Annotated in this window: 39 protein-coding genes (2 of these 39 only partly in view); 34 read left to right on the plus strand and 5 right to left on the minus strand. The window is 42.0% G+C overall.

What is annotated here, in order from left to right; genetic code table 11:
* The 3 genes from BN8899_RS00955 to BN8899_RS00965 form a co-directional block, all read left to right on the plus strand.
* On the plus strand, positions 1-85 hold the final stretch of the coding sequence (locus tag BN8899_RS00955) for a single stranded DNA-binding domain-containing protein (RefSeq protein ID WP_065217934.1). 827 nt of this gene lie to the left of the window's left edge; 85 of the gene's 912 nt are visible here — the last part of the coding sequence; the start codon falls outside the window, past its left edge; its stop codon occupies positions 83-85.
* Between the two features lie 117 nt (positions 86-202).
* Entirely contained in the window at positions 203-1,138 is a 936-nt protein-coding gene (locus BN8899_RS00960; RefSeq protein WP_026207726.1) for an ABC transporter ATP-binding protein, read from the plus strand.
* A gap of 11 nt (positions 1,139-1,149) precedes the next feature.
* Positions 1,150-3,444, plus strand: a complete 2,295-nt coding sequence (locus tag BN8899_RS00965) for a Gldg family protein (RefSeq protein WP_065217935.1) — start codon at positions 1,150-1,152, stop codon at positions 3,442-3,444.
* Between the two features lie 120 nt (positions 3,445-3,564).
* Here BN8899_RS00965 and BN8899_RS00970 read toward each other — a convergent pair whose 3' ends face one another.
* Complete coding sequence (locus BN8899_RS00970; RefSeq protein WP_065217936.1) at positions 3,565-5,835, minus strand: AsmA family protein; 2,271 nt, start codon at positions 5,833-5,835, stop codon at positions 3,565-3,567.
* Between the two features lie 293 nt (positions 5,836-6,128).
* Here BN8899_RS00970 and BN8899_RS00975 point away from each other — a divergent pair, with 293 nt between their 5' ends.
* Positions 6,129-6,959 (plus strand): hypothetical protein, encoded by an 831-nt coding sequence (locus BN8899_RS00975; RefSeq protein ID WP_018338775.1) that lies wholly within the window; start codon positions 6,129-6,131, stop codon positions 6,957-6,959.
* Between the two features lie 65 nt (positions 6,960-7,024).
* Here the strand turns inward: BN8899_RS00975 and BN8899_RS00980 are convergent, their stop codons facing one another.
* The 3 genes from BN8899_RS00980 to BN8899_RS00990 all read right to left on the minus strand — a co-directional run bounded on the left by BN8899_RS00980 (position 7,025) and on the right by BN8899_RS00990 (position 11,877).
* Positions 7,025-10,174, minus strand: a complete 3,150-nt coding sequence (locus tag BN8899_RS00980; protein WP_148375206.1) for a golvesin C-terminal-like domain-containing protein — start codon at positions 10,172-10,174, stop codon at positions 7,025-7,027.
* Positions 10,175-10,425: 251 nt separating this feature from the next.
* A complete protein-coding gene (locus BN8899_RS00985) occupies positions 10,426-10,866 on the minus strand; it encodes a hypothetical protein (protein ID WP_065217938.1) in 441 nt (146 codons plus the stop codon).
* Positions 10,867-10,956: 90 nt separating this feature from the next.
* Entirely contained in the window at positions 10,957-11,877 is a 921-nt protein-coding gene (locus BN8899_RS00990; RefSeq protein ID WP_065217939.1) for an energy transducer TonB, read from the minus strand.
* 264 nt (positions 11,878-12,141) lie between these two features.
* Between BN8899_RS00990 and BN8899_RS00995 the strand changes: the two genes are divergently transcribed.
* The 26 genes from BN8899_RS00995 to BN8899_RS01120 all read left to right on the plus strand — a co-directional run bounded on the left by BN8899_RS00995 (position 12,142) and on the right by BN8899_RS01120 (position 50,312).
* Positions 12,142-12,654 (plus strand): TlpA family protein disulfide reductase, encoded by a 513-nt coding sequence (locus BN8899_RS00995; RefSeq protein WP_231932228.1) that lies wholly within the window; start codon positions 12,142-12,144, stop codon positions 12,652-12,654.
* Positions 12,655-13,046: 392 nt separating this feature from the next.
* Positions 13,047-13,601 carry an RNA polymerase sigma factor gene (locus BN8899_RS01000; RefSeq protein ID WP_018338780.1) on the plus strand — a complete coding sequence of 185 codons (555 nt, stop codon included), beginning with the start codon at positions 13,047-13,049 and terminating at the stop codon, positions 13,599-13,601.
* A 134-nt stretch (positions 13,602-13,735) separates the two neighbouring features.
* On the plus strand, positions 13,736-14,905 hold the full coding sequence (locus tag BN8899_RS01005; protein WP_187376703.1) for a FecR family protein: 1,170 nt from the start codon (positions 13,736-13,738) through the stop codon (positions 14,903-14,905).
* A gap of 164 nt (positions 14,906-15,069) precedes the next feature.
* Entirely contained in the window at positions 15,070-18,600 is a 3,531-nt protein-coding gene (locus tag BN8899_RS01010; protein ID WP_065218003.1) for a SusC/RagA family TonB-linked outer membrane protein, read from the plus strand.
* An 11-nt stretch (positions 18,601-18,611) separates the two neighbouring features.
* Entirely contained in the window at positions 18,612-20,141 is a 1,530-nt protein-coding gene (locus BN8899_RS01015) for a RagB/SusD family nutrient uptake outer membrane protein (protein ID WP_065217941.1), read from the plus strand.
* A gap of 23 nt (positions 20,142-20,164) precedes the next feature.
* On the plus strand, positions 20,165-21,145 hold the full coding sequence (locus tag BN8899_RS01020; protein ID WP_065217942.1) for a hypothetical protein: 981 nt from the start codon (positions 20,165-20,167) through the stop codon (positions 21,143-21,145).
* A 58-nt stretch (positions 21,146-21,203) separates the two neighbouring features.
* Positions 21,204-22,208, plus strand: a complete 1,005-nt coding sequence (locus tag BN8899_RS01025) for a peroxiredoxin family protein (protein WP_065217943.1) — start codon at positions 21,204-21,206, stop codon at positions 22,206-22,208.
* 95 nt (positions 22,209-22,303) lie between these two features.
* The gene (locus BN8899_RS01030; RefSeq protein ID WP_065217944.1) at positions 22,304-24,004 is read left to right on the plus strand and encodes a S8 family serine peptidase; all 1,701 of its coding nucleotides are present in this window, start codon (positions 22,304-22,306) and stop codon (positions 24,002-24,004) included.
* A 58-nt stretch (positions 24,005-24,062) separates the two neighbouring features.
* Positions 24,063-25,211 (plus strand): aspartyl protease family protein, encoded by a 1,149-nt coding sequence (locus BN8899_RS01035; RefSeq protein WP_065217945.1) that lies wholly within the window; start codon positions 24,063-24,065, stop codon positions 25,209-25,211.
* A gap of 6 nt (positions 25,212-25,217) precedes the next feature.
* Complete coding sequence (locus tag BN8899_RS01040) at positions 25,218-26,387, plus strand: pepsin/retropepsin-like aspartic protease family protein (protein ID WP_065217946.1); 1,170 nt, start codon at positions 25,218-25,220, stop codon at positions 26,385-26,387.
* Positions 26,388-26,389: 2 nt separating this feature from the next.
* The gene (locus BN8899_RS01045) at positions 26,390-27,658 is read left to right on the plus strand and encodes a thioredoxin domain-containing protein (protein WP_065217947.1); all 1,269 of its coding nucleotides are present in this window, start codon (positions 26,390-26,392) and stop codon (positions 27,656-27,658) included.
* Between the two features lie 4 nt (positions 27,659-27,662).
* Positions 27,663-28,775 carry a TlpA family protein disulfide reductase gene (locus BN8899_RS01050; RefSeq protein WP_065217948.1) on the plus strand — a complete coding sequence of 371 codons (1,113 nt, stop codon included), beginning with the start codon at positions 27,663-27,665 and terminating at the stop codon, positions 28,773-28,775.
* A gap of 7 nt (positions 28,776-28,782) precedes the next feature.
* Positions 28,783-29,610, plus strand: a complete 828-nt coding sequence (locus BN8899_RS01055) for a hypothetical protein (protein WP_065217949.1) — start codon at positions 28,783-28,785, stop codon at positions 29,608-29,610.
* Between the two features lie 42 nt (positions 29,611-29,652).
* On the plus strand, positions 29,653-30,741 hold the full coding sequence (locus tag BN8899_RS01060; protein ID WP_065217950.1) for a TlpA disulfide reductase family protein: 1,089 nt from the start codon (positions 29,653-29,655) through the stop codon (positions 30,739-30,741).
* A gap of 5 nt (positions 30,742-30,746) precedes the next feature.
* Complete coding sequence (locus BN8899_RS01065) at positions 30,747-31,850, plus strand: TlpA family protein disulfide reductase (RefSeq protein ID WP_187376705.1); 1,104 nt, start codon at positions 30,747-30,749, stop codon at positions 31,848-31,850.
* A gap of 201 nt (positions 31,851-32,051) precedes the next feature.
* A complete protein-coding gene (locus tag BN8899_RS01070; RefSeq protein WP_065217952.1) occupies positions 32,052-32,630 on the plus strand; it encodes an RNA polymerase sigma factor in 579 nt (192 codons plus the stop codon).
* Positions 32,631-32,724: 94 nt separating this feature from the next.
* Entirely contained in the window at positions 32,725-33,912 is a 1,188-nt protein-coding gene (locus BN8899_RS01075; RefSeq protein ID WP_065217953.1) for a FecR family protein, read from the plus strand.
* A gap of 103 nt (positions 33,913-34,015) precedes the next feature.
* Positions 34,016-37,387 carry a SusC/RagA family TonB-linked outer membrane protein gene (locus BN8899_RS01080; protein ID WP_082986851.1) on the plus strand — a complete coding sequence of 1,124 codons (3,372 nt, stop codon included), beginning with the start codon at positions 34,016-34,018 and terminating at the stop codon, positions 37,385-37,387.
* A 12-nt stretch (positions 37,388-37,399) separates the two neighbouring features.
* Entirely contained in the window at positions 37,400-38,938 is a 1,539-nt protein-coding gene (locus tag BN8899_RS01085) for a RagB/SusD family nutrient uptake outer membrane protein (RefSeq protein ID WP_082986852.1), read from the plus strand.
* Between the two features lie 17 nt (positions 38,939-38,955).
* Positions 38,956-39,696 carry a DUF4843 domain-containing protein gene (locus BN8899_RS01090; protein WP_065217955.1) on the plus strand — a complete coding sequence of 247 codons (741 nt, stop codon included), beginning with the start codon at positions 38,956-38,958 and terminating at the stop codon, positions 39,694-39,696.
* An 18-nt stretch (positions 39,697-39,714) separates the two neighbouring features.
* Positions 39,715-41,322 carry a PKD-like family lipoprotein gene (locus BN8899_RS01095; RefSeq protein ID WP_187376707.1) on the plus strand — a complete coding sequence of 536 codons (1,608 nt, stop codon included), beginning with the start codon at positions 39,715-39,717 and terminating at the stop codon, positions 41,320-41,322.
* 160 nt (positions 41,323-41,482) lie between these two features.
* Complete coding sequence (locus BN8899_RS01100) at positions 41,483-42,415, plus strand: ABC transporter ATP-binding protein (protein WP_018338800.1); 933 nt, start codon at positions 41,483-41,485, stop codon at positions 42,413-42,415.
* 16 nt (positions 42,416-42,431) lie between these two features.
* The gene (locus BN8899_RS01105) at positions 42,432-44,732 is read left to right on the plus strand and encodes a Gldg family protein (RefSeq protein ID WP_065217957.1); all 2,301 of its coding nucleotides are present in this window, start codon (positions 42,432-42,434) and stop codon (positions 44,730-44,732) included.
* Between the two features lies 1 nt (position 44,733).
* Positions 44,734-47,037: a Gldg family protein gene (locus BN8899_RS01110; RefSeq protein ID WP_065217958.1), complete on the plus strand. Its 2,304-nt coding sequence runs from the start codon at positions 44,734-44,736 to the stop codon at positions 47,035-47,037.
* Positions 47,038-47,075: 38 nt separating this feature from the next.
* Complete coding sequence (locus BN8899_RS01115) at positions 47,076-47,996, plus strand: ABC transporter ATP-binding protein (protein WP_018338803.1); 921 nt, start codon at positions 47,076-47,078, stop codon at positions 47,994-47,996.
* 21 nt (positions 47,997-48,017) lie between these two features.
* Positions 48,018-50,312: a Gldg family protein gene (locus BN8899_RS01120; protein WP_065217959.1), complete on the plus strand. Its 2,295-nt coding sequence runs from the start codon at positions 48,018-48,020 to the stop codon at positions 50,310-50,312.
* Between the two features lie 117 nt (positions 50,313-50,429).
* On the opposite strand, the gene BN8899_RS01125 is transcribed toward BN8899_RS01120, so the two are convergent.
* A complete protein-coding gene (locus tag BN8899_RS01125; protein ID WP_148375208.1) occupies positions 50,430-50,633 on the minus strand; it encodes a hypothetical protein in 204 nt (67 codons plus the stop codon).
* A gap of 81 nt (positions 50,634-50,714) precedes the next feature.
* On the opposite strand from BN8899_RS01125, the gene BN8899_RS01130 reads away from it, so the two are divergent.
* The 4 genes from BN8899_RS01130 to BN8899_RS01145 form a co-directional block, all read left to right on the plus strand.
* Positions 50,715-51,272 (plus strand): RNA polymerase sigma factor, encoded by a 558-nt coding sequence (locus BN8899_RS01130; RefSeq protein WP_018338806.1) that lies wholly within the window; start codon positions 50,715-50,717, stop codon positions 51,270-51,272.
* 88 nt (positions 51,273-51,360) lie between these two features.
* On the plus strand, positions 51,361-52,536 hold the full coding sequence (locus BN8899_RS01135) for a FecR family protein (RefSeq protein WP_065217961.1): 1,176 nt from the start codon (positions 51,361-51,363) through the stop codon (positions 52,534-52,536).
* 224 nt (positions 52,537-52,760) lie between these two features.
* The gene (locus BN8899_RS01140; RefSeq protein ID WP_082986853.1) at positions 52,761-56,222 is read left to right on the plus strand and encodes a SusC/RagA family TonB-linked outer membrane protein; all 3,462 of its coding nucleotides are present in this window, start codon (positions 52,761-52,763) and stop codon (positions 56,220-56,222) included.
* Positions 56,223-56,234: 12 nt separating this feature from the next.
* A protein-coding gene (locus tag BN8899_RS01145; protein WP_065217962.1) for a RagB/SusD family nutrient uptake outer membrane protein crosses the window boundary here: on the plus strand, positions 56,235-57,671 show its 5' portion. Its footprint extends 93 nt past the window's final position; the window shows 1,437 of its 1,530 coding nt (coding positions 1-1,437); it begins with the start codon at positions 56,235-56,237; the stop codon falls past the right edge of the window.

Consider the following 57,671-nt stretch of genomic DNA (forward strand, 5'->3'; position numbering starts at 1 on the left):
GGAGCGGAATGCGGGTTTCAAGGGATGCCTCGAAAAATATGATATGATCAAGGCTATCGCCGTGGATATGGGGCTTAGGAGGTAAGTTTAGTCTATAAAGTTTGTAAGGTCCATAAGGTCGAAGGTCCATGGACTCCTGTGGCTTTATGGATCTTATAGGCTTTCTGTATAAGAAATAATATGTTGTATGTAAATGAATTGTATGAAAAATCCAATTGTAAGAGTGGAACATTTATCTCATCGTTACGCGGTGCAGTGGGCGATAGAAGATATTAATTTTGAGATTGAAGCAGGGGGTATCGTGGGATTGTTGGGATCGAACGGTGCGGGTAAGTCAACTACGATGAATATTATTTGCGGGGTATTGAATCAGACTCGCGGAGAGGTGTTCATTGACGGGGTTAATTTGAGGGAACATCCCGTGGAGGCGAAGAGGAATATCGGTTTTTTGCCTCAAAAACCGCCTCTTTACCCGGATTTGAATGTAGAGGAGTATTTGCGGTTTTGTGCGGATTTGCGGTTTGTCGCTAAAAAAGATATTCAATCGGCGGTGAACCGGGCGATGGCACGTTGCGGCATCACGCATTTCAAGGACCGTCTGATACGGAATTTATCCGGGGGTTACCAGCAAAGGGTGGGGATCGCGCAAGCTATCGTGCATGATCCTAAGTTTGTGATATTGGATGAGCCGACCAATGGTTTGGACCCGAACCAGATCGTGGAGGTCCGTAATTTGATTCGAGAGATCGCTTCGGACCGTACGGTTTTGCTTTCCACTCATATTTTGTCGGAAGTGCAGGCTACTTGCCGGGATATAAAGATGATCGAGTGCGGGCGTGTTGTTTTCTCCGGCACGGTGGATGATTTTGATAATTATATCAAGCCGAACACGCTTTTGGCGTGTTTCGGGCGTCCGCCTCTGGAGGAGGAGTTACTGGCAGTGGAGGGAATCACCCGGGTGAAGAAGGTGAACGAGAGGAGTTATCGCTTGTGGTTTGATGGCGGGCGGGATGCGTCCAAAGAGGTGGTGAAGAGCAGCGTGAAGCATGGCTGGGAGTTGGAAGAGATTCATTTCGAGAAGAGTTCTTTGGATGCGGTGTTCGCCAAATTGTCAAATAAAGAGATTCGTGAATTATAAAAAGTGGAAGGATGAAAACAATATATAAGATAGCGAAATTAGAGTTAGCTAACCTTTTCTATTCCCCGATAGCGTGGTTTATACTGATTATTTTTATGTTGCAGATGGGGATAAATTTCGGGGAGATGATGGGGTCGTTGGGACGCTTCCAGGAGTTGGGGCGGCATTTAACGAATTTGACGGCGAGGGTATATTACGGGGGAATGGGTGGTCTGTTGCGCGGGGTATCCAGTTCTTTGTATCTTTATATTCCTTTGTTGACGATGGGGTTGTTGAGCCAGGAGTTTAGCCGGGGTTCCGTGAAATTGCTTTTTTCTGCCCCGATCAGCAGTTGGCATATTGTGCTTGGGAAGTATGTCGGTATTATGATTTACGGGTTTATTTTGATACTTGTTCTCGGGGTGTATGTCAGCATCGGTTGGGTGACGATTGAAAATTTTGACTGGCGACCGGTGTTGATCGGGTTGTTGGGGTTGTATTTGTTGCTGGGCGCTTATGCGGCTATCGGGCTTTTTATGTCCTCGTTGACTTCGTACCAGATTGTTGCCGCTTTGGGTACTTTTGTCGTGTTCACCTTGTTGAATCTGGTCGGGAAGGTAGGACAGGATATCGAGTTCGTGCGGGATATCACGTATTGGCTTTCTCTTGGAGGCCGGGTGAGCACGTTCTTGCGAGGCATGGTTTGTAGCGAGGATGTGTTGTATTTCGTTATCGTGATCACGATGTTTCTTTCGTTTTGTTTTTTGAAAATCCAGTTGGGGCGAGCCCGTTATTCCGGTTTGTCCAAGATGGCGCGTTACGGGGGGGTGTTCGTGGTGGCGATGCTTGCCGGATACGTGACTTCCCGCCCGGTGTTGAAGGGGTATTATGACGGGACTTACACGAAGGCGAACACGATTTCCGAGGAGAGCCAGGATATCGTGAAACGGCTGGATGGAGGAATGACGATCACGACTTACGTGAATCTTTTGGATAATATTTATTCTTTTTCGAAGAAGGGTGTTTTGGGGGATATGGCTTTGTTCGAGAAGTATATCCGGTTTAAGCCGGATATCGAGATGAAGTATGTTTTTTATTATGACGAGGTGGATAACCCGAAACTGGAGCAGATGTATCCCGGTATGAGCGCCGAGGAGAAGGCGAAAAAGGTGGTGAAGGCGGCTAACCTGAATCTGGATGATTATTTGACCCCGGAGCAGATACGGGAACTCGTGGATCTCTCGGGGGAGGGCAATCATTTTGTCCGTATATTGGAAAGGGATAACGGTCAAACCGCTCGTTTAAGGATATTTAATGATATGCAGAAGCATCCTTCGGAGACGGAGGTTTCCGCAACGTTGAAGCGTATGGTGATGAAGTTGCCTAAAGTGGGTTTCTTGAAGGGGCACGGGGAGCGTTCTATCACGAAAAACAGGAATCGGGATTATTCTTTGTTCGCGTACGGGCGATATTTCAGGTATGCGTTGTTGAACCAGGGGTTTGATGTGGTAGAGTCCGAGTTGCAGCCGGAAAAGGATAATTTGCGGGATATTGATATTCTCGTGATCGCCGACCCGTTGGAAGCGTTTGAGGAGTGGGAGCTGGAGCAGTTGTCGGATTATATTGACCGGGGGAATAATTTGATTGTAGCCGGGGAACCGAAGCACGATGAGCATTTGGCTCCGGTATTGGAGAAGTTCGGGCTTCGGTATGTTCCGGGTACTTTGGTGCAACCGATGGAGGAGTATCCTGCCGATTTGCTGGTGGTTCGCTCGACGTTGGCAGGAGCGAGGTTAAGCAGGGTGAATGCCGGTTGGCGGCGTATGATCTTTACCATGCCGGGAGCTATGGGGATTGATTCGGTGGCGGATAAGGGATTCCGGATGGTACCTTTGTTGGTATCCCGGGATTCCGGTTGCTGGAACGAATTGGAAACAAGTGATTTCGTGAATGAAACTGTAAGGTTGAATCCCGCGGCAGGGGAGAGGGAAGCCCAAATGGTGACGGCGATGGCCCTTGAAAGAGAGTGTAACGGGCGAAACCAACGGGTGTTGGTACTGGGTGATGCCGATTGTATTAGCATGGGTGAGCTTTCTGCAGCCCGGCGAGGTATTCGGGCTTCTAATTTTTCGTTGATCCAAGGGGCATTTTGTTGGTTGTCCGACGAGGAGTTGCCGGTAGATATACGGCACCCGAATCCGATTGACAATAAAGTGTATTTGGGAATCACTTCGGGGACGTGGGTGAAGGTGTCCGTGAAGTGGATTCTTCCCGCTGTTTTGTTGTTGTTCGGGATGATTTTGCTTTTGCGCAGGCAAAGGAAATAGAATTATTTTTTGAATTCCTTCCATGTTTTTTTGAAAAACGGGATTGAAAATAGAAGAGGCGATCTGATAGGTAAGACTTTTTCAGATCGCCTCTTTTTCTGTTTTACCCGGGAATCGGGGTTATTTTTTTGCCGTTACGGGTGTAGTTGCCGCTTCTTCTTGGGCTTGCTCATCTTCTGCCAGAACAAGGTTGATTTTGTACTGGTTTTTCCCGTTGTAAACGTTCAGGGCTTCCGGTTTCATCGTTTCTACCCGGAGGTTTGCCGCGGGTATTCCTTGGCTGATGAGGTATGCGGTGGCTTTTTGGTTTCTCAGGCTGATAAAGCGGTCGATTTGATCCTGTAAGGTTTGTGTCGGGACGAGAGTCAATGCTTTGTCGGTTACGGAATTGTTTTGATGTTCGGGGGCGACGATCCCGGAAAGATAGGTGTTCAGTCCCGGGTCTTTGGTTTCGATCTCCATGATCTTGGCGTAGTCGATCGCCACGAGGGTCGAGTCGCTTTTTTCCGGGTGCTGGGACAGATAATATTTCTTTTTGGCGTTGAACAGAGCCAGTTCTTCCCGTGCTTGCGGGAGGTTGATCTGTTGCTCTAACACGAGGGTCATGGCGGGTTTGCTTTGGATGATTTTTGCCAGGTCGTTGAGCGTGGAGAATTGTTCGGAGGTGAATTCCCATTGGCAAGCATCGAGCGGGATGGATTGCAATTTATCCGGGGATAATCCTAATGAATTTGCCATGAAGGTGACCGGGGAAACGGCTATTTTCACAAGCAGGTTGGTCAATGTCTTGAAGATCAGTTTCCGGTAGGAAAATTCCGGGGAGGTAATGTTACCTTTCACCGGGAGTTCCATGTTGATTTTGTCGTCCTTGTCCTTGATCAGGTAAAGGGCGGTTTTCATCGGGAGGTTATATTCCGGTTGCAATTCCTTGCGTTTGTTTTCCAATTCGAAACGGAAGGCGTCCACCGTGTTGCGTCCTTCAAGCATATTGTTGTTGATGACGTTCACGCTGGTGAAGGCAAGTATCCCCTTGCGTATCGGGTAGGCGAAGTAGTCGAGGCAATACGGGTCGAAACCACGCAGGTCGACGTTCTTGATACTTAGCGTCAGCATCAGGTTGCTGATGTCGTCGAGTTTCCCTTTCCAGTTGAGGAATGCGTTTCCGCCTTGCCCCATGTCCATCTTCATCACGATGTGGTTCGTTCCGGATAATGTGACGGAATCCGCTTGCACGGAGATGTGTGTCATCGGGAAAGTGAACGGTTTCGTCAGGGTGTGGTCGTTGAACGTGAACGAGCAATCGGCGATGTCGAGTTTGCCCAATTTCAAGTGCATGGGTGTTTCCGGCACGGTGTCGGTAGCTGTCGTGTTTTGGGTGGTGTCGGCGGGAGATGCTTTCATGAGGTCGGTCAGGTTGTTGTGATCCTTGTACAGGTCGAACGAGGTCGATAGTCCTCGCAGAAGGAGGGTGTTGAAGTAGAAGGTACTTGTCGACGGGTTGATCTCCTGTATATCGATCCCAATGGTATCGAGGGTGAGCACGTTCTTTTGGTATGTATCCGTAAGGGATAGGTTTTTCAGTCCGGTTTGTCCTTTGACGGAAAGGTCGAGAAGGTGGTTCACGTTGCCCGTGATATCCATGTCTGCGGATAGTAGCCCGTCGAGTTTGCTGATATTCAGATAATCGGTCAGGTAGGCTTGCAGGTTGTCAATGGCAAGGTCTTGGAGATTCAAGTGAACGAGGTAATCTCCGTCCGTCAGGTTGTACTCGGTTTGAGTTTGCAGGCTACCGCCGTTGCTGAAATTCAAGTTGATACCCACGTTGGTGTTTTCCCCGCTGAAGTAAATGCCGGGAATATGGAGGTTCATGTCTTCCATGTCCCAAACGGATTGGCGTACCCGGTCTTCATAGTATACCCGCCCTTCCCGCAAGTTTATATTGTTGATGGCTATTGCCATCGGGGAGGAGGTGGTGGTGTCTTTCGGGACGGCGACTTCCGTGGTGTCGGATGAGGCTAGTGCCAGCAAGTCGTTGAAATTGAACGTGTCGCCCTTTTGCCATACCATGATTTGTGGGTGCACGAGGGTGATTTCATTTATCCGCAATTCATTGGCGAGCAGGCGATACAGGGATAAGTCGACCACAAGGGTGTCAAATGACACGAACGCCGTGCTGTCATCCGGTTCGTAGAGGGTAAAGTCCGTCATCCGGTTGTAGCCCGTGAAAAGGTTCGAGTAAAGCCCGTTGATCTGGATTTTCCTGCCAACGAGTTCTTTCCCGTGTTTGTTAATATAGTTTTTAGCGATAGGCGGTGCGATAATTGCACAAATTATAACTAAAAATGCAATAATTATCAACGTGATGCCTAGTATTTTAATAAACTTCTTCATGATTTTTTCTAAAATAAAATGTTCAATATATATAAGAGCAAAACTAGAGTAAAAAGGTGAAACCTTATCGGTTTTATATACGTATTTAACAGTGTTTACGTTACCATTTTCTCTGAATAAATGAAAAGAGGTCTAAAGGTTATAGATTTTTATTTAAGCGGGGTGTTTGGTTTCGTTTTGTAAGTAAAATAATTAATTCATGTTAAATATTAAGTTAAAATGCCGTTTAGAGTCACCCTTTTTGCCCTTTTGGGTGTTATAAAGATGTAGTTCAAATTAATGTATCAAGTAGTATGTTGAAAATTGTATTAATCGTAGGAGTTTTATTATTCAATCTTGTTGGAGTGCAAGCTCACGAGAAGGAGATGGATTCATTGGATAATTTAGTGAAGAGGTTCGAAGCGAATCCTGCGGACCCACAGACCACCATCAAGTTGTTGAAGGAGTTGAAGAGTCAGGGCAAACCGAGTGGTGACGTTGTGAACAAGTATTTTCAGACACAACAGGAAGCTGATTATCTGAAAGATTATAATTGGTCGATTATCCGTGACTTTGTGGATGATGTGAATGCGCCACAAATTAAATATGTGTTTAACAATCAATCCAAGTTTATACAGCGTTTTTCCAAAGACGATGTGTTCCAGAAACTGGATAACGTGTTCGTGGGGCACTTGGAACGGTATTATAACAGTAACCGGACGGAGTATAACAAGTACCTGGATTTCCTGAAGAACACGGGTTACGAGCATTATGACGTGGTTTCGGATTATTTTTACATCAAGCAGTTGCGTGCGGAACGGAAGTCTGAAGATTATTTCTACAAGGCTCGTAAGTTGTTCCGTTATTTCCCGGAAAACCGGAAAATGATTAAAGAGATCACCGATGGTGCTCTGGAGATCATGAATGACGTTTCCCGTTTGAAGGTTATCCAATTGTGGGCAGGTAAGACGGTGGAGTCTAAAAAGGATTTCGATGCCATTTATAACTATGTCCTGATTTCAAGCAAATGCGGGTTCGGCGATGTGGCAAAGAAATACGCTCAAATCGCGACTTCCGTGGCAGAGCAGTCTTCTAACCAGGTGTTGTTGGAGAAAGCAAAGAAGTTGTCGCAGATGATTAATTAGGATAAATCAAAATGAATTTGAAGGGCTGTCCGAAACTAACGGACAGCCTTTTTTCGTGTAAGTGATTATATTTTTCCTTTTAATATCTGTTTTAATAATTGCTCTTTACTTGTTTTTTCTTGTTTGTTCCCCTTTTCCCGTTTGTTTATTTTTTCCCACTTGATGGCGTCTGCGACGACTAAATGTTCCGGGTTGGACCCTTTGTCGTTCAGGATGACTTTTACTTCCCCTTTAAGTAAATTGAATTCTCCAATGGAAAACCAACCTCTAGGTTGGTTTTCCATATCGATTTCGATGTTTTCTTTCTGATGCCCGTGAATAACGGTGTAATGATAACGTGTATCTTTGGCATGGGTATTTATTTGTCCTATGGTCTTTTCTACTACATAGGCTTGTAGAAGATAAAGCCCCGAATCCGGGATATTTACACGCCATTCGGCTTCATAATTGCCTCTGTCACAGAATTTGTAAAAAGCACTTTTAATGGTATCCCCGTAGAGTATGTCGGAAATTAGTTTGCCCCAACCTGTTATTCCCGGTTGAATGTAGTTACTTGCTTGCCTGGTTTCCGTTCGTCCCCATAATTGTTGAAGCCAACCTATCGTTGCCCCTTTCAAATGAAAATTCGAGTTTTCGTTATCTACTATGATTATCTCTTTTTCGGGATTGAATTCGTCCGGCGAAATATCGAAAACACCACAAATACTGTCTTGCGTAATCTCGTGTGCGGTTCTCATGGAAGAGCTCCAACGGGCAGGAGTGATTATTCTAGGACGGTTGAGCGAGAGTCCCATGTGTATTTGACATTCGCTGTCCAGAAGTAATTTGATTTTTTTACTTGTCTTGGGAGGAATGTAATACGTGTATAGGTTGTAAAAGTCGCCAAGAGAGATGAAACCTCCGCAAGCTGACGGGTTGTATATTTTCACTGAACTTTTTATTCTTGGTTTTCCTTGAATTTTAATGAGTTTATTCTTGATATCTTTTACTAGAAATACAGGTAATTGTTTGGAGGTGTACCATTCTTCCAAGTAACCGGATAAATCGGCATGGAGGGTTGATTTTAGGTCTTGGTTGAATTCTTCAAAAGAAACTTCATGTGGGAAACGAAGGTAAAAATCTTCCATGTAGTTGGAAAAATTAGTCCACGTGATCCCTTGTGCCATAATGTAATTTCCTAATTCGAATCCTTTTTGCTTGATAATCTCGTTTAATAACCACGGGTCTAACCGGGTGTCCTTTACCGCATCCTCCAAGCTTCGTGTCGAGAGGTATTCGCATACTTCTTCGTGTTCGTGGCTGTTCATGGAAGCGGAACCTTCCTTCAGTAATCTTTTTAAGGCAATATTTAACACGGGATAGTGCGGGGAGTAGATACAACCCGTGGGTTCTCTGAAAATGGGATTGGAAGAAAGTAAGTTCCCTTCGCTTTTTCGGTTATGTGTTCGAAATAATGTTTGAATGAAGGGATTGCTTCGTGGAAATTCCCACACGTCATCCAAGTCGTCCACGAGTGATGCTAAATATCGTGCTTCTAAATCGGTAATACCTTGTTGGCTTTTGTTGTGTTTTTTTAAAAAGATGAAGTCAGATAGCCAGGGTAAATAACAACCGTATTCGGGATAAAACAATATTTCGGGTTGCACGTATTCGCTTTTCCCGCGAGCGACTCTGAAGTAAGAAGCGAAGGTTAGGGGTGTTTCTACAATGAGTAGTTTGTTTGCGGGGTAAAAGAAATTACCGCCAATACCAACTTGCTTTTCTATGGTTTCCCGAACAAGTGATGTGTCGAGATGCGAGAATGACGTCGTGAAAAAATCATGTCCTTTAAAATAGTATAACTCGATTTGGAAAGGAGATGTGATTTGTGTCTGGTCGTTGCTATACGTGTTTATTTGTCTATTTTTGAAAATGGTAAAATCACTTACCCGGATAGATTTTTTTTCGTAATGACCTATGCATACCGAGAGCCCTTCCATGTTTTTATTGCTGGAGAACGACCATTTGTTTCCCATGTGTGAACAGTCGCCTCGCGAAAGGACAATTTGTTCGTTTTGGGTTTCTACTTCCAGGTGAAACCGGGTGTAATCTCGATGAGGCATGATTGTTTCCGCTAGATTCACGGGAGGGATGAGAACCGGGTACCATAGGCATTCGGGGAGTAATAAGGTGAATTTTTCATCGGTAAAGATGTAACGGCGTCCGTAGCGATAGACGTCATCTCCTCTGGTCATATTGTAGTACTCGTCGTCGGTGATGTCTAGGTAACAAATGCGTTCGTCTATGCTGCCGGAATAGTCGATATTCAAGACGAGGGAGTCACCGGGAAGGATTTGTCGGTCGATCACGATGGCTTGGTGATCCCTGGTAAATGGGGCGGGGGTGTTGTTCACGGTTAACCGGGTGACCTGCAAGTCGGGGTTCAGGTATAGCGTATAGCGTGGGATGGCGTGGCTTTTTTTGTTTAGCAGTACTAGGCGATTGGAAAATTTTAGCGTGTTTTTTTCCCGAGTGAAGGTGATGTCGTGGGTCGGTATTTTTAATTCGTGTGTTTGTGTATGGTATTTTTGGTAAATAGAACGATAGGTTGCACGAACGGACTGCTCATGTCTGAAAGGAATTGCCCGTGTATTAAGAATACCTATTGCCGCAACAATGAATAAGAGTCCGGTAAGGTTGTGTGAACGGTGGTCGGATAATGCATTGGAAAGACGCTTGTGAACTCGTGTCGCGAGGAATAAGCAACCTCCTGCTAATAGAATGTAAGCTAACCGATGTAAAAGATAAGTGTACAAATCCGCATGTCCATACATGGGTGAAAAAATATTGGCTTGATTTATAGCTAGATAATCGAAAGTATCCCAACGTATCCCGGGTAAATATTTGATTGTGCCGAAAAGAAAAATTAGTAAAAGAACAAGAGCCGGGAAACGGTGGCGGAAAAGGTGTAGAATTAAAATGGAAAAAGCCGTGATAAAAGCTATAGAAGGGATGATCCATGTAAAGTAGTAAAATATATAGAGGAAGAAGTTGAACGGGGCATTACTTGAAAATAGATTGATACATCCTCCCACGATGATACCTAACAAACTGAGCCCGAAGAATCCAAGGCATATTCCCAGATATTTGCCGAGCAGGTATTCCAGGTTACTTTCTGGACGCACGAGCATAACCTCCGTGGTATCATGTATTTTTCTCTGCACACGTTCAGTCATCGTGAATATTACGGTAAAAGATAGAACCAGACAGAGGAGAAAGGCGTTTACCCAGGGAATGGATGAAGCGAGGGCAACCATGCTCCAGCTGTAAACTCCATATGTGCTCTGTGTTGTTATGTGGAATAAAAATATGCTGCATATTGCAATGAACGCTAATACCCGAAACGTCCAACTTCGGTTCAATAATTTGAGTTCGTAATTCGCAATGTGAAATATGTAATGCCAGTTCATCTTCTTCCTGCTTTAGATTAAGTGAGGGTTATTGAAGAGGGTTTTAGTGCGTCTCCGATATTTAAGTAAAGTAAATGATTGTATTGTGTGGAGGATGCGGGGGCTTCCCATGCATTCCAAGATATCATATCTATTTGGATCGGTTCGTATGGTATAGTTTTCCCATTATCATTTACTGATGCATAGAAGTCAATGTGTTTTGATACATAACCAATACCATAGAACGTGACCGTGTATAATCCCGGTTGATCACATTCCATTTCAAAAGTTCCATTTCCGAAAATGATAGTGGCGTTCGCTCCCGGGGGAATATTCATGAATATTGTAGCTTGAATACCGGAAGGTGGCGTGATGGATGCCGTAAATTTGACCCAGTATCCAGCTGCCGCAAAACATAAATTTGTCGTTCCGATAAAAAATACCAGAAGTAATAATGATTTTCTTCGAATTCGTTTCATAAATGTAAATTTAGAATGAAAAATTAAATAAACCTAATGCCACTCACGCTTATTGTTGTTTGAGGGCATGATAGAGATTGCTTTCGGGTATTATTCTTTTAAGACGACGTATTCGAAATATCGCCTGAATTCGTCATCTAATAATTTTTTGATAGCAAGTATTTTGTCCAGTTCCAATTGGCGGAATTGTAATTCGGCAGCAACGAATTTGGTGATGAATTGCTCTTGCCCGAGATTTTCGATTAGCCGGAGTTTGCCGTCAAGTTCTTGGTTATAAATTTCTCTTAATTGATTTGTTCCCTGGGCATCTAATTTTAGAAGAATGGTTTGTGCTTTGACAATACTGTCTAGATTTGCCTTGTTTTTCTTGATGTTTGTCAGCATCATTTCTCGTACGGTGGCATCATCCCCCAGTTGTTCTTTCAGGCTATTGACTTTTTTTAGTTGTTCTTCCGCGGGAATCTCTTTTTTAGATGCCATGGCTTCTTTCTCTTTGTATAATCCTCGGAGGTATCTCGAGAAAGATTCCGCTATTATCGGATCCCGGGGAAGATTTACCGCGTCAGGTTTACCGGCATACCTGACCCCCTCTGTTTTCCTGAAACGGACAGGTTTTCCGTTTATCATAGCAGGTTCCCACTTGGGATAATTTTTGACGGCGTTGAATAACAACGAGTCTAGTTCCGGGTAAAAAGATTCAAGAAATGTGACGTTTGAGACAGAGCCATCTTTTTCTATAATAAAGGAAACAGTTACATTGCCTTTGAGGTTTTTTCCTGCCAAGTGACTAGGATACATCGTGCGTTTACTGATCCAACTTCGGTCGCCCGTGAAGCGAGGTTCCCGGTCTGCTTTTTCGTACACCGTGGTGTCCTCTTCCGGGAGGAGGTGACAAGAGTTTTTTGTCGTAAAGCAAAATGACGGACTTGTTAGAAATAGGTAACAAAGTATTATTCCAATTTTCATGAATATTGTTTGTCTTTTTCCGGAATGGTTAATTGTAGGTTTCATGATATCTTAAATTTATAGTATATAGCTTTTATTTTGCAATTCTAATTTAGAAATATGTCTTTAAGAGCAACTTGATAATAACAAAATTAAACAAAAATGAAATATACGTATCTTTTAAAATTTAATTGTTATATAATTTTAACACTTTATACTGGGATTGATTGTGTATTTTACTGTATGTTTAGTTGGTTGCTCTCTTTTTCTTTCTGCTTTATTCTTTCGTTTTTATTCTTATCTTTGTATGAAATCAATAAAGGGATGAATATGAAAAAAATTCTACTATTAGCAGTTTACTTGCTGACGTTGGGGAGTTTGACGGGTTTGAAAGCACAGGCAAAAGAGACGTTGGTGAAAGTAGGGGACGATGTTCCGGAGTTCGTGGTTGATATGTTCGACGGGAAGAAAATCAATATTAAGGATTTGAAAGGGAAGATCGTGTTGATTAATTTTTGGGCAACGTGGTGTCCGCCTTGCCAGGAAGAGTTGAAAAGGGTACAAAAAGAGATTATAGATAAGTTTAAGGGAAAAAATTTCGTTTTTTTGGCTATTTCCCGAGAGGAAACAAAAGAACAAGTGGCTAAATTCCGGGAGAAGAACGGGTATACTTTTCCCATGGGATTGGATCCGGAACGCAAGATATTCGAGAAATTTGCGACAGCTACTATTCCTCGCAGTTTTATTATCGATAAGAAGGGAATGATTGTGGCTATCGAAGTCGGATACACGAAAAAATCTTTTGATGAATTAATCAAGAAGATTGAGAAGTTGTTGGAATAGGAATTAGGTAGGGATTCGTCTACCTTGCGTATTGGATTCCCTAGACCATGAACGTTTTATAGACATAGTATCAACGGAGCATCAATAGTAATACTGTTTGTGTTCCGTTGTTATTTTGTAGACATTATAATTAAGGTGTAGGGTATCTATCGTGAAGCTTGAAGTCAGATGCTAAAAATTGATAATTAAGAATGTAGCAGATATTCGGAAAATGTAATATCTTTGTCTTGCAAGATATGAATAAAGGATCGTTTAAAAACACTCATAAAAATGGAAAATTATGAATGATTTCGTATGTTTTGAAAAAAGTAATTACTTAGATATAAGAATTATACACGATCTTCTCTTTTTCGAGGTAACACTATCACTAAACGATCGTTTATTTATATATAATGGCTAGTAATACAAAAATAGATATACGGCAAAAAGGTGTGTTTGATAAATGCTTTCGAGTTTATTATCAGACTCTTTGTTATTTCGCATATAATTATTTAAAGGAACAGGAGGGGGCGGAAGATGTTGTACAGGAAGTTTTTATAAAATTACTTGATACGACAGAAGAGTTTGAAAATGAGGAACATTTGAAGCATTATCTTTATAAGTCGGTTCGGAACGCTTGCTTGAATCAAGTAAAACTTTTGGGAATCCGGTCTGAAATTCTGAATAACATACAAAAAAATGTATCACAAGATGAGAATGATTTTTTTGTTAACGTAGTCCGGGCTGAGGTGTACGGGGAAATTATGGAAGCCGTGCGAGAGTTGCCAAACGAGTGTGGGCGTGTTTTTAAACTGGCATATATTGACGGGTATAATAACGAGGAGATTGCCGATCAATTGTCTATCAGCGTGAACACGGTAAAATCTCAAAAAAATAAAGCGAAGATCCAGTTACGGGAAAGATTAAAAGGATTATATCCCGTGTTATTGTTTTTCTTCAATATATAGATGATTTTTCTTTCTTTTTATTTCGTTGAAAAATAGGTGTTTATAAAAAAGTGATGATTTTTTTGAAAAAAAATCCGATTTCGCGTAATCCTTTTTTTGAAGTTATTTGTAATAGGGCAAATTTAAAGAAAGAGATGAAGAATCCATTTGAGTTTGCAAAGAAACTATTACGGTATAGTCGGGAAGAACTTTCGGGTCAGGAAGGGGACGAGGTGGAGAATGTGCTGAAGGAAAATGAAGAGTTGGAGGTGTTAGCCCAAGGATTGAAAGATAGAGAGCGTATAAGTGAAGAATTGAAAACGCTCGGTATTTTTGATGTGGAGAAGGCATTGCAAAGGGTTAACCGGAAGCGAGGGAATGGTCGACGCTTATTTATACCTTGGGTGGCTGCCGCATCAGTTGTGTTCGTGGCAGGGATGATGGCTTTATTTTTATTGAATCGTACACCCCGGAACGTGATGGAGGGAATTTCTGTTGCGATAGTGGAACCAGGGAAAGCACAGGTTACTTTAGAGATGGCTTCCGGAGCCAGATTCGTGCTGGACACGTTGACCTCGACAATTCGTAATGATAAAGCTAATGTGGCGTTCGAGAATAGTGAAGGCTCGCTTCGAGTGGAAGAACAAGCGGATATGCTAAAAGAAAATATTTCTGAGGTTGGAAACAACAAGATTATTGTGCCTTATGGAGGAACGTATTCCTTGACTTTAGCAGACGGTACGAAGGTGTATTTGAATTCAGGTACGGAACTGGAGTTCCCTTCTCGTTTTAGCAAGGAAAAACGTCAGGTGGTTTTGAAGGGAGAGGCATATTTCGAAGTGACTCGAAATGAACATCAACCTTTCGTGGTACAAGTCGGCGAGATGGCGGTAAAGGTGTTGGGCACATCTTTTAACGTGAAGTCTTATATCGACGAACCGGGCGTGTACACGACATTGGTAGAAGGTAGTGTTGCTATTGTTCGCAAAGGGCAACCGGAGCAAAAAATAGTTCCGGGCGAGCAGGCTTACTATAACAAAGGTGTAGGGACATTGAGTGTTACCCCCGTGAATGTGGCGGAATTTATCGCATGGAAGGATGGCTTCTTTTTCTTTAAGAATTTACCCTTGGAAGAGATATTGCGTATCGTTTCCAGATGGTATGACCTGGAGGTGTTTTACGTGAATCAAGGTGCCAGAAGTGTTGTTTATAGTGGTAAGTTGCCGATGTATTCTTCGGTGGAAGATGTGTTGCGCAAGTTTGAAATCTCGGGAGAGGTTCGATTTGAATTGAAAGGTAGAACGTTGATGGTTTACGATAAATAAAAAACGGGATTGGGCAATCCCGTTTGGTTACTCACTCGTTGGGCAACGAGTTAAATAAATGTTTAATTTAAATGTGATACAAATCTATGAAAAAAAATTGGGACTTGTTGCCAATAATATGGCAATATAGAAAATCTAAATTCTTTTTGTGTATGAGAATCTTGATGATTTTATTGCTGATCGGGTCATTGCACCTCTCGGCAAGCAGTTTTTCGCAAACAAGAGTGTCTTTAAAGATGAAAGACGTTACTGTGCAGGAAGTTTTTTCCAATTTGGAAAAGATGACGGATTACACGTTCCTGTACAAGTTGGATCTGGTGGGCAAATGTGGAAAAGTGAACGTGGAAGCCACGAACAAGGACTTTAGCCTGTTGTTGGAGGATTTATTGAAACCGCTCGGGTTGTCTTTCAAGATAGATGACAAGGTGGTTGTGATCACGGTTGCACAGGCTAAAGATGAAAAAAAGATGATCACGATCAAAGGGCGTGCGTTTACGGCTGATAGTTCCGGTGTTGCCGGGGCAACGGTCATATTGAAGGGAACGACTACTGGCGTGATCACGAATATGGCGGGAGAATTTACACTAACCATTCCGGAAATGAAGGAGCCCGTGCTGATTTTTTCTTTTATGGGAATGAAAACACGAGAAGTGAAGTACACCGGTCAAAAGATGATGATGGTATTAATGGAAGAGGATACAAAGGCGATGGACGAGGTCGTTGTTACCGGGTATCAGAGCGTGAATCGGCGGGATATGGTTGGTGCGTACACAACAGTAAAGGCATCGGATATTATTATGCCAGCTTATAATTCTATTGACCAGATGTTACAAGGTCGGGTCGCCGGTATGATTGTAATGAATACTAGTTCCCGTGTGGGTACGAATCCGAAAATTAAAATTCGTGGGACATCTACATTGGTCGGGAATCAATCCCCGTTGTGGGTGGTGGATGGAATTATCCAAGAAGACCCCTTAGATTTGAAAACTACGGATTTGTTTACTCAGGATTTTAAGGATATTATTGGTAATCAGATCTCTTGGTTGAACCCAATGGATATCGAGACGATAACTGTGTTGAAAGATGCTTCGGCTACTGCTGTTTATGGCTCTAAAGCTTCTAATGGTGTCATCGTTATTACAACCAAGAAAGGTAAGATTGACCATTTGACGATTAATTATACTGGGAATATGTCAATTAATACGAAGCCGAATTACGGTATGTTTAATTACATGAATTCTAAGGAGCGTACAATCTTTGCTCAAGATGTTTTTAATGCGGGTACTCCATATTTACGAGAGCCTATAAAACAACCTTATACTTATGAGGGTGTTATGAGAATGTATTTAGAGGGTGATATTAGTTATGAGGATTTCATGCAAAAGAAACATTATTTTGAAACAGTAAATACAGACTGGTTTGATTTGTTGACACAAACAGCCGTGAGTCATAATCATAATTTAAGTGTTTCCGGAGGAACGGAAAAAATGACTTATAATGTGTCTTTAGGATATAGTAATTCGGAAGGGCAGGAAATAGGTAACTCAAGTGAGCGAATGACGGGACGTGTTGGTGTTGGTGTAAATTTGCACAAAAATGTGCGTGTAGATGCAAGTATCAGTGGAAGTACGACCACGAATAAGAGTTTTGGGAAAGACGTTAATCCTATGTCGTATGCGACAAAGATGAATCGTGCAGTACCGGCGTATGATGAAAATGGAGATCCTGTTTTTTATAAGGTCGCACGTGGATATGCTTATTCTGACATATCTTCATTGAGTTATAATTTTATAAACGAACGAGATAATAGCGGTGTACGAGTTGAGGATACGCATTTGGCTGCTAATTTAAATTTTAGGTGGGATATTCTTAATTGGTTGAAATACGAGTTTACGGGAGGATACACTCGCGTGCAAAATAATAATGAAACGTGGAGTTTGGAAAAAACTTTTTACATTGCATCTGAATACCGGGGATATGATTATGGTACCGTTGAACCAGATAGCCCGGAATTCAAATCTGCTATGTTACCTTTTGGTGGAATTTTGGTTACAATGGATGGGTTGGCATCTTCGTACAATATTCAAAACAAATTACTGATTTCAAAAACTTTCAATGAGGATCACCGTTTGAATGTGATGTTGGGAATGGAACTTCGTTCGTCTTTTTCTAAAAGTAACGAAAATAGAGTGTTCGGTTATGTGCCTGACCGTGGTGAAGGTTCTGTAAAACCGACAACTCCTTCTGAATTTGATCCGATAAAAGGCACATTTCAAGATTGGGGTGTTTTAGGCGGCTTGTATTCTGGTGACTGGAAAAGAGTGAAAAACACGGATAATTTCCTTTCGTATTTTGCCACGTTTGCTTATTCCTTAAAAAATAGATATGTTTTTAATTTTTCGGTTCGTAATGATGAATCGAATCGATTTGGGCAAGACGCTAATAATCGTTTTGACCCGACGTATTCCTTTGGGCTATCTTGGAGAGTAACAGATGAAAAATGGATGGAAAGTGTTTCGGGGTTGGTGGATGAATTGAATTTGAGAGTAACTTATGGTATACAGGGAAATGCAGCAACTAAGTTAGGACCTGATTTGATTCTTCAACAACATGGAATTGCTAATGTGTATAAACAATATTATTCCACGATCAGCAGATTACCTAATCCGAATTTGTCATGGGAACGAACAAAGTCTTGGAATTTTGGATTGGATATGCAATTGATAAAGATATTTAATGTGGCATTAGATTATTATTCACGGAGTTCAAATGCAATTGTTGGTCAGGATATTCCATTTGAATATGGTATGTCAAGTATGGATATTAATGGAGGGAAGATTCGTAATAGCGGAGTGGAATTTACAGTTAGTTTTAGCCCGGTGCAAACGAAGGATTGGGCGTTGAGTGTTTCTTTGAATTCATCTAAAAACTGGAATAAGGCAGGTAAAGAGCAGTATGTTGCTACGAGAGGTGATTTTTTAAATGGAAATGCTAGTAAAATTTTGAAAAAAGGATATTCAGTTACCGGTTTTTGGTCTTATTCTTTTGCAGGGTTAAGTGCTGAAGATGGACATCCTTTGTTTAATTTAGTAGATATCCCGGAAGAAAAACGTGATTCCAAAATAGATCCGACCACCTTTTTGGTGTATTCTGGAGACCTAGAACCTTCGTTTACCGGAGGGTTGAGTTTGGGGTTGCGTTGGAAAGATTTTTCTTTATCAACAGGTTTTTCATTGTTATTGGGTTCGAAGAAACGTTTACCTTCACCTTATGCAGGCTTCCCGAATGGCGGATTGCATGTGCCGGAGATATTAGATAATTTGAGTAAAGATTTGAATAAGCGTTGGAAAAAGCCGGGAGATGAAAATAGAACACACATTCCTGGTGTGGTGATATCAGGACAACCTTCCGAACAAATTTTACCTGATAATGGAACCCAGTCTTATATTTCCATGTGGGAACAATCGGATGATATGGTGGTGGATGCTTCCTTCTTGCGTTGTAACCAATTATCTTTATCTTGGAGTGTGAACCGGGATTGGTGTAAAAAAATGGGATTAAAAACTTTGAATGTTAATGCGGGAGTTTCAAACTTGTTTGTTATTGCCAGCAAACGTTTTAATGGTTTTGACCCGGAATTGGGCAATAGTGTACAGCCAAAAAATTATTCATTGGGAGTTAGTATTGGATTTTAAACAGGAAAAAAATGAAAAAGATATTAATTATATTGTTTGCAGGTGTATGGACAGCATGTTCTGATTTTTTGGAACCGAAGTCGCAAAGTGAGTATATACCGAAAGAAGCAACTGCTTTGAATGAAATGTTGATAGGTGAGGCGTATCCCAGACCAGGGAGTGATGGGGCACCAATCTTGGATATTATCTCTATTTTGGATGATGATGTCATGTGTACGAACAATTCAGAAACCGATCTTGATGAGACTTTAAATGGAGAAGGGGATTTTATGGTTTTGAGGGCTTTGTTTTCTTGGCAACCTGATGTGTATGACTTGATGGAAAAAGCTAATAATAATTTTAACCGCTGGGCGAATTATTATGAGTATGTTTTGGGAACGAATGCTGCATTGGATTATTTGGAAGATGTTTCAGGAACGGAAGACGAGAAAAATATAGTAAGGGCACAGGCATTGGCTTTACGTGGTTTTTACTATTTTTATCTAGTAAATATTTGGGGCGAATCTTACAGCAGTAATAAAACCGGTTTAGGAGTGCCTTTGAAACTTACAAGTAGTATGGAAAAGCGTGATATCCGGAGGAATACAGTGGAAGAAGTTTATGAACAAATATTGAAAGATTTGGGCGAAGCAGAAAAATTGTACGAACAATTGCCGGAACAATTGCGATTTAAAAAAGATTATAGGACTAGTTTGCCTATGGTGCAAATGTTGAAATCGCGTGTGTATTTGTACATGGAGGATTGGAAAAATGCTGCCATTTATGCGAAAAAAGTCATTGAAAATTGGAATTTTTCGTTGTTGGATTTAAATACTTTGCCGGAGGGAGATTCATATTATAATTTTATATCTATGGATTGTCCAGAAGCCATTTGGGTGTTCGGGTCAATATCACGTTATATGACTTATTTGGACTATAGTGTGTATTTAGAGGATCCGTGGGATTCAGATAAACATATTGGAATTAACTTCTTTAATGCTTCTGATGAATTGTTGAACTTGTATGTTGAAGAAGATTTAAGAAAGAAAAATTATATACTACGTGAGAGGTATAAGGATTCGTGGGGAGAGGTATATGATGGAGAGGAGTTAGCTATTGGAAAATTTGCTATTACTCCAGATCATAGAGTGGCAGATGATCAGGGGTTTGCTCATGCATTTAGATTGCCGGAAGCTTATTTAAATTTAGCTGAAGCTGCGGCAAAAGACAGAGATGACGAAACGGCATTATGGGCATTAAACGAATTGCGGAGACATCGTTTTTCAGGAGAATATGAACCTATTTCCGGAATTAGCGGGGAAGCATTGGTTGAAAAAATACGTTTGGAAAGGCGTTTGGAACTTTGTTTTGAATGCCATCGTTGGTTTGATTTGAAACGTTATGGAAATGAGTCTATCACGCATCAATGGAAGGTAAGAGGAGAGGTGATTCAAGGATATGTGCTGCCCCCGGATGATCCGTTCTATGCACATCCTTTTTCTCGTGAAGTTTTAGAACAAAATAGAAGTTTAATACAAAATAAATTACCGAATCCGAGATAGTTTCAAATATAAAGATTTTAATTATGAAATGGATATATCTATTACTATGTAGCCTGATGGCTTTGGTTTGTTTTTCATCTTGTTATGATGAAAAAGCGTTGACTCCTACGGAAGATGGGGAAGGAATGAGTCGGTATGAATTTCCCCAGGGAACGAATGCTTGGGATAAAGATATTGAGGAGATTAGTGAAAAATTTAATATCTATTTGATATATAAAAATTTCAAGCATGCAGATTTCAACCGTTCTTGGACAGGGGGAGGAGTATATACTGAGTATTATGGAGAAGATCTGAGCGATGAACAAGCTGAACGGGCAACTCGTTTTATGAAGGAGCATGTCTTCGCCTATTTGAATGAGAAAATAGTATCTAAAGTATTGCCCATGTATTGGTATATGGTTTATGATTTACATGTTATGAATATTTTAATTCCAGGAATACTTGAATTTAAAAATCCTCAGCCTATGTATGATGGTGGATTAGATTTTTGGGCAATTTGTTTGGAAGGGGAAGATCCAGCAGATTCCGGATATATGCCAGGAGGAAATAAAATAGATTTTCCCGTGACCAAGAGGGATTTTTTCAAAAGAAGGGGGCAAATATTGGAAAGTATATTATTGAAATCTCTTGATAAAGGTAATTTTGAGATTCCAGCAAGTTTTGAAACAGGATTTGATTATAAAACGGAAGTTAAAAGTAACGATTGGGAAATGGATGATGAGAATTATTATTTAACTCGGGGGTTTCCCGGATCTCCAGGGTCTGGTACTATAGGAGATGGTTTTTATCCTTTAGTATATATAGGAGATATGAGTAATGTTAGAAATTTTAGAACTTATATCAAATTTTGTTTGTATTATTCTGTTGCAGAATTGGATGAAAAGTATCCTCGTTCTAAATATCCATTGTTAAGAGAGAAAAGAGATTTTGTCGCAAATTATATGAAGACAACATACGGTGTTGATTTTGATGCAATTATAGAAGGACCTGAGGTTGAGGAATAATTTAAAAGTTGAGGAATAAAATCGGGAGGGATTTTCCTCCCGATAAAAAACAAATGGTATGTTTAAAATTGGGTATATACTTGTTATTTCGGTATTGATGAGTGTTACAACTCTAGCTCAATCGGGATTAAGGATTTCCGGTAAAGTTAGGCTATTGCAACCGACAGAGATCGCATTAAAGACGATTGAGGGAGAGGCGTTGGTGTCGGCTTCGGTAAAGAGTGGCGAAGAGTTTGCGATGGGACCATTGGAGATCGAGCCGGATGTTTACTTGATTTGTTTTGGGGAAACGAGTCAACCGATTTATTTGACGAATGCCGAAGTTACGATAAAGGGATTTTATGATTGCAAGCATGTAGGGAATAGTTCTTTGAATTTCACGGGGATTGAAAAGTATCACGAGTTGTTGAAGTGGTTGCCGAAGGAACAATTTTCACAGGATAAAACGATAGATCCGGAGGTGAAGGGAAAGTTGGAGGGGAATATGTATAGTGCATTGGCGTATATCGCGGATATGTCTACTTATGAGCCGAATAAGATCCTGTTGGATTGTATGTCGGAAGAGGCGTTGAAGACGGTTTCCGGGAGATGGTTGCAACATCGGTCGGATAGTTTGTATCATTATTCTATTGGGGCTCCGGCGTATGATTTTACTTTTCAGGATGCAGCCGGGAAGAAGGTTCGTTTGAGTGATTTTCGGGGGAAGTTCGTATTGGTTGATTTTTGGGCATCTTGGTGTGGTCCTTGTCGTCACGAGATGAAGAATTTGTTGCCGATATATAACGAGTTGAAAGGGGATGATCTTGAATTTATCAGTGTATCGTTGGATTCCAAGGAGGCGAATTGGCGGAAAATGCTGGAAGAGGAAAAGCTACCTTGGGTGATGTTGTGGGATGAGGAAGGCTTTGTTATCGGCAATAAACCCAATAAGATACAACGGGCGTATGGTTTTTATAGCATTCCGTTTATTGTCTTGATAGACAAGGAAGGACGTTTATTGGCGAAAGATTTGCGGGGGGAGAAAGTGAAGGAGGAGATTCTGAAAGCCAGAAAAAATTTATGATTTAAGATTTGAGATTTAAGATTGTAGTTTTGGATTAACGATTGGTGATCACGAGTCGTTTTGATATTGTATTGTAAAAAATAAAACTGTAAGAGATGAAAAAGTATTTTCTGTTATTGATGGCAAGTGCATGCATCAGTGTTGCAAATGCACAATTGGTGAAACAGAACGATCAGGGAGAAAAGAAACAATCTGATTTGGATTGGTATAATTGCTCTTTTGATAAGGATAACGTGTATGGTGCGGAAGTGAATAAAGCGTATGATTTTTTGAAGGGAAAGAAAGTAAAGAAAAGACCGGTGGTCGCTTTGATTGGTACCGGGGTGGATGTTGAACATGAAGATTTGAAACAGGCCATCTGGTTTAACCCGAAAGAAAAAGCAGACGGGAAGGATAATGACAAGAATGGATTGGTGGATGACGTAAACGGTTGGAATTTCCTGGGCGGTAAGGACGGTCAGGTAATGGAGAGCACGATGCGTGAAGGTGACCGGGAATTTTTACGGTTGAAAGATAAATATGCGGATTATCAATTTGACGGGAAGGATTACTATAAGGTTATTAACGAGAAGTTGACAAAAGTGGCGGCTCCGGAGAATGTAGACGAGTATAATTACTATCGTAATCAGGTATTGCCGGAGTCTCCGATGGCGAGCACATACGGTGGTTTGCAGCTTACTTACATAATAAGAGAGTATGCGGGCAAGTTTGATAAGATGATGAGAGAGCGTTTCCCGAATAAAGAATTGACACAGGAAGATTTTGGTATTTGTTATGACCCGAAAGCTCCCCGAGATTCTTTGGCTGAAGTTGCATTTATGGTGTGTGCTTATGGTTTTTCTCTTTACCAAACGGATAAATGGGATGCTGTTTACGCTGGGATTAAGAGTGGAGCTCAAATTCAACAATCTCAAGCAGATTATGAGGCAAAAGTGAAACAGTTTGGGGCGGACGGACGAAAAGAGATCGTGGGAGATAATTATTTGGATATAAATGATAACAAGTACGGGAATAATGTATTGTTGACGACGGATGCCGCTATGGGAACGATGGAAGCCGGTATCATTGCCGGTAAGCGGGATAACGGTTTGGGTGGCAACGGTATTATGGACCAGGCGGAGATCATGACTTTGCGGGTTTTAACTAACGGGGAACCTTATTTGAAAGATATTGCTTTGGCTATCCGTTATGCCGTGGATCATGGTGCGGATATTATTTTATTGCCGGTGCAAAACAGTCTTTATCCTGAAGACCAGAAAAAATGGATTAGTGAAGCATTGGAATATGCGGAGAGTAAAGGCGTGTTGGCAATAACTCCAGCATGGGAAGCTTCTCAGGATTTGTCTAAAGATATTTATTTCCCCAATCGCTGGATGACGGGTAAGAAGGAGTTGACTAATTTGATGGTTGTTTCTTCTTCTAATAAAGAAGGCAATCCTTTGATGGAGTCCAACTATGGTGCGAAGGAGGTAGATTTGTATGCCCCAGGTATTGATATATACTCCGCTTACACGGGTGATACTTATCAAACGGGAACCGGAATCGGATTTGCGGCAGCAACGACGGCAGGGGTGGCTGCTTTGTTGAAAGCGTATTATCCCGAGTTGACCGGAACTCAAATCCGGAATATTTTGCTGGAGTCTGTTACTTCCAGAAAGGATGTAGAGGTCGAGAAGGGAATTAGAGTGAACGGGCAATCAACGCAGGATTTGTTCTTGTTTGGAGATTTGTGTCTTTCCGGCGGTATATTGAATGCTCATCAGGCTGTAGTGGCTGCCGATAAGTTAGTAAAGTGATTGTAAATCAAGATATAGTCCCGGTAAACTCGGGACTATATCTTAAAAGGAATAAATTATGCAATTGATGGCGAGGATCATTTTTTTGCTACTATTTGGAATGGCGGTTTTCCAAAGCAATGGACAACAGATACGATCAAAGATGCCTTACCGGCTAGTCGGGGGAAAGATGATTGTTGAGATGAATGTAAACGGAACGCCTCGTTCGTTTATTTTTGACACGGGCGGGCGTACGGCGTTGACAGGGGAATTGTGTGAGGAATTGGGGTTGGTTGTAAAGGATTCGATGGTTGTTACCGATGTGAATGGTAACAAAGGGGGGTATCCTTTGGTGCGAATCAAGAGTTTGATGACTTTGGACGGAGTAATCAATTTTACTGATGTCCCGGCGATGAAACTAGCGGAACCTTCGCCGTTCGCATGTTTCCATGCCGATGGACTTATTGGCAGTGAACTTTTTGCCCAAATGCAGGCTATTGTAGAGATTGACGGTAAAACGAATACGATTACCATTACTTCCGCGGAGAGTCCTTCCACGATTTCTTTACGAAAGATGATCCCTTTTGCCCAGGGAGGCGGAATGCCGATTATTGCGATACAAGCTGGAATCGGCGAGGGAATAAAGGTTTTGTTCGATACGGGATGCCCCGTTTTTTTATCGTTGAAGGATACTGATTTCGAGAAATTGAAAGATAAAGGTGTTTGCTCGGTGTTGTCCGAAGGGTTTGGAGAAGGTTCAATCGGAGTGGCGGGAATGGCAGCAGCAGCAGAGTCCTATCGGGTTTTATTCCCGAGGGTTAATGTTGGTGCGACGAAATTTAATAACGTGACGGTAGAAACGTCAACGCCTCCTTTCACGTTGTTGGGTGTAAAATTATTGAATTATGGCAAGGTGACGATAGATTATCCCCGAGGACGTTTTTATTTTGAGGCTTATGAGCAGGAGAATGATCTCACGAGTAAGCATTACGATGTTAATCTTCGGGTGAAGGATGGAGATTTGGTCGTGTCAACCGTGTGGACAGCCATGAAAGGGCTGGTGGAAGTGGGAGACTTGGTTACGCATATAAATGGGAAGCCGACGGGGACTTATGATTTCTGCGAGAGTATTATCAATGGGATTCCCGAGTTGAAAGCGAAGAAAAAAACGAAATTGACAATCCGGACAGAGGATGGAGAGAAGGTGATTATTTACGAGAAAAAATAAGAAAGTATGTGCTGTAATCTGAGATTCTTATCCATTGTTATCGTGTTCCTCGTTGGCGGGAGCACTGTTTTTGCACAACAAAAAACGAAACGGGTTTGTGATACCATTCCTTATGAATATATTCACGATAAAATTGTTATTCCGGTGATCGTGAATGGGGTGAAAGTGAAATATATCGTGGATACCGGGGGACAGACAGGAACAATGTGGGAATATGCCCAAGAAATGGGTGCGAAGGCAACCGGGGCAACGACAAATATATCCGATTTGAATGGAGTGGGGCAGAATTTTCAAATGGCGACGGTGGAGAATGTCGAGTTAGGACCAAATTATAAATTGGCTGAACTTAAGACTATGGTATTGGGGACAGTCGGTTTTTTTGAAGATTTGGAAGTTGCCGGTATTTTGGGAGGAGATGCTTTTGCCCAGTCGGTGATCACGTTTGATTCCCGGAAGCAAATCATGGTAATTAATTACCCGTATCGTCCGGAAGGATTGAAAGTCACCGACGGGGTGGAAATGTTTACCGGTAACACGCATCATTCTATCGTGAATATGGATTTTGGTGGCGTGGAAAAGCAAGTGCTTTTTGATACGGGTGCCCAAGGTTTTTTGATTATCCCGAAGAATGATTTTCAAGATTTGCAACAACGGGGCGTGTGTGAAGAAGTTGCAAAGGCTTATGGTATAAGTGGTGTCGGATTGGCGGGATTAAGTGATCCCGGAGATATTTATAAGGGGAATATTCGGGAAATGACCTTTTTAGGAAAAAGGTTTTCTGATGTCGGGTGCGTTACTTCTATCGGAAATACAACCATTATTGGTGTGGATCTACTTAAATACGGGAAGGTTGTTCTCGATTACATGAGAAAGCGTTTCTATTTTTTCCCGTTTGATGATTCCGTGCAAGATATGGGAGGAGCCCCTAAAACGTGGAACGTGGGTATTTTGCCCGCTAACGGGCGTTTTGAAGTCACCACTGTGTGGGAAAGTATGAAAGATGAAGTTTCCTTTGGAGATCAGGTTGTTGATATAAACGGGACAAGCCTTGCCAACTTGCCGATGAGCCAGTTGGAAATCGATAAGATCATGAACGCTATAGAAGGCGATACTGGGTATATTATCGTGGTGAAAGAGGGGAAAGAAAAAAAGATAGAAATTAGAAGAGAAAGATAATTATGAAGAGTTTATTTGTATGGTTGTTTTTGTGTGTATTGCCGGTAGCGGCAAGTGCACAAGTAAAGAATACGGCGACAGAGGTGAAGGATTACCGGGTGAAAGACGGTAAGATTATTCTGGAGATGGTGGTGAATGGCGTGATTGCCGATTTCGTGTTGGATTTGGCCGGGCATAACGCAATATTGCCTGAGTATGTAGAGAAATTTAAGATAGACCCGAACGAGAGTGGTAGATTTAGTTATAATACTTTTCAATACAAGAAAGTGGCGACAAGCAAGAGCGTATCTATTGAAAGTATTTCATTTGGCAATAGTGTATTCGGGAATGGAGTCGGGGCGTTTGTGCTGGAAGATGAACCTTACTTGCGCGAATTGGGTGTTGCCGGTGTTGTGGGCGGCTCGTTGTTCCGCAATGTTGTACTGACGATAGACGGCAAGAGAAAGAAGATCACGATGAGTATGCCTTACCGTCCGAATTACATGAAATTAGATCACCGGGCAGGTATAGATTTAATTGTAGGTTCGGGTATCGTGTGTCCGATAGAAATAGACGGCGAAAAGTATTCATTGCTGCTTGATACTTGGAATGATGGTGTGATTACGATGAACGAGGCTGACTTTGCCCGGTTGAAAGGCACGAATGGCGGGAGTACTCCTGTTAGCGTGGGATATGGAGCTTCCGTGCAGGGAAAGCAAACAAAGACCGTGAATCAAAGTACCTTCGTGAAAAGTGATTTAGGGCAGATTACGATTGCCGAAAATGAAACGCTCCCCCGCTCTATATTGGGTAATGGTATTTTAGAGAAAGGGTTGATTTCCATTGATTACGGGAAACAAAAAGTGTATTTCCAACCTTTTGACCTGGTGGAAGTGAAAGATGAAATCGTGAAGGATGACATCAAGATAGAACCCGGTAAGTTAAATCCGATTACCCGGGAGGATTTCTTGGAACATGTGTATGACTACCGCAAGAGCAAGGAGTTTGTATTGAAAGGGGATAAGCCTGTCGTGATTGACTTTTGGGCGACCTGGTGCGGACCGTGCATGAGGTTGATTCCGGAAATGGAAAAACTGGCAGAGAAGTATAAAGACCAGGTGATTTTCTATAAGGTAAACGCGGATAAGGAAAAGGAGTTATGCGGCATGTTTAATGTTGTCGCTTTGCCTACTTTGTTTTTTATTCCTGTCGGGGGAGAACCGATTATTGAAGTAGGGGCTACTCCCGAGAAATTCGAGAAAATTATAGAAGAGCAATTACTGAAAAAATAGCGTTATGAAAGGGATAAAAGTATTGAGTGTTATTGTTTTTCTATTCTGTGTTTTGAGCGGACAAGCCCAGGTCGCGGATAGATTGCAGGAGTACGTGTTAAAGGAATGGAATGATTTTCAAATGCCGAAAGAAAATGCGATAGGAGCGATTTTGGTTAAACAGAAAGAGATCGGGAAATATATAGCAACTCAAGACCGGGATGCCATTCTTGCCCAATTAGAAAATGGGAATCAGGTTATCTATCGGGTTGCAACTTTGTACAAAGAGGATAAAGACACGAAAATTAAAAAATCCATATTGAAAAAAGTACTGAACAGTGTAGATTTAAAGCGACGAGAGGTGGTGCATTGTGATCGTATGGATTGCCTGATAGAGAATTATTACGCTTTGAAAGCCATCATGGAGGGGGCTCCGGTAGATGAGGCATGGGGTGGCATGTGGTTCAACACGTCGGTTGAGACGATCGGTAATGAATATGATTACGAGAGATACCGCCAAGTGTTCGAGTTGAATAACCCGGAACTGACACAAGCATACATGTCTTGTTTGAAGTATGTATTCCGGTATAACGGTTACACGAAAGGTTTGGAAGAACTTCGACCGTTTTTTGAAAAATATATGCCGGAAGGGGATTTGAAGAATGAAATCGAAGGATTGTATAAAAGCTACTATCACCTGAGAGAAGGGGCCGAGGCTCCGGCTTTCACCTTAAAGGATTTCAAGGGAAAGGAACATTCGTTGGCCGATTACAGGGGAAAAGTGCTGGTCATTGACGTGTGGGCAACGTGGTGTGGCGGTTGTATCGCCAAGTTACCGGTTTATGTATCCATGAGCCAAAAATATAAAGATCGGGATGATATAGAGTTTATCACGATTTCAATAGACGATAAGGGGTCTTTTAATAGCTGGAAATATGCTTTGCCCCGGTTGAAATTGTTAGGTATAACTAATTTGTTAGCTTCCAAGGAAGAATGTACTTTCCAAAAAGATTATAATATCACAGGGATACCCCGTTATTTTTTAATTGATAAAGAAGGAAAGATCGTGTCCGTCTATGCACCTACTCCGGGAAAAGCGTTCGAGGCATTGATAAACAAGACACTAAATCGTAAATAAATAAGATATGAAGTCAATTGTATATTGTTTGGTACTGTGTCTTGTCGGGTTGGGACAATTTGCTAAAGCTCAAGGCAAGGTGACAGAACAACAGAAAACCGAGTTTGCTAAAGGAAATCGAGACCCGAAGTTTTTAAAGGAATATATTGAGGCTTTGAAAGCGGATGGGCGGGAAGATGCGCTAAATGAGGCTGTGGACCGTTATCTGATGGCACTGCCGTTAAACGAGCGGTATGCCGGCGAGAATCTGACTTATTTCTTGGAATATATCAACGATTTGAATGCGAAGTCTTTCACGGATGTTATTGAACATTGGGGAGATATTCGTTTAACGGGAGAACAGGCAGAGAAAGTTACGGGAAAGATAAATGACGTGTGTAAGACAACGTTTTTTCAATCTCTGTTCCGGGAAAGAGAAGGAATTGAATGTCCGGATGTAGATTGCTCCTCGTTGGCGGCAGCCTTGAAAAAGTCTGCGATTCCGGTTCCGGGGGTACGACGCCAGTTTATTGAAATGTGGCAAAGCTGGAAAGAGAAAAAGGTTGATGATATGATTTGTGCTTTTGAACGACTGTTTTCTTACCCGATTGTTACGGAGGCAAACGAAAAAAAGGAAGGAGCTTTTCAGTTTGATACAATGATGGACGGTGTCATCTTGGGAAATATGATGAATTATATTTTGGAAAGGTGTAATTTTGACCAATGTTCGAGGATGTTTAAAATTATAGATCAGGTTATCGAGAAGAATGGACGGGACGGATTTTGGAGCACGATCGGGAAATCAAGAGATAATTTTGAAGGAAAGAAAATGATGATGGAGATGGGGGAAGAATGATGATATTTATTAGCAATCGTGGAATATTAAAATGAACGAGATATGAGATTATTCATTGCTTTACTAGTGATTTGTTGTGTCGGGTGTACACAATCGTCACGTTACGCTTTTACCTTGAAGGGCGATCTGGACGGGGTGAAGTACGGGAAGGCTTTTTTGATCGCTCCCGGCGATAGTGCCAAGATTTTGTACACGGCAGAGATCGATGGGGGAAAATTTGAAATCAAGGGTGAATTGGATGAGCCGGGATCATATATTCTGAAAGTAAACCGTCGGCAATTCTATTTTTTCATGGACGGGAAAAATATGGAGGTCACGGGAGATTACTCGAAATTGGGTAGCCGGAGCGTGAAAGGTTCTCCCGCTAATGATTTGGATGAGGAATACGGCAAGATTGCCCAAGATCAGTTTTATAGCGTGAGAAACAAGCTGATAGATGAGTATAAAGAGGCTTTGGATGCGGGGAACCAAAAGTTGGCGGACGAGAAGATGACAGAGGCGTTGAAGGCGGAAGAGATTCAATTCCGTTTGACGAAAGAGTTTGTGCAGAAATATCCGGATAATATATTTTCTGCCCATATTTCTGACGTGGTGAAAGGGGAGAGCCACGAGAAGGGAAAAGAGTTGTACAATTTACTGTCGGAAAGGAATAAATCATCCTATTACGGGCGCTTGTTGAAAAAGCACACGGATGAATTGGCGGTTTCGGCTTTGGGAGTTCCTTGTCCCAATTTCACGGCGACGGATGAGTCTGGGAATAAGGTATCTTTGGATTCTCAGAAAGGAAATATTTTGATATTGGATTTTTGGGCATCCTGGTGTGGACCGTGCAGGCAAGAGATGAAAAATCTTCGGGAACAGTATGCAGAATTTAAAGACCAAGGGGTACGTATCATGAGTATTTCCCTGGATGATTCCTTGGATAAATGGAAAAAGGCTTGCGAGGAAGAGCAGATCCCATGGATCAGCGTGAGGGACGATAACGGGTGGTCGAAGTCCGAGATTCGGAAATTGTTCGGGATACAGGCTATTCCTTTTATCGTGTTGTTGGATAAAGAGGGAAATATCGTTGCTAAGAATATCCGGAGAAATAGTTTACGGGAGAAAATTGTCGAATTGTTGCAAAAATGAAAGTTATGAGGACAAGAAATATTATTCTGGCTTGTATCATGTTGTGCAGTGGGGTATGTGCCGTGTTACCCGGTTATGCCCAGCAACAAAAGTCAAAAGATCAAATCGTGTTTGATAAAATATATAACGCTTATAACCGGATTCCCGGAGGATTGAATAAAGACGAACTGGTTCAAAAAGTAAATGAGGTTGAACGAGAGGTGAAGTTATGTATGGATTCGCTTTCAGGTAAAGAAGCACGGCAGAAGGCGGAATTGCTTTGCTATAACGGCGTGTTGTGGAGTATGGGTAGGCTGGCGATTGAAACGAAAGACGAGGCTTTGAAGAACGAGATCGCTCAACGGGTGAAAGGGTTGGATTTGGATTCCCCGTCATTGGAGTTACTGGCAGATGTGGAGAGAACAAATTTATTGAACGGGTATTTCCAGTTGTTTATGCCGGATCTTTCAGCGTTAAATCGGGCTACTTATGTCTTGTATAATATCAAGAGCGAGGAGGTGCGTAATCCTTATGTGTTGTCGACTTTGGTTACCGAGTTGAAGCAAAGGGGATACACGGATGAGGTGAATGCCTTGATGGAGGATATTGAACTGTGTTCCAAAACGGAAGCAACCCGCCGGCAAGCGATAGAATTGAAAGAGAGATACTATCCTGCGCGTGCAGGGGCTATGGCTCCGGATTTCGAGATGGAGGATGAAAACGGGAAAATGGTAAAGCTTTCGGATTTCAGGGGAAAAGCTGTTTTCATTGATGTATGGGCGACCTGGTGCGGTGGTTGCGTTGCCGGATTACCTGCGTTCATTGCGCTCAAGGAACAGTACAAAGATCAGAAAGATGTGGTATTCCTGACCATTTCGGATGACGGGATTGAGGCAAAAGCCCGTTGGAAAAATTTCTTAAAAGAGAAAAAATATTCCGGGATTGTACCACATTTGATTATTAATAAAGAAAAAGATCAGTTCACGGAAAATTATTGTATTACGGGAATTCCCCGCTATATCTTGATCGATAAGCGAGGAAAAATCGTGAATGCATGGCACGTCGGGGCTAATCATGAGTTTTTTCCATTCTTTTTTTCAATGGAATTGGAGGGGATGAACCGGGAATGAGGGCAATTCTTTTGTAATTACAAGGTAATCCTCCTGTGATCCGATCTCTACCCGGGTAGAGATCGGATCACAGGAGGATTACTTTTGGATTGTTTTGGAATATTTCATGCTGAAAAAAAAAAGATGAGTGTTGTATAAATTTTGTTTGTTTTCTAATTTTTAATACATATTTTTGTTTTTACTTTATAGGTCATCTGTATTATGGAGAAAACAAACAAGATTAACGACTTATTGTTGGAGCGTCTGCAACGAGGTGATGAGCGGGCTTTTCAGAGGTTATTTGAAGAATTTTATGCTTCCTTGTGTTTGTTTGCAACTCGTTATTTAGGTGACCGGGAAGAGGCTGCCGATGTTGTACAAGATACTTTCTTGAAGTATTGGCATCGGCATACTGATTTTGATGATTTTCGAAAAATCAAGTCTTTTCTATACGTGGTGGTGCGCCATGCTTGTTTTAATTTACTTCGGAACAGAAATTTGCGTTTTCGTCTTTCGGATGAGTTGATTCGGGATTCGGAACAAGATTTCCAAAACCGGGTGATGGAGGAAGAAGTTCACCGTATTTTTAATCGGGCGATAGATAATTTGCCCATGCAAATGCGGACAGTTATTAATTATGCTTTGGACGGATTGAAAAATGCGGAGATTGCAGAAAAGATGCAAATATCCGAAGGTACTGTGCATGCTTATAAAAAGGAGGCTTACAAGAAGTTGAGAGTCAACCTGAAAGAGTATTATTACCTATTGCCTGTTGTTTTATTTCTCTCGGAGAAATGTTAATAAAGATTAAACATTTGATATCCGACACTCCCTAAAATTGCCTTTTTGTGTTCTAGTTAAAAATTAAAGAAAAACCGTATAACTAGAATATAATATGAATGACGATTTCTTTGATATTGCCGAATTGGTTAGTAAATATCTGACAGGAGATTTGACTGTCGCCGAACAAAAGTGTTTGGACGATTGGTTGGGACTTGCTGAAGAGAATCGGGAGTGGTTTCGTTTGGTGACCAGTGAAGAATTCGTAAGTCGCAAACGACAGGAATTGAAATCGATAGACGTGCAAGCCGGGTGGAGGGCTCTTTCCCGAAAGCGTGCCCGGGGACATAAGCGGTCTTTGTGGATTGACTTTTTGAAGTATGCTTGTATGTTTATCCTCGTAGTATCCCCCGTAATTTACTTTTGTATGCAGAATACAAGTAATTGTGTGGATATTAATGCGATGCAAGTGGAAATTAATCCGGGGATTCCTAAAGCCATGTTGTATATGGCAGACGGTTCTATTGTGGATTTAGCTGTTCGTTCACGTGATACTTTGAAAGAGTTGGATGGTACGCTTATCGGTTTACACGGGGAGAGTATTGTTTATAAAAATATGGACGCATCAGAAAATACAGATACAGTTGGTAAGGTGAATTTGTATAACGAGCTTGTAGTTCCCCGGGGAGGTGAGTTTGTGTTGGAGCTTTCGGATGGAACTTCGGTATGCTTGAACGCGGGATCAAAGCTTAAGTTCCCGGTGAGGTTTTGTGGGGATAAGAGACAGGTGGAATTGGAAGGAGAGGGATATTTTCAAGTGGCACGAAACGAGAAGATGCCTTTCGTTGTACAGGCTTCCGGAATGGATATAACGGTGTTGGGTACGGAATTCAATATATCTAATTATCCGGAAAATGCGGAGGTTCAAACAACTTTGATCAAGGGTGCGGTGAAAGTAACTAATTTGAAAAATGAGGATAGTTTCGTGTTGAAACCGGGAGAACAGGCGGTTCTTAATAAACAAAACGGGAAAATGACGGTGGCAGAAGTAGATGTTTCTTATGCCATAGCGTGGAAAGAAGGATACCTTCGGTTCCGGGATCGTCCGTTGAAGGAAATCATGGACTTTATTGCCCGCTGGTATGATGTTGACGTGGTGTACGAGGATGAAGAGGTGAAAGACTATCTTTTCGGGTGTAATTTTGATCGGCAGGAAACGATTGAACCCTTGCTGGGATTCTTTGAACGTACCGGGACGGTACATTTCAGAATTCGTGACAGGCAAATTGTAGTAAGTAAATAAGTTGTAATTAGATAAAAATAGCGAAGGATATGCGACTATCCCCCGCTAGTTGATAAGCCTCTTGCCGGAGGCATAACTTTAAACTTAAATTAATTTCAAAAGTATGAAAAAAAAACGTAGGTGTACTCATTTATGGGTGACAAAAGTGAAAAATTTGTTGCTTGGTGTGCAAGTGGCAGTTTGCTTATTCCTATCAGGAGGTCGAGTTGCACAGGCTATGACGGATGAGCCGTTGATCAATCTTTCGATGAAGGATGTGCCGGTAAAGGATGTCATTTGGGCTATCGAGAAACAGTCGAAACTGGTGTTCGTGTATAACACCAGGGATTTGGACCAAGCGGGTAAGATTGATATTGAGATCAAGGACAAAACGGTGCGGGAGGCTCTTGATATTTGTTTGAAAAACACGGGACTAGAGTATGAAATACAACAGAATACCGTGATTATTAAACGTAAACAAGAGAAAGCTCCGGAGATAGAGAAACTTGTGGTCAAAGGAAAGGTTGTGGATCGGGATAGCGTGCCCTTGCCGGGGGTAACGATTGTCTTGAAGGGAACCGCATTGGGCGTTGTTTCCGATAAAGACGGAAAGTTTAATTTCGAAATCCCAAAGATGGATCATCCGATACTTGTTTTTTCATTTGTCGGGATGCAGACACAAGAACATCAATACACGGGGAAGTCGGAGATCCGGATCACGATGATCGAGGATGTAAAGAGTATGGAAGAGGTCGTGGTAACCGGAATTTTTACCCGGAAAGCGGAGAGTTTTACCGGGGCGGCAAAAACATTCCGGAAAGACGAGTTAAAACGGGTTGGGAATACCAATATATTTCAAAGTTTGAAGAACTTGGATCCTTCTCTTAAAATTTTGGAAAACAGAACGATGGGCTCCGATCCGAATTCCTTACCGGATATGAGGTTGCGAGGAACTTCTTCTTTTCCTGCAGAAGGTGGTGATATTAATCTGAAAGGGAATTACCAGTCGCAGCCCAATCAGCCATTGTTTATCCTGGACGGTTTTGAAACGACGGTGGAAACCGTGTTCGACCTGGATATGAACCGGGTAGAGAGTATCACGATATTGAAAGATGCAGCTTCTAAAGCGATTTACGGTTCAAAAGCCGCTAATGGAGTGGTGGTTATCGAAACGGTGGGGCTCGGAGTAGAAGGAGTGCGGGTGACTTACACGGGCAATCTGGATTTGGAAATGCCCGATCTGACTAGTTATAATTTGTGTAATGCCGCAGAGAAACTGGAAGCCGAAAGGCTTGAAGGGAGTGTATACGGGGATTCGTATACCGGGATGAGCAAGTATTACGAACGATTGAAGCTTGTTAAGGAAGGTTTGGATGAGTATTGGTTGTCTAAACCTTTGCGTGTTGGCGTTGGACAGAAACATGCTCTCACGTTCGAAATGGGAAACAAGGAGATGAAAACGCTTTTTAACGTGGCGTATAGTAACGTGGAAGGTGTCATGAAAGAATCTTATCGCAATACTTTCTCGGGAACAGCACAAATATCTTATCGCAAATCGAATTTTTTGTTTCGGGATATAGCCACGATTACCCGAAATAAAACACAGGATTCACCTTACGGTACTTTCAGTGAATACGCAAAGGCTAATCCTTATTCCCCGGCATATGATGAAAAGGGTAAACCGATGGAAGATTATGCACGGGGTACTTATTCGGAAAAGTCTCCCTTGTATAATGCTAAAACGAATACTAAAGACCAGACTTCTTATTTGAGTTTCACGAATAATTTTTATATCGAGTGGACGATTATTGAGGGGCTGAAAGCGACGGGACGGGTAAGTTTTACGACAAAACGGAGTGACGCGGACGAGTATTATCCTTATAATCATACCAGTCAAAACAATTATAGCCGGGACGTGTATTACAAGAGAGGCGCTTATACCCTGAACACGGGAAAAAGCAACTCGGTATCGAGTGATATCTATTTGAATTTTTCAAGGACATGGGGTAAACATACTTTGTTTGCCAATGCGGGATGGAATATTTCGGAGAATGAGTATATGGAGATTATAAACGAAGCGCAGGGTTACAAGACAGGCAGTATGGACGAGTATATCTTCGGGATGATGTATAAAGAAGACGGTAAACCTTCCGGTAGCAGTTCTAAAAACAGGAATGTCGGGGTGTTGGGAGTTTTTGCCTATACTTATGACGATCGATTTTTATTGGATGCTACTTTGCGTGGAAGTGCGGCGTCTGTGTTCGGGACTGATAAGCCTTGGGCTACTTTCTGGAGTGTCGGGTTAGGTTGGAATCTGCATAACGAGAAGTTTATTCGGGATTGGGGGTTCTTGGAGCAATTTAAAGTAAGGGGTTCTATCGGTTACACGGGTAACCAGAATTTCCAGTCCAATAAAGCGGTGGCAACTTATAAATATTATATGAAGGAAAATTACAATTACTATTGGAGTGGTGCTTATTTGAGTAATATGGAAAATCCGGCGCTTCAATGGGAGTTGAAAAAAGATTATAACGTGGGACTTGATATGAAAATAAAAGGTGTTACGCTGACTTTTGATTGGTATACTTCCAACACGGAAAATCTTGTATCACAGATCACAATACCTGCTTCAACCGGATTTACTTCTGTTAGCGAGAACCTCGGATTGGTGCAGAACCGGGGTGTGGAGATTTCATTGGGTGTTAACGTTATCAATCGTAGGGACTTCTTTTTGAACGTGAATGGTAATATAACCACGAATAATAATAAATTGAAGAAGTTGTCGGATGCGATGAAGACGTTCAACGAGAATCAGCGGGCTTTGGCAGCCAAGGAAGATCGAGTTACACCGGTGGAGATGTATTATGACGGGATGCACATGAATACGATTTGGGCTGTTCCTTCCCTGGGAATCGATCCGTCTGATGGTTATGAGATTTATTTGAACCGGGACGGACAGATGACAAAACAATGGAAAGCCGAAGATATGGTTGCAGCCGGGGTTGCTGATTCTAAATATAACGGTAATTTCGGTTTGAACGGCGAGTACAAAGGGGTTGGTTTGAGTGTCGTGTTCACTTTTCTCGGAGGAGGAGAACTTTACAATCAGACGTTGGTAGATCGGGTCGAAAATGTCAATATTACTTATAACGTGGATAAACGGGTTTTGTCGGGGAGATGGAAACAACGGGGAGATCAAACACAATTCCGGAGGATTAAGAATTTAGGTGATACATATATCATGGGAAATATGCAGGAATCGGATTATACGCGAGCCACGACTCGTTTCGTGCAGAAGGATAACGAGTTGAATTTATCTTCTTTGAGTGTGTATTATGATTTTCCGCGTGCATGGATGAAGCATATTGGGTTTGAGAGAGTGAGATTACAAGCCAATATGAATGATGTTTACAAATGGTCATCGATTAAGATCGAACGGGGGACATCCTATCCGTTTGCTCGGACGTTGAGTTTTTCTTTAACAGCAACTTTTTAACGGGTAACCTTTATGAAAACGAGATTATTAATTTTATTGACAGTGTTCAGCCTTGTCTTTATTTCTTGCGAGGACTGGTTGAAAGTAGATTCCTCAACGGAAGTATCACAGGATGATATGTTTTCTTCGGACGAGGGTTTCCATGCAGCATTGACGGGCGTGTATATCGGGATGACTTCGAAGGATTTGTACGGAATGCATTTAAGCTGGCATATGTTGGATTATTTGGCGCATTATTATTGTTTGATTTCGGGAAGTAATGATATATACTTGCATAGCCATCAATACAAGAATGCCCGGGTGTACCCGTATGTAAAAAATGCGTGGAACGGTTTGTATAATTTGATAGCGAACTGTAACAATATTTTAGCTAAGTTGGAAGAGCATAAATCGGAGTTAGATCCGGTAAATTATCAGTTGGTAAAAGGTGAAGCATTGACCTTAAGAGCCTTTTTCCACTTCGATTTGATGAGGATGTTCGGGTACGGTAATTTGAGAAATCGGGATGTGTCCTCCAAAAAGGCAATTCCGTACGTGACTACGTTTAGTAAAGATGTTACGCCTCAGTTGTCTTATGCCGAAACGTTTAAGTTGCTGAAAGATGATTTGCTGGAAGCCATTGAGTTACTTTACGGGGAAGACGGAAAAAATTGTTACCGGATTACAGGGGATGATGATTTTTTTGATAATGGTCCGAATGGGAGTGACTACGGTTTCTTTAATTATTTTAGTTACCAAGACTCTCCCCGGGTGGATTATTATGTGGCAAAGGCTCTTTTGGCTCGTGTCTATATGTGGGAAGGAACAGACGAGGGATACGCCAAAGCCGTGGAGATTGCCGAAGAGTGGTTCTTGACAGAAGATGATTCAGGACAGGATAGTTGGGATTGGGTGTCTCGTTCCCGGGTGACGCATTCAAATGTGCTTTATCGAGATAGAACGTTTTCCCAAGAACATATTTGGCATCTTGCCGTGAACAAGTTGAATGATATTATGGGTCAATGGTTGGATGCATCGAACCCGAATGCGACATATGAACGCGTGTTTTTGACTCAGAATGTAGCATTTACTATTTTTGAAGTGGGGCAAGGGAATGACGTTGGCGTGGATGATTATCGTTATTCTTATTTGTTGCAGCCCCAGGGATCCGGTTTGAATAATTATGCCACGTTGAAGCTGGATCAATGTGACGGGGAAACGCAGTATGGGGAAATAATACCTTTGATCAGTACTCCGGAAATGTATTATATCTGTGCAGAAGTGTTTGCTGAACAAGGAAACTTGAAAAAGGCCATAGGTTATTTGAATACGGTACGGCAGGCACGGGGGATTACGCGGGATTTGGATGAAAATCTGAGTTATCAGGAAGTGAAAGAAGAAATACTGAAAGAGTACCGGAAAGAATTCGTGAGTTTGGGGCAACTTTTCTATTTCTATAAACGCTGGGGTGTGGAGAACGTTATCGGGTATGCCAATCCGATGGATGATTCCGAGTATATTCTGCCTTATCCTGACGAAGAGGTAATATCAGGAAATAGAGTACAGTTTTAACATTAAAATGTATAATCATGAAATATTTGATAAAACAATATTTTGTCTTGTTTGTTATCACGTGCGTGGGGATATATGGATGTTCCGACAGTGATATCATGTATTACGAGGGTGGGAATGCTTTGCATTTCATGAAACTTCGACAGGGGTTGTCGTTTATGACGAACATGGAAGCCGAGAAGGATACGATGTTTATTAAAGTATTGCTCGTGGGAAATCCCGTGAATGTGGAACGGGAGTTCGCCGTGGAGGTGGTGAGTGATTCCAACACGACAGCAACATCCGACCAGTATCGCATCGTGAAGGCGACAGTGCCGGCAAATGATACTATTGGTACTCTCGCACTGGAAGTGTGTAATCCGGAGTTTTTAAATATAGAGGAGTCGACGTTAAAGTTGAAATTGGCTGTGAAAGATAACGAGTATTTTAAAGCCGGAGGATGGTTGAATTATGTCACGATTCAATTAACATGGACTACAGATTTAGTGCAACCTGAAACATGGAATGCGATGCGTTATTTCTTTACTTCGAAATATTCTTCTAATGTTTATCGGGCTATTATAGCGTCTACGGGTTTGACGGAATTCTGGTATTACGATCCGGATCCAGAAACGGGTTACCGGTTAGATCAATACGAAGGATGGGTGTATGGGAAAAAATTTGCAGATTGGGTTCGGGAATACAATCGAACGCATGATGACGTGTATCGCCATGATGATGGTGCATATAAAGGTGAGGAAATTATACCTATATATTAATCTAAAAAATAGATGGATATGAAAAGATATTTATTATATATGCTGTTGATTCTTTGGAATGTGAGTTTCTTTACAGCGTGTTTTGATGATAAAAGTACGGATGCCGATTATCCGATTCCGGATATTGTGATAGATACTACTGGAATACCGGAAACATCTAAAGTCGTGCAATATGGGCGTTTGAGTATTCGACCGAAAGTTACACGGGATAATGGGGATAATTCTGATTTGTCATATAAATGGATGTTGAATACTATCGCGGATGATAATCTGAATTCGGGAGCAAAATCTCATTATATATGTATAGGGGAGAATGAAGTACTGGATACAACCATATTTTTAACACCTAACGAAACGTCTTATTTTTTGTGGTACCAAGTTACGGACAATAAAACACAATATCGGCGGGATATCTTGTGGAATGTACTTGTGCAGTCGGCTTATAACGAGGGAATATTAATTGTGGAAACGAAAGACGGGAGGAATACGGATTTCTCTTTGATTGAGGGAAAACAATTTACCGAGGGGTGGACTGCTGCAGATAGAATCAGTCATGATTTATATAGTTCTGTAAACGGTAGTACAATGGAAGGTTTGGTTAAACAGGTGTGCCATTCGTATAATACCAATAATCAGGTGAAATCAAAACGGTTGTATTGCATCGGGGATGATTTTTACACTTTGGTGGATGGTTTGGAATATGAACTTGTGGGACGGGATTTTGAGGTGATCTATGATAATACGCTTACCATGAAACCGAATCAGATATTTTATTGTGGCTCTAATGTGGTTTGGGTAAATGATGGAAATATTTATCCTTTTTCGGCTAATTTGGCTCGGGATTATCCGAATATACAGATTCCGATGAAGTATGCGGTGCAAGAGGGGGAAGCGCAGGTGATGAAAGTTTCCAGCGTGGATAAATGTATAGCATATACACATCAATCTTCCAGTTCTACTACGGCTTGGGGGGTGTGGTATGATAAGGAGGGTGGTCGATTCTTGTGCCAAAAGAGTAATCCTTATGTAAAAAGTAATATAGCGACTTTAGAATCCGATGCGGAAAGACCTTTTGATCCGAATAATGTACCAGGATTGGAAACCGCATATGCTGCCATTGGAGTGGATGATAATTTCTTTATGGTGATGAGGAACACAATCACAGGTGCTTATCAAATTTACGTGATTGAGCGAACTACTTCCAAGGCAAAATATCTTTATGATATTTCTGGAAATGAGATGGATGATGCCGTGGGGTATGTGGTGAGTGAAGATGGAAACGTGGTGTATTTTGCCACTTCAACACAGATTTACGCTATTGTGTTGGGAGGTGTGGCGCCACAAGTAAATTTGCTTTACACGGTGACTTCCGGTGAAATTACTCATTTCTCGATGTTCCGGCAGGCATGGTATCTTTTGGATCCTCGGAAGTATGTTTCCGGGGTCGGGTATAAAACGCCGATTGATACGCATGAGCATTTGTTGTTAGCGGGAGTGTGGAATGGTAACGAAGGGACTCTTTACACGATTCCGATCGTGAGTCCTAGTGGTGGAACGATAGATGCGAATGGTATTAAACCTTATACTGGGTTTGGAAAGATTTTAACGGTTGTTTCTCAACAGTAAAATTTGTAGTGTGTTTTGATTTAGACTGAATTCCCGTCGGTATTGACGGAAGGTGTTTTTGGGATTTTCCGAAAGACCGATGGGATTCTTTATTTTATACTCGTACCGGGTTTGACCGGTATGATATGGATGTATTGTGTTTGTGAATTACTAAAAAATTATGGAAAAAGCAATTGTAAAAGTAGAACACTTATCCCATCGCTATAGTGCGCAGTGGGCAATTCGGGATATTAATTTCGAAATCAGTCAAAAAGGTGTAGTCGGGCTATTAGGCTCTAATGGTGCGGGAAAATCGACCACGATGAATATTATTTGTGGCGTGTTGAATCAGACAGAAGGCGAGGTGTACATTAACGGAATCAGCTTGAGTGAACATCCGGTGGAAGCGAAGCAAAATATCGGATTCCTCCCGCAAAAGCCGCCTCTGTACGGAGATCTTAACGTGGACGAGTATTTGACGTATTGTGCCAATTTGAGATTGATGGACGAGAAACAGGTGAAACCGGCAGTGGAAGAAGCGAAACGGAGATGCGGAATTGCCCATTTCAGCCATCGTTTGATACGTAATTTGTCCGGGGGATACCAGCAACGCGTGGGAATAGCCCAAGCGATTGTTCATAATCCCGCCTTTGTCGTACTGGATGAGCCCACGAATGGTTTGGACCCGAATCAGATTGTAGAGATCCGGGAGTTGATTAAAGAGATCGCGAAAGACCGTTCCGTTTTGTTATCCACGCATATCCTTTCGGAGGTACAGGCTACTTGTAATTATATCCGCATGATTGAAAACGGGCAAGTCGTGTTTGCCGGTACAATAGACGAGTTTGACAATTACATCGAACCCGATACGTTTGTGGCGGAGTTTGAAAATAATCCTATTGCGGAAGAATTGGCTCGAGTGCCGGGAATCATTCGGGTAATTCCATTAACGGAAAGAAAATTCCGATTCCGTTTTGACGGGGGGCGTGATGTGATGCAACGTGTCATTGAGACAAGCGTGGCTAATGGATGGGGATTGAGTGAGATTACCTTGGAGAAGATTTCTCTAGACGAGATTTTTGCCCAGCTTTCCGGAAAGAGAGACAATAAATAATTTAGAAAGGAAGTGTATGAAAGTAATATTTAAAATAGCCAAGTCGGAATTGAGTATGTTGTTTTACTCTCCCGTGGCTTGGTTGATTCTGGTGATTTTTACTTTTCAGTCCAGTATGGCTTTTTCCAATTTGTTTAGTGATTTGGTTGTGGATCAGGCTGTCGGGAATCGTCTTTGGGATGTGACAGAAAAAGTATTTTCTAGTTTTCGGGGGCTTTTGTCCCAGGTGCAACAATACTTGTATCTTTATATTCCTTTGTTGACGATGGGGTTGATGAGTAAGGAGCGTAATAACGGATCAATTAAACTTTTGTTTTCTTCCCCGATCACGAACACACAGATTATACTTGGGAAGTATTTTGCCATGATGATTTATGCCCTGGTTTTGATTGCGATTTTGTTCGTGTATGCCATTTTCGGGATGTGTACAATAAAGGATATGGATGTGCCTTATGTTTTATCCGGTTTATTGGGGCTTTATTTGTTGATTTGTGCTTATGCAGCAATCGGGTTGTTCATGTCGAGTTTGACTTCTTACCAAGTGGTGGCAGCAATGTGTACGCTAGGTCTATTAGCCGTGTTGAATTTTATTGGAGGGGTAGGACAAGATATTCCTTTTGTGCGGGATGTAACGTATTGGTTGTCTATAAGAGGACGCTCCAATGAATTGATCGGTGGGTTGATCTGTAGTGAAGACGTGCTGTACTTTACCATTGTTGTGGTTCTTTTTTTGATGCTTTCTATATTGAAATTGAGGGGGGAGCGGAAAAAGGTTTCCCGGAAGATTGCTATCAGCCGTTATGTCGGGGTGGTTGCGCTTGCCGTGTTCTTGGGATATTTGTCTTCAATTCCGGTACTTATGGGATTTTATGATGCGACGGTTACCAAACAGAGAACATTGACTCCTAATAGCCAGAACGTGATGAGGCAATTGAACGGGGGACTGAAAATAACGACCTACGTCAATTTGTTGGAGCCAAATTACGCTTCGGGATTACCACAAAATCTGAATCAGGATAAACGGCTTTTCAGACAATATCTCCGTTTTAAGCCGGAATTGAAAATGAAGTATGTTTATTATTACGATAAAACAAAAAATGAATCTCTGGATCAACGCTATCCTTTATTAAGTGACCGAGAGAGGGCGCAGGAGATCGCAAACGGGTTGGAATTGGATTTCAAAATGTTCTTGTCTCCGGAAGAACTTAAAAAGCAGATAGATTTGTCCGAAGAACGAAATCGTTTTGTTCGTCTTATAGAACGTGAAAATGGGCAGAAATCTTTTTTACGGATATTTGACGATATGTCTCGCCAACCGGCTGAAAAAGAAATCACAGCAGCCATGAAACGTATGGTTGTTCCGGCGATGCAGGTGGCATTTCTTGCCGGTCATGGTGAGAGGGACATTGACCGGAAAGGAGACCGAGGATATTATGTGATGTCACAGGATATTACTTATCGGGAAGCGTTAATTAATAACGGTTTCGATAGTTATAAATTGTTTTTGAATGACGGGCAGAAGATTCCGGAGAACACGAATATCTTGATTATTGCAGATGTAAGGCAACCTTTCGAGCAAGAGGAATTAGAGGAAATCCAACGTTATATCGATAGAGGTGGCAATTTAATTATTGCCGGGGAACCTGGAAAGCAGGATATAATGAATCCTTTATTGTCTTCTTTGGGTGTTCAGTTTATGCCAGGGCAGATGGTACAGGAGAGTGAGAATTTCACGCAGAATTTGGTTTTGGGGAAAATTACCCGGGAGGCGGCGGGGATATATTCCTGGTTCCGTTGGATGTTGCGCTGGAATTACCGGGTACCGATGCCTGATGCTGTTGGTTTGGAGTATTCTAAGGATGCCGGTTTTGACGTGATGCCCATACTGGAAACAGATACAACGGGATGCTGGAATGAGTTGGAAACGACTGATTTTGGTGAAGGTAAAGCTGAGCTTCATGCTGAAGCAGGGGAGAAGGAGCAAACGTATGCTTTGGCTCTTGCATTAAGCCGGAAAGTAGGAGAAAAAGAACAACGGATATTCGTTATGGGAGATGCCGATTGCTTTAGTAACGGAGAATTTTTCATGAAACGGAGAGGTGTGAATACGGAGAATCAAATCTTACCGCGTTATGTGTTCTTTTGGTTATCCGGTGGAGAATATCCGATAGATACAACTCGTCCCCATTCTCCGGATACGAAAATTTATATGGGATTGGAGGGAATCACCTGGATGAATATCGGATTTATGGGCTTATTCCCGCTCGCATTGGCAGTTTGTGGTATTGTAATATGGGCAAAAAGAAGGAGAAAATAATATGAAAACAATCTATAAAATAGCGAAGAACGAGCTGAGTATGCTGTTCTGTTCGCCGATAGCTTGGTTGATACTTGTGATTTTTATTTTTCAGGTCGGAATGGAATATGCGGATGTGTTGACCTCGGACTTGCGGGCTAAGGCTACCGGATACAGTTTGATGGATGAAACTGCCAGTGTATTTTCCGGCATATGGGGGGTGTATTCTCGGGTACAAGGTTATCTTTATTTGTATATTCCTTTGCTGACGATGGGGATTATGAGCCGGGAATTCAGTACGGGGTCTATAAAATTACTGTTTTCTTCGCCTATCACGAATAAACAGATCGTGTTGGGAAAGTTTTATGCCTTGATGGTTTATGCATTATTTTTGATCGGAGGCTTGGTATTGACGGTCCTTTTCAGTTGTATCATTATAAAATCGATTGATTTTCCGTTGGTATTGTCCGGGTTGTTAGGATTGTATCTGTTGACTTGTGCCTATATTGCCATTGGACTTTTCATGTCGAGTCTGACTTCTTACCAAGTAGTTGCGGCAATGGGAACGCTTGCGGTGCTCGCCGTGTTGAACTTTATAGGGGGAGTGGGTCAGGAGATTGCATTAGTTAGGGATATTACCTATTGGCTGTCTATTTCTGGACGTTCAAAGGAAATGATTGACGGCTTGATATGTAGCGAGGATGTTTTATATTTTCTGATCGTGATTGTATTGTTTGTCATGTTGACAATTCTGCGATTGCGTTTTGACCGGAAAAGAGGTTCTCGGGCAGCACGTGTCGGATGGTATACCCTAGTAGTTGGTGGAGCCATGTTGTTGGGATACGTGAGTTCTCGCCCGGCTTGTATGACATATTATGATACGACAGCGATGAAATCGCAGACTTTAACTCTTAATAGCCAGTTGGTTATGGAGAAAATGAAAGGGGGATTGACGATCACGACTTACGTGAATTTGTTGGATGATAATTATTGGTGTGCTTTGCCCCGTTCCGTGAATGATGATTTCAAGCGATTTAAGCAATACGTGCGGTTTAAGCCGGAGATAAAGATGAAATACGTTTATTATTACGATAAAACGGATAATCCGTCTTTAGATCAACGTTTCCCGGGATTAAGCGATAAGGAACGGGCACAGGAGATAGCCAAAGGAATCAGAATGAAGTTTGATAGATTGTTGTCCCCGGAAGAGGTGCGGAAACAGGTGGATTTGTCTTCCGAGGGAAACCGTTTCGTGAGGTTGATAGAAAGAGAGAACGGGCAAAAGACTTTCTTGCGGATTTTTAACGATATGTCAAAGCATCCTTCCGAAAGTGAGATTACAGCCGCATTGAAAAGATTGGTTGAAGTTTCTCCAAAAGTCGCTTTTTTGACCGGTCATGGCGAGCGGGATGTTTACCGGGGAGGAGATGCCGATTATTCTACTTTCACGAAAAATCTGGCATTCCGTCACGCTTTGATCAATCAAGGGTTTGACACGGAAGCTCTTTCTTTGGCAGATGGCAGAACAATACCCGAGGAGATTAGTATATTGGTTATAGCCGATCCCCGGGAAAAGTTGACCGAATGGGAAAAGAGCGAAATTAACCGTTATATTGCTTCCGGACGGCATTTGTTAATTGCGGCTAAGCCGGGCAGACAAGCAATATTGAATGAAATAACGGAACCGCTTGGTGTTCATTTTACAGACGGAATTTTGGTTCATCCCAGTGAGGATTTTGCCCCGGATTTAATACAGGGACGTTTTACTCCTGATGCAGAAAGTTTTTCCGGTAATTTAGCTTATTTGAGCCGGAATAATTATAGAATTACCGCACCGGGAACAGCGGGTATTCTTTGTCATCTGCCGGAAGGTTTCGGAATGCTTCCTTTGGTCGTAACTGATAGTGTCGGGAACTGGAATGAAAAAGAAACAACCGATTTCGTGAATGAGGTTCTTGAATTCGCTCCAGAAAAGGGTGATGAAGAATGGAACGGACAACCCATTGTGTTAGCCATGGGGCGTCATGTAGGAGAGAAGGAACAGAAAATCATGATATTGGGAAATGCAGATTGTTTGAGTAACGGGGAACTGGTAAGATCGAGAAAAGACGTGAAGTCTGCAAACTTTAATTTGATTCTTGAGATGTTTCGGTGGTTCACAAATGGGGAATATCCTGTAAATACCAGTCGTTCTTACGGACCGGATAATGACCTTCGCATGGAGTACAAGGATTTGATCTGGGTGAAGGTCGGTTTCATGGGGGTGTTGCCTTTGTTGTTGATAGCGGCGGGGATTGTTGTTTGGCTCAGACGTAGAGAAAAATAAGAAATAATAGGGATGTATTATATAAATCATGTAGTTTTATGAAAGAACCAATCGTGAAAGTCGAGAATCTATCTCATCGCTACAGTATTCAGTGGGCTATACGAGATATAAATTTTGAGATTAATCACCACGGGGTATATGGTTTGCTCGGATCAAACGGGGCGGGTAAATCAACCACCATGAATATCATGTGTGGCGTGTTGAAACAGACCAGCGGAAATGTTTTTATCAAGGGTATCGATTTGCGGAAAGATCCGGTGAAAGCTAAAATGCACGTGGGTTTTCTCCCTCAACAACCGCCTTTGCATACCGATCTGACGGTGGAAGAATATCTGGTGCATTGTGCTTTTCTGCGTCGTTTGTCGGGAAAAGAAGTGGACCATGCCGTGCGGGAGGTCATGGGAAAATGTGGTATCGCCCATTTTAGACGTCGTTTGGTACGTAATCTTTCCGGGGGATACCAGCAACGTCTTGGAATAGCCCAGGCGATTATTCATAATCCGGATTTTGTCGTTTTGGATGAACCTACGAACGGGTTGGATCCGAATCAGATTGTAGAGATTCGCCATCTGGTGAAGGAGATTGCACAGGAACGAACAGTGGTACTATCGACACATATCTTGCCGGAAGTACAAGCAACTTGTGACTATATTCAAATGATTGAAGAGGGACAAATGGTGTTTAGCGGGACGGTTGACGATTTTGATAACTATATTACGCCAAATTCTTTGATTGTATCTTTGGCTGCACCTCCAGTTCTGGATGAATTGAAGAATATTCCGGGCATTTGTGGGGCGGAAGAGTTAGGAGGGCATCGTTTCCGGCTTCAGTTTGTCGATGCGCAGGATATTACCGAGCGAGTTGTAGAAACTAGTATGGCAAGGGGATGGCGGTTGACGGAAATTAATATCGAACGCAGTTCCCTGGATGCCGTGTTTGCCGAGTTATCGAAAAAGTAGAACTTTATAAGAACGAAAGATATGAAGATGATATATAGAATTGCCCGGACGGAGATGCAAACTTTGTTTTATTCGCCCGTGGCTTGGTTGATTATCGTGATTTTCACCTTTCAGGTGGGGATGTATTTTTCCGATATATTCGGGGGAATGGTTCGGAATCAGGAATTGGGATACACGTTGCGGAGTGTAACGCTGAACGTGTTTTCCGGTCGGTTCGGGTTGTTCACGGCAGTGCAGCAATATCTCTATTTCTATATTCCTTTGTTGACCATGGGGTTGATGAGCCGGGAGTTAGGTAGTGGTTCCATTAGATTACTTTATTCTTCTCCGGTGACGAATATACAAATCATTTTGGGTAAATTTTTATCCATGATGTTCTATGGTTTGATATTGATGTTCATCCTTTTCATTTTTGGTCTTTATGGTGCATTCACGATTAAAATGGTTGATTTCCCAGTTATTCTTTCCGGAATATTGGGATTATATCTGTTAACATGCGCTTATGCGGCGATCGGGCTTTTCATGTCAAGCCTGACTTCTTACCAGGTGGTTGCGGCAATGGGAACGTTAGCGGTATTGGCAGTATTGAATTTTGTCGGGGGAATGTGGCAGGAGATTGAGTTTGTCCGTGATATAACCTATTGGTTGTCAATTAACGGTCGTGCTGCGGAATTTATCAACGGGTTGATCTGTAGTGAAGATGTTCTTTATTTTTTAATTGTAATCGCTCTTTTCCTTACGTTGGCCGTGTTGAGGTTGAAGTCTATCCGCCAAAAAAGTTCAGTTGTTATTTCTTTCGGGAGATATATGGGGGTAGTCTGTCTTGCTATGCTTTTGGGATATTTGAGTTCCCGTCCGAAGCTGATGGGATTTTATGATTCCACCCGTACAAAAGTAAGAACACTGACGCCTAACAGCCAGGAGATCGTGAATAAAATGGAAGGCGGGTTGACGATCACGACTTATACCAATTTGTTGGACGAATATTACACGGTTGCTTTACCTCGTTACGTGAATCAGGATTTGGACCGCTTTAAACAATACCGGAGATTCAAGCCTGAAATTAGAATGAAGTACGTGTATTATTACGATAAGGCGAATAATCCGCAACTGGACAGGCGCTTCCCGGAGTTGAGCGATCGGGAACGGATGGTAAAGACTGCCAATTCGTGGGATTTGGACACGAATATGTTTTTAACGCCGGAGCAGATTCGGGAACAGATAGATTTGCGTCCCGAGGGAAATCGTTTCGTGCGTCAATTGAAGCGGGATAATGGGCAGCAGACTTTCTTGCGGATATTTGATGATATGTATCGCCATCCTTTCGAGAGTGAAATCACGGCTGCTTTCAAGCGACTGGTGATGCGGCTTCCGGTTGTCGGGTTCATCAAGGGACACGGGGAGCGGGATTGTGTTCGGGAAGGTGACCGGGATTATAATCGTTTTGCCCAGGATAAACCGTTCCGGTATTCATTGATTAATCAGGGTTTTGATTTTGAGGAAATAACACTTGATAAGGATATCCCGGAACATTTGGCGATATTGGTGCTTGCCGATGTAAGGACTCCTTTCTCCGGGGAAGAAATGCAGCGACTGAACCGGTATATCGAGAAAGGCGGTAATATTTTGATTGCGGGGGAACCCCGCAGGCAGGAGATCATGAATCCGATTATCCGGTCTCTGGGGGTTCAATTTATGCCGGGGCGACTGGTGTGTCCGAGTGAGAATTTCCAGGCTGATTTTATCATGGCTTGCCCAACTCCCGAGGCGGGAGAATTGTCTTATATTTTTAAGGAGATGATTGACCGGGAAAGAGTGTTAACGATGCCCGGTTGTGCGGGATTGGAATACACGACAGACAAGGGTTTCCGGGTGACACCGCTTTTTGTCAGTGATACTGTGGGATGTTGGAATGAAGTGGAAACAACGGATTTCGTCGATGACACAGTGCGGCTCAATCCTGCCGTCGGTGAAGTGGAACGGACGTACACGACAGCTTTGGCACTTTCCCGGAAGGTGGGAGATAAAGAACAAAAAATAGTTATCTTGGGAGATGCGGATTGCATCAGTAACGGGGAGATTAGCATCAGCCGCAAGAACGTCAGGGCGGCAAATTATTCGTTGATCAGCGGGGCATTCTTCTGGATGTCCAACGAAGAAGTGCCTATTGATGTCCGGCGTCCGACAGCTCCCGATAATGCCGTGAATATCGGGGACACGGGAATGTATATTTCCAAGATCGGTTTTATGGGATGTTTACCGGTAGCCTTGGCGATCTGGGCTATTTTTATCTGGGTGAGAAGACGGGGGCGTTAGGGTAAACTGAATCGAAATATTATCGTAGTGTGTCATTAAGCCTAGTGTTGCGTATAGGCTTATTTCTTGATAAGAATCGTATAAATATAAATTATTTATGCGATTCTTTTTTGATTATTACAAGTGGGAACCCGGAACGGTCAAAGGCAGAATCATTGTAAAGCGACTACCTTTTCCGACTTCGGAATTTACTTCTATGCGTCCTGCCAGCTTCTCGATGATAACTTGGCATATATGGTTTATCTGGTTGAATTGCTTATTATCTGCTTTTGAATTATTTTTATATTTATTATGATGAGCTTGCAATATTTTCATGTTCATGGGCTTTTATCACTTGATAATTTTTTACAGATTAATTTGTTATCTTTGTAGGCGTATTGGGTATTTTAATAAAAGGGATATATGGAGATGTTCTTGAGTGCATTGCAAAAAGGGGATGAAAAAGCTTTCCGTTTGCTGTTCGATGAATTTTATATTGCACTTTGTTTGTTCGCAGAGCGTTTCTTGAAAGATCGGGAAGCGGCAGCAGATGTGGTGCAAGAGTCTTTTTTGAAATACTGGGATCGCCATGCAGACTTTGATAATTACTATAAAATAAAATCATTTCTTTATGTAGTGGTTCGTCACGCATGTTTGAATCAACTCCGGAACAAGCGAGTGAAGGTGGAGATAGAGGAAGATATGGCAATCGAATCGGATGAATTTTTTCAAGAACAAATGATGGAGGAAGAGGCTTATCGAGTGTTTTACAGATCCATAGAAGAGTTGCCCCAGCAGATGCGGAATGTAATTCATTATGCGTTGGAAGGATTGAAAAATTCGGAGATTGCGGAGAAGATGGGTGTTTCCGTTCATGCTGTCCATGCTTATAAAAAGGAAGCATATAAAAAATTGAAAGACAACATGAAAGGTCATTATTATCTGTTGGAAGTGATTCTTTGCATATTCTTGAATAGTTAATAAATAATAAAATCTCAAAGACTGACATACCCGATATTCTATTTCTTGTGTTGTAAGAGTAAAGATAAAAACTCTTTACAAGTAAAAAATGGATAAGGCTTATTTTGATATAGCAATTTTAGTCGGAAAGTATTTGGCAGGGAATTTGACAGGGGAGGAACGTGTACGTTTGGATGATTGGTTGATGGCTTCCGAACGGCATCAGAAATGGTTTGAAAGGGTGACTTCAGATGCTTGTAAGCAGGAAAAGGAAAAAGCCTCCCGCTCCATAGACATAGATGCTGGATGGAAAGATTTGCAGGCAAAACGTTTTTCAAAGTGGCATAAGATGCGGTGGCTTCGTTTGGGTAAATATGCTGCTGTGTTGTTGATCCCTTTGTTGGTAGTCGGGGTGATGTATTGGCTGTTTTACGAGCATGAGTCTGGAACGGAGATCGTGGAAACGATAGTGGCAGGTACCCGTAAGGCTTATTTGATAATGGGTGACGGTACTTCTATACCCGTAGAAGATCAGCAGCAACGTTTGTTGGAAGAAAAAGACGGGACTAAAATTGATTTGCAGAAAGAACATATTACTTATAAAAATGCTATCGATAATAAAAATGCTGATCTGATTTATAATGAATTAGTGATTCCGCGTGGTGGGGAGTTTTCATTAACTCTATCTGATGGTACCATCGTTTTTTTAAATGCGGAATCAAAACTTCGTTTCCCCGTGAAATTTGATGGTAATAATCGAATTGTAGAACTGGAGGGAGAGGGGTACTTTCAGGTAGCTCGTGATGAGAATGCCCCGTTTATTGTGAAAACTTCCAAGATGAATGTACAAGTTTTAGGAACAGAATTTAATGTTTCCGCTTATACTGAAGATACTGTAATTCAAACCACTTTGGTGAGCGGTTCCGTGCGGGTTTCCTTGGAGGATAGTGATAAAACAGTTGTTTTAAAACCGGGAGAACAAGTTGAATGTAGCCGTCGGGGAAATGGCTTACAAGTGAGTCATGTTGATGTGGCTAGCATTATTGCATGGAAAGATGGGCGGCTTCGTTTTGAAGAAAAACCTTTGTGTGAGGTTATGAAGATTGTAGCTCGTTGGTATGATGTGGAGGTCATATATTTGGATGAGGAGGTAAAGTGGTATCCTTTCGGGTGTAATTTTAATCGTCATTCTACCATTGAGCCTTTGCTGAAAGTATTTGAAGCCACGGGAACGGTGGAAACTCGTGTCGAGGGACGGAAGATATTTATAAAAAAACGAAAATAAAACGGAAGATGGTGGCACATCTCCCGTTCACGGCACTTCATGTTGAAGTGCTGTAATTTAAATAATAAACGTTCAAAGTTATGAAAAAAAATCATTGGTTTCCCTATCCTTGGGGAATAAAAATGAAGTACGCGTTACTATTTTGTCGGGTAACCTTATTTCTATGTTTGTTTTGTCCTGGATTGATAATGGCACAAGATCAGAAAAGTGTTATTAATCTGTTCATGAAGGATGCGACCTTGAAAGAGGTCATTTGGAATATCGAGAAGCAATCCGGTTTTGTCTTTGCTTATAATGCTAATGATTTGGCAAGAGTGGGCAAAGTGAGTGTGAACATTAAAGAAAAAACTGTACTGGAAGCATTGAATATCTGTTTGAAAGGTACGGGACTATCTTATGTTGTGCAGGAAAACATCATCGTGATCAAGCAAAAGGAAACTAAGGCTTCCAAGATTGAAAAAGTTACGGTTCGAGGTAAGGTGGTGGATAAGGACGGTGCGCCTCTGCCTGGGGTGACTATTTTAATCAAGGGGACTACCGTGGGTGTTTCCACGAATGGGGACGGACAATATGCTATAAGTGTCGCGAAACAGGATAGTCTTGTCTTTGTGTTCTCGTTTATCGGGCTGAAGACCAAAGAAGTCAAGTGGAATGGACAGGAAGCATTGAATGTGGTGTTGGAGGAAGATTCCCAGGTTATGGATGAGGTGGTTGTATCGACGGGATATAATACAGTCAACCGCAGGGATATGGTAGGTTCCTACACAAGCGTAAAAGCCGCTGATATTATGATGCCGGCGTATAACTCGATAGACCAGATGTTGCAGGGGCAAATAGCCGGCATGGTCGTGATGAACACCAGTTCCCGGGTTGGGACGACACCGAAAATCAAGTTGAGAGGGACAACGACTATTTTTGGAAATCAATCCCCGTTGTGGGTGGTAGACGGTATTGTGCAGGAGGATCCTTTAGAATTGGAAACTGCAGACATTATGACTCAGGATCTGAAAGATATTGTCGGAAGTCAGATTTCTTGGTTGAATCCGATGGATATAGAAACGATTACTGTGCTAAAAGATGCTTCTGCCACGGCTGTTTATGGTTCAAAAGCTTCTAATGGAGTAATCGTGATTACCACGAAGAAAGGAAAAGTGGGGAGGTTAACCGTGAATTACACGGGCAATATGACTATCAATACCCGTCCTAATTATGGGATGTTCAATTACATGAATTCTAAGGAGCGGGTGCAGTTTTCGCAAGACGTGTATAACGCTGGGGTATATTATATGGAAGAGCCTATATCTCAACCGTATACTTACGAGGGTGCCATGAAAATGTATTTGGCTGGTGATTTAAGTTATGATGAATTCATGAAGAGAAAAACTTTTTTGTCGACGGTTAATACGGATTGGTTTGATTTATTGACCCGTTCGGCTGTCAGTCATAGTCATAATGTAAGTTTGGCTGGAGGTACGGAAGCGGTAACTTACAATGTTTCTTTGGGGTATAATAACACGCTGGGACAGGAGATCGGAAACTCCAACGAGAGAATGACCGGTCGGGTTGCGGTGAATGTTCGTTTACATGAGAAAGTGCGTTTGAATGCCAGCCTGAATGCAACTTCCAGTACTACGAAGGCTTTTGGCGAAGAAGTGAATCCGATGTCGTATGCCACGACAACAAGTCGTTCTATTCCGGCTTATGATGAAGAAGGAAATCCGGTATATTATCAAAAACGGAAGTCTTATTTATATAATAGAAATGTTCAAAGTTTGAGTTATAATTTTATCAATGAACGGAATAATAGTGGCTCTACCAACAAGAATTTGCATGTATCTGCTGCCCTTAATTTCAAATGGGATATATTGGATTGGTTGAGTTATGAATTTACCGGGGGATATACGGCCTCGAATACGAACGGGGAAACTTATAACACGGAGAGAACATTCCGTGTAGCTTGGAGGTATCGCGGGTATGATTATGGAGCGGCAGAACCGAATAGCACTTTATTTAAAGCGGCACTTTTGCCTTTTGGAGGTGTGATGTTCACTACCGATGCTTCACAACGTGCGTATAATATTCAGAATAAGATTTTGATTTCGAAATCCTTTAATGATGAGCATCGCTTGAATGCCATGCTGGCAATGGAACTTCGTTCCTCTGCTGTTGCCAACAATGCTAATAAAGTATGGGGATATATGCCTGACCGGGGAGAAACTTTGGTAAGACCTACGCCGCCGGATGAATTGCAGCCAATTAGTAATGCTGTTTCCGGTTGGGGAATACTGGATGAAATTTATGGAACAGGATGGAAGCGGACCAAAAATACGGATAATTACCTTTCTTTCTTTGCAACGGTTGCTTATTCGTTAAAAAATCGTTACGTGTTTAATTTCTCGATGCGAAATGACGAGTCCAATCGTTTCGGGCAGGACGTGAATAATCGGTTTGATCCGACATATTCTTTCGGTTTGTCTTGGAAAATGATGGATGAGCCATGGCTCGAGGGGATGAAAAAATGGCTGAATGCCTTTAACGTTCGTGCTACCTATGGAATACAAGGAAATGCGATGACTAAATTGGGACCGGATTTGACATTGAGGCAATATGGAATTCTTTCGGTTTATAATCAGCATTACTCGAAGATCTCTAGTTTGCCGAACCCGAATCTTTCTTGGGAAAAAACAAAGTCTTGGGATTGGGGAGTGGATATGACATTGTTTAATATATTTGATGTTGTCGTTGATTATTATAGAAGAAATTCGAACGTTATTGTTACCCAAGATTTGCCTTCCGAGTATGGGATATCAACAATGAATATGAATGGCGGGAAAATAACGAACGAAGGAGTTGAGTTTACGGTTAGTTTTACTCCGGTGAAGACTAAAGATTGGGCTTTAAGTATCTCATTGAACTCTTCTAAAAACTGGAATGAAACGGGAAAAGAAGAATATGAAGCCACTAGAAATGAGCTACTTGCTGGTAATAGCGAGAAAATTCTGAAGAAAGGCTATCCGGTTGGTGGTTTCTGGTCTTATTCTTTTGCCGGGTTAAGTAGTGAGGACGGTCGTCCATTGTTTAATTACTTTGATGTGCCGGAAGCAGATAGAAATTCTAGTGTAGATCCGACAACTTATCTGGTATATTCCGGTACGAAAGAACCGAATTTTACCGGGGGATTGAATTTCAGTTTGCGTTGGAAGACGTTGACCCTCTCATCCGGTTTTTCCCTATTGTTAGGATGCAAAAAACGTTTGCCTTCTCCATATGCCAATATACCTAATGGAGCGAAAATTCCGGATCCGGATGTGAATTTGAGTAAGGATTTAACCAAACGTTGGAAGAAACCGGGAGATGAAAATTACACGAAAATACCCGGATTGGTGACGACATCGAGTAGTAATATTACTTTACCGAATGGTTCGGAGGAACAGTGGATGAGAGTATGGGAACAATCTGATGCTTTGGTTGCGGATGCTTCATTCTTGCGTTGCAGGCAATTGTCATTGTCTTGGCGGATTGGTGAAGATTGGTGCAAACGGATGGGGTTGAAGACGCTTTCCTTGAACGCTACGGTGTCAAATTTATTTGTTATAGCGAGTAAACGCTTTAATGGTTTTGATCCGGAATTGGGGGATAGCGTGCATCCGAAGAATTATTCCGTGGGAATTAATATTGGATTTTAAAAATGTAGGATGATGAAAAAGTTATTGATTGTATTATTTGCGGGTTTATTAGCCGCTTGTTCGGATTTCTTGGAACCCAAATCGCAAAGTGAATATATTCCTAGAGAAGCTGCTGCTTTGAATGAGATGTTATTGGGGAATGCTTATATACAGGCGGCAGGAGGAGAAGAAGTTATGAATCTGTTGTTGATGTTTGACGATGATATCATGTGTTCGGATTCGTTGGGAGCGCTAAACACGATGGCGATGACGGGGGATAATTTGCAGTTATTGGAAAAACTTTATGCATGGCAGCCGGATATATTCATCCAAGAGGGAACTTTGATGTATCAAACGCCTTGGGATTGGTTCTATTCTTATATTTTGGGGGCGAATGCGGCGTTGGATTACATTGATGGTGTTTCGGGAACCGATGATGAAAGAAATATCGTGAAAGCTCAGGCTTTCGCTTTACGTGCTTACTATTATTTTCAATTAGTAAATATGTGGGGGGCTCCTTATAATTATGACAAGAAAGCCTTGGGGGTACCCTTGAAAATAACCAGTGCGTTGGAAGCGAAAGAACTCCCGCGAAACACGGTTGAAGAAGTGTACGCTCAGATTGTGGCGGATTTGGATGAAGCCGAGAAAACATACGAGAAGTTGCCCAAGGAACAACAATACCGGAAGGATTACAGAACCAGTTTGCCCATGGTGCAACTATTGAAATCCAGGGTTTACTTGTACATGGAGAATTGGAAGAATGCGGCTATTTACGCACGGAAAGTGATTGATGATTGGGATTTCATGTTGACGGATTTGAATACCTTGCCCCAGAAAACGACAGCGCAACCGTACTACAATTTCATTTCGCAAGATTGTTCGGAAGTGATCTGGGTGTTCGGGAAGATAGCTAACTTCGTGAATTTAGTGAAGCAGGAGATGGTGTTCCCCGATCCTTATAAACCGGGACAAAACTTGGAAACTAATTTCTTTAATGCTTCTTCCGGGTTGCTTGAAGCCTTTAAAGCCGGGGATCTTCGCAAAGAAAATTATATCGTGCGTTCTCCCTATACCGATTCCGAAGGTAATGAGCATCTTGGCGGCTACGCTCCTTACGGGAAATTTGCGGTGAACTATGCTCATGAACCTATTAGCAACACGAACTTCGCTCATGCGTTTCGGTTGCCGGAAGCTTATTTAAATTTGGCAGAGGCTGCCGCACAGGATAAGGATGAGAAAACAGCTAAATGGGCATTGGAAACATTGTTGGAGAAGCGTTTTGTGCCGGGAACAGTTTCGGTGACGGAAACGGGAAGTGCTTTAGTTGAGCGTATCCGTCAGGAAAGGCGGTTGGAACTATGTTTCGAGGGGCATCGTTGGTTTGACTTGCGTCGTTACGGGATGCCATCCATCACTCACGAGTGGAAGAGCGATGGAAAGGTTATCAAGCGTTACACGCTGAAAGAA

Source organism: Butyricimonas sp. Marseille-P2440 (assembly GCF_900091675.1).
GTDB lineage: Bacteria > Bacteroidota > Bacteroidia > Bacteroidales > Marinifilaceae > Butyricimonas > Butyricimonas synergistica.

Bases quoted from the DNA above. Each gene is read 5' to 3' on its own strand.
- BN8899_RS00960 (WP_026207726.1), top strand. From the start codon at position 203: ATGAAAAATCCAATTGTAAGAGTGGAACATTTATCTCATCGTTACGCG.
- BN8899_RS00965 (WP_065217935.1), top strand. From the start codon at position 1,150: ATGAAAACAATATATAAGATAGCGAAATTAGAGTTAGCTAACCTTTTC.
- BN8899_RS00970 (WP_065217936.1), bottom strand. From the start codon at position 5,835: ATGAAGAAGTTTATTAAAATACTAGGCATCACGTTGATAATTATTGCA.
- BN8899_RS00975 (WP_018338775.1), top strand. From the start codon at position 6,129: ATGTTGAAAATTGTATTAATCGTAGGAGTTTTATTATTCAATCTTGTT.
- BN8899_RS00980 (WP_148375206.1), bottom strand. From the start codon at position 10,174: ATGACTGAACGTGTGCAGAGAAAAATACATGATACCACGGAGGTTATG.
- BN8899_RS00985 (WP_065217938.1), bottom strand. From the start codon at position 10,866: ATGAAACGAATTCGAAGAAAATCATTATTACTTCTGGTATTTTTTATC.
- BN8899_RS00990 (WP_065217939.1), bottom strand. From the start codon at position 11,877: ATGAAACCTACAATTAACCATTCCGGAAAAAGACAAACAATATTCATG.
- BN8899_RS00995 (WP_231932228.1), top strand. From the start codon at position 12,142: ATGAAAAAAATTCTACTATTAGCAGTTTACTTGCTGACGTTGGGGAGT.
- BN8899_RS01000 (WP_018338780.1), top strand. From the start codon at position 13,047: ATGGCTAGTAATACAAAAATAGATATACGGCAAAAAGGTGTGTTTGAT.
- BN8899_RS01005 (WP_187376703.1), top strand. From the start codon at position 13,736: ATGAAGAATCCATTTGAGTTTGCAAAGAAACTATTACGGTATAGTCGG.
- BN8899_RS01010 (WP_065218003.1), top strand. From the start codon at position 15,070: ATGATTTTATTGCTGATCGGGTCATTGCACCTCTCGGCAAGCAGTTTT.
- BN8899_RS01015 (WP_065217941.1), top strand. From the start codon at position 18,612: ATGAAAAAGATATTAATTATATTGTTTGCAGGTGTATGGACAGCATGT.
- BN8899_RS01020 (WP_065217942.1), top strand. From the start codon at position 20,165: ATGAAATGGATATATCTATTACTATGTAGCCTGATGGCTTTGGTTTGT.
- BN8899_RS01025 (WP_065217943.1), top strand. From the start codon at position 21,204: ATGTTTAAAATTGGGTATATACTTGTTATTTCGGTATTGATGAGTGTT.
- BN8899_RS01030 (WP_065217944.1), top strand. From the start codon at position 22,304: ATGAAAAAGTATTTTCTGTTATTGATGGCAAGTGCATGCATCAGTGTT.
- BN8899_RS01035 (WP_065217945.1), top strand. From the start codon at position 24,063: ATGCAATTGATGGCGAGGATCATTTTTTTGCTACTATTTGGAATGGCG.
- BN8899_RS01040 (WP_065217946.1), top strand. From the start codon at position 25,218: ATGTGCTGTAATCTGAGATTCTTATCCATTGTTATCGTGTTCCTCGTT.
- BN8899_RS01045 (WP_065217947.1), top strand. From the start codon at position 26,390: ATGAAGAGTTTATTTGTATGGTTGTTTTTGTGTGTATTGCCGGTAGCG.
- BN8899_RS01050 (WP_065217948.1), top strand. From the start codon at position 27,663: ATGAAAGGGATAAAAGTATTGAGTGTTATTGTTTTTCTATTCTGTGTT.
- BN8899_RS01055 (WP_065217949.1), top strand. From the start codon at position 28,783: ATGAAGTCAATTGTATATTGTTTGGTACTGTGTCTTGTCGGGTTGGGA.
- BN8899_RS01060 (WP_065217950.1), top strand. From the start codon at position 29,653: ATGAGATTATTCATTGCTTTACTAGTGATTTGTTGTGTCGGGTGTACA.
- BN8899_RS01065 (WP_187376705.1), top strand. From the start codon at position 30,747: ATGAGGACAAGAAATATTATTCTGGCTTGTATCATGTTGTGCAGTGGG.
- BN8899_RS01070 (WP_065217952.1), top strand. From the start codon at position 32,052: ATGGAGAAAACAAACAAGATTAACGACTTATTGTTGGAGCGTCTGCAA.
- BN8899_RS01075 (WP_065217953.1), top strand. From the start codon at position 32,725: ATGAATGACGATTTCTTTGATATTGCCGAATTGGTTAGTAAATATCTG.
- BN8899_RS01080 (WP_082986851.1), top strand. From the start codon at position 34,016: ATGAAAAAAAAACGTAGGTGTACTCATTTATGGGTGACAAAAGTGAAA.
- BN8899_RS01085 (WP_082986852.1), top strand. From the start codon at position 37,400: ATGAAAACGAGATTATTAATTTTATTGACAGTGTTCAGCCTTGTCTTT.
- BN8899_RS01090 (WP_065217955.1), top strand. From the start codon at position 38,956: ATGAAATATTTGATAAAACAATATTTTGTCTTGTTTGTTATCACGTGC.
- BN8899_RS01095 (WP_187376707.1), top strand. From the start codon at position 39,715: ATGAAAAGATATTTATTATATATGCTGTTGATTCTTTGGAATGTGAGT.
- BN8899_RS01100 (WP_018338800.1), top strand. From the start codon at position 41,483: ATGGAAAAAGCAATTGTAAAAGTAGAACACTTATCCCATCGCTATAGT.
- BN8899_RS01105 (WP_065217957.1), top strand. From the start codon at position 42,432: ATGAAAGTAATATTTAAAATAGCCAAGTCGGAATTGAGTATGTTGTTT.
- BN8899_RS01110 (WP_065217958.1), top strand. From the start codon at position 44,734: ATGAAAACAATCTATAAAATAGCGAAGAACGAGCTGAGTATGCTGTTC.
- BN8899_RS01115 (WP_018338803.1), top strand. From the start codon at position 47,076: ATGAAAGAACCAATCGTGAAAGTCGAGAATCTATCTCATCGCTACAGT.
- BN8899_RS01120 (WP_065217959.1), top strand. From the start codon at position 48,018: ATGAAGATGATATATAGAATTGCCCGGACGGAGATGCAAACTTTGTTT.
- BN8899_RS01125 (WP_148375208.1), bottom strand. From the start codon at position 50,633: ATGAACATGAAAATATTGCAAGCTCATCATAATAAATATAAAAATAAT.
- BN8899_RS01130 (WP_018338806.1), top strand. From the start codon at position 50,715: ATGGAGATGTTCTTGAGTGCATTGCAAAAAGGGGATGAAAAAGCTTTC.
- BN8899_RS01135 (WP_065217961.1), top strand. From the start codon at position 51,361: ATGGATAAGGCTTATTTTGATATAGCAATTTTAGTCGGAAAGTATTTG.
- BN8899_RS01140 (WP_082986853.1), top strand. From the start codon at position 52,761: ATGAAGGATGCGACCTTGAAAGAGGTCATTTGGAATATCGAGAAGCAA.